The organism is Methylosinus sp. H3A (assembly GCF_015709455.1).
In the GTDB taxonomy this organism is placed as follows: domain Bacteria; phylum Pseudomonadota; class Alphaproteobacteria; order Rhizobiales; family Beijerinckiaceae; genus Methylosinus.
This window is the reverse complement of the sequence record NZ_JADNQW010000005.1, coordinates 2,084,443-2,140,118: the sequence shown is the minus strand read 5'-3', so window position 1 is coordinate 2,140,118 and position 55,676 is coordinate 2,084,443. Positions and strand designations below refer to the sequence as shown.

58 protein-coding genes, 2 pseudogenes and 1 riboswitch (2 of these 61 only partly in view) are annotated in these 55,676 nt (G+C 63.3%); of the genes and pseudogenes, 20 read left to right on the top strand and 40 right to left on the bottom strand.

The genetic code is table 11. The annotated features are described in order from the left end of the window. Positions 1 to 32: the beginning of a hypothetical protein gene (locus IY145_RS13090; RefSeq protein WP_196408623.1), read on the bottom strand. Its footprint begins 418 nt before the window's first position; only the first 32 of its 450 coding nucleotides appear in the window; its start codon is at positions 30 to 32; the stop codon falls past the left edge of the window. 119 nt (positions 33 to 151) lie between these two features. On the opposite strand from IY145_RS13090, the gene IY145_RS13085 reads away from it, so the two are divergent. From IY145_RS13085 to IY145_RS13070, 4 genes are all read left to right on the top strand, one after another. After that, entirely contained in the window at positions 152 to 835 is a 684-nt protein-coding gene (locus IY145_RS13085; protein ID WP_312030587.1) for a S24 family peptidase, read from the top strand. A gap of 188 nt (positions 836 to 1,023) precedes the next feature. Next, entirely contained in the window at positions 1,024 to 1,191 is a 168-nt protein-coding gene (locus tag IY145_RS13080; RefSeq protein WP_196408622.1) for a hypothetical protein, read from the top strand. 336 nt (positions 1,192 to 1,527) lie between these two features. After that, positions 1,528 to 4,515: a DNA polymerase I gene (polA, locus tag IY145_RS13075; RefSeq protein WP_196408621.1), complete on the top strand. Its 2,988-nt coding sequence runs from the start codon at positions 1,528 to 1,530 to the stop codon at positions 4,513 to 4,515. A gap of 121 nt (positions 4,516 to 4,636) precedes the next feature. Then, complete coding sequence (locus IY145_RS13070; RefSeq protein ID WP_196408620.1) at positions 4,637 to 4,951, top strand: hypothetical protein; 315 nt, start codon at positions 4,637 to 4,639, stop codon at positions 4,949 to 4,951. 4 nt (positions 4,952 to 4,955) lie between these two features. On the opposite strand, the gene cysE (IY145_RS13065) is transcribed toward IY145_RS13070, so the two are convergent. The 4 genes and pseudogenes from cysE (IY145_RS13065) to IY145_RS13050 all read right to left on the bottom strand — a co-directional run bounded on the left by cysE (IY145_RS13065) (position 4,956) and on the right by IY145_RS13050 (position 9,583). Further along, entirely contained in the window at positions 4,956 to 5,810 is an 855-nt protein-coding gene (cysE, locus tag IY145_RS13065; protein WP_196408619.1) for a serine O-acetyltransferase, read from the bottom strand. Between the two features lie 102 nt (positions 5,811 to 5,912). Beyond that, positions 5,913 to 7,388, bottom strand: a complete 1,476-nt coding sequence (locus tag IY145_RS13060) for a PLP-dependent aminotransferase family protein (RefSeq protein ID WP_196408618.1) — start codon at positions 7,386 to 7,388, stop codon at positions 5,913 to 5,915. Positions 7,389 to 7,787: 399 nt separating this feature from the next. Further along, the gene (locus IY145_RS13055; RefSeq protein ID WP_196408617.1) at positions 7,788 to 8,939 is read right to left on the bottom strand and encodes a murein L,D-transpeptidase family protein; all 1,152 of its coding nucleotides are present in this window, start codon (positions 8,937 to 8,939) and stop codon (positions 7,788 to 7,790) included. 97 nt (positions 8,940 to 9,036) lie between these two features. Continuing rightward, a pseudogene (locus IY145_RS13050) lies at positions 9,037 to 9,583 on the bottom strand (adenine phosphoribosyltransferase). Between the two features lie 160 nt (positions 9,584 to 9,743). Here IY145_RS13050 and IY145_RS13045 point away from each other — a divergent pair. Beyond that, a complete protein-coding gene (locus tag IY145_RS13045) occupies positions 9,744 to 10,376 on the top strand; it encodes a transglycosylase domain-containing protein (RefSeq protein ID WP_196408615.1) in 633 nt (210 codons plus the stop codon). Between the two features lie 218 nt (positions 10,377 to 10,594). Beyond that, on the top strand, positions 10,595 to 11,251 hold the full coding sequence (locus tag IY145_RS13040) for a transglycosylase domain-containing protein (protein WP_196408614.1): 657 nt from the start codon (positions 10,595 to 10,597) through the stop codon (positions 11,249 to 11,251). A 100-nt stretch (positions 11,252 to 11,351) separates the two neighbouring features. Here the strand turns inward: IY145_RS13040 and IY145_RS13035 are convergent, their stop codons facing one another. Further along, positions 11,352 to 12,308: an OmpA family protein gene (locus tag IY145_RS13035; RefSeq protein ID WP_196408613.1), complete on the bottom strand. Its 957-nt coding sequence runs from the start codon at positions 12,306 to 12,308 to the stop codon at positions 11,352 to 11,354. A gap of 136 nt (positions 12,309 to 12,444) precedes the next feature. Further along, complete coding sequence (locus IY145_RS13030; RefSeq protein WP_196408612.1) at positions 12,445 to 13,326, bottom strand: S-methyl-5'-thioadenosine phosphorylase; 882 nt, start codon at positions 13,324 to 13,326, stop codon at positions 12,445 to 12,447. A gap of 386 nt (positions 13,327 to 13,712) precedes the next feature. On the opposite strand from IY145_RS13030, the gene IY145_RS13025 reads away from it, so the two are divergent. The 5 genes and pseudogenes from IY145_RS13025 to IY145_RS13005 all read left to right on the top strand — a co-directional run bounded on the left by IY145_RS13025 (position 13,713) and on the right by IY145_RS13005 (position 18,831). Then, on the top strand, positions 13,713 to 14,276 hold the full coding sequence (locus IY145_RS13025; RefSeq protein ID WP_196408611.1) for a F0F1 ATP synthase subunit delta: 564 nt from the start codon (positions 13,713 to 13,715) through the stop codon (positions 14,274 to 14,276). Beyond that, positions 14,276 to 15,805, top strand: a complete 1,530-nt coding sequence (atpA, locus tag IY145_RS13020; protein WP_196408610.1) for a F0F1 ATP synthase subunit alpha — start codon at positions 14,276 to 14,278, stop codon at positions 15,803 to 15,805. The genes IY145_RS13025 and atpA overlap by 1 nt, the downstream gene beginning before the upstream one ends. 148 nt (positions 15,806 to 15,953) lie before the next feature. Further along, positions 15,954 to 16,835, top strand: a complete 882-nt coding sequence (locus IY145_RS13015) for a F0F1 ATP synthase subunit gamma (RefSeq protein ID WP_196408609.1) — start codon at positions 15,954 to 15,956, stop codon at positions 16,833 to 16,835. A gap of 49 nt (positions 16,836 to 16,884) precedes the next feature. Beyond that, a pseudogene (atpD, locus tag IY145_RS13010) lies at positions 16,885 to 18,300 on the top strand (F0F1 ATP synthase subunit beta); the annotation flags it as partial. A 132-nt stretch (positions 18,301 to 18,432) separates the two neighbouring features. After that, positions 18,433 to 18,831 (top strand): F0F1 ATP synthase subunit epsilon, encoded by a 399-nt coding sequence (locus IY145_RS13005; RefSeq protein ID WP_196408607.1) that lies wholly within the window; start codon positions 18,433 to 18,435, stop codon positions 18,829 to 18,831. Positions 18,832 to 19,014: 183 nt separating this feature from the next. On the opposite strand, the gene IY145_RS13000 is transcribed toward IY145_RS13005, so the two are convergent. Both IY145_RS13000 and IY145_RS12995 read right to left on the bottom strand, forming a co-directional pair. After that, entirely contained in the window at positions 19,015 to 19,728 is a 714-nt protein-coding gene (locus IY145_RS13000; RefSeq protein ID WP_196408606.1) for a hypothetical protein, read from the bottom strand. Positions 19,729 to 19,787: 59 nt separating this feature from the next. Continuing rightward, positions 19,788 to 20,621, bottom strand: a complete 834-nt coding sequence (locus IY145_RS12995; RefSeq protein ID WP_196408605.1) for a hypothetical protein — start codon at positions 20,619 to 20,621, stop codon at positions 19,788 to 19,790. 359 nt (positions 20,622 to 20,980) lie between these two features. On the opposite strand from IY145_RS12995, the gene IY145_RS12990 reads away from it, so the two are divergent. From IY145_RS12990 to IY145_RS12955, 8 genes are all read left to right on the top strand, one after another. Then, positions 20,981 to 21,298: a 2Fe-2S iron-sulfur cluster-binding protein gene (locus tag IY145_RS12990; protein ID WP_196408604.1), complete on the top strand. Its 318-nt coding sequence runs from the start codon at positions 20,981 to 20,983 to the stop codon at positions 21,296 to 21,298. Next, positions 21,295 to 21,624, top strand: coding sequence for a DUF2849 domain-containing protein (locus IY145_RS12985; protein ID WP_196408603.1), 330 nt, complete (start codon positions 21,295 to 21,297; stop codon positions 21,622 to 21,624). Before IY145_RS12990 ends, IY145_RS12985 begins: the two co-directional genes overlap by 4 nt. Next, on the top strand, positions 21,621 to 23,336 hold the full coding sequence (locus tag IY145_RS12980; RefSeq protein WP_196408602.1) for a nitrite/sulfite reductase: 1,716 nt from the start codon (positions 21,621 to 21,623) through the stop codon (positions 23,334 to 23,336). The genes IY145_RS12985 and IY145_RS12980 overlap by 4 nt, the downstream gene beginning before the upstream one ends. Continuing rightward, complete coding sequence (locus tag IY145_RS12975) at positions 23,320 to 23,820, top strand: DUF934 domain-containing protein (protein WP_196408601.1); 501 nt, start codon at positions 23,320 to 23,322, stop codon at positions 23,818 to 23,820. The genes IY145_RS12980 and IY145_RS12975 overlap by 17 nt, the downstream gene beginning before the upstream one ends. Beyond that, positions 23,817 to 24,566, top strand: coding sequence for a phosphoadenylyl-sulfate reductase (locus IY145_RS12970; protein ID WP_196408600.1), 750 nt, complete (start codon positions 23,817 to 23,819; stop codon positions 24,564 to 24,566). Before IY145_RS12975 ends, IY145_RS12970 begins: the two co-directional genes overlap by 4 nt. Continuing rightward, the gene (cysD, locus tag IY145_RS12965; protein WP_196408599.1) at positions 24,563 to 25,480 is read left to right on the top strand and encodes a sulfate adenylyltransferase subunit CysD; all 918 of its coding nucleotides are present in this window, start codon (positions 24,563 to 24,565) and stop codon (positions 25,478 to 25,480) included. Before IY145_RS12970 ends, cysD begins: the two co-directional genes overlap by 4 nt. Next, complete coding sequence (gene cysN, locus IY145_RS12960) at positions 25,480 to 27,105, top strand: sulfate adenylyltransferase subunit CysN (protein WP_196408598.1); 1,626 nt, start codon at positions 25,480 to 25,482, stop codon at positions 27,103 to 27,105. The genes cysD and cysN overlap by 1 nt, the downstream gene beginning before the upstream one ends. Before the next feature lie 363 nt (positions 27,106 to 27,468). Beyond that, on the top strand, positions 27,469 to 27,996 hold the full coding sequence (locus IY145_RS12955; RefSeq protein WP_196408597.1) for a hypothetical protein: 528 nt from the start codon (positions 27,469 to 27,471) through the stop codon (positions 27,994 to 27,996). A 118-nt stretch (positions 27,997 to 28,114) separates the two neighbouring features. Here IY145_RS12955 and gcvPB read toward each other — a convergent pair whose 3' ends face one another. From gcvPB to nifH, 25 genes are all read right to left on the bottom strand, one after another. Continuing rightward, the gene (gene gcvPB / locus IY145_RS12950) at positions 28,115 to 29,626 is read right to left on the bottom strand and encodes an aminomethyl-transferring glycine dehydrogenase subunit GcvPB (RefSeq protein WP_196408596.1); all 1,512 of its coding nucleotides are present in this window, start codon (positions 29,624 to 29,626) and stop codon (positions 28,115 to 28,117) included. Beyond that, complete coding sequence (gcvPA, locus tag IY145_RS12945; protein ID WP_196408595.1) at positions 29,626 to 30,966, bottom strand: aminomethyl-transferring glycine dehydrogenase subunit GcvPA; 1,341 nt, start codon at positions 30,964 to 30,966, stop codon at positions 29,626 to 29,628. Before gcvPA ends, gcvPB begins: the two co-directional genes overlap by 1 nt. Positions 30,967 to 30,969: 3 nt before the next feature. After that, a complete protein-coding gene (gene gcvH, locus IY145_RS12940) occupies positions 30,970 to 31,347 on the bottom strand; it encodes a glycine cleavage system protein GcvH (RefSeq protein WP_196408594.1) in 378 nt (125 codons plus the stop codon). After that, complete coding sequence (gcvT, locus tag IY145_RS12935; protein WP_246722004.1) at positions 31,344 to 32,498, bottom strand: glycine cleavage system aminomethyltransferase GcvT; 1,155 nt, start codon at positions 32,496 to 32,498, stop codon at positions 31,344 to 31,346. The genes gcvH and gcvT overlap by 4 nt, the downstream gene beginning before the upstream one ends. A gap of 149 nt (positions 32,499 to 32,647) precedes the next feature. Beyond that, positions 32,648 to 32,737, bottom strand: a riboswitch (glycine riboswitch). Between the two features lie 96 nt (positions 32,738 to 32,833). Further along, positions 32,834 to 33,001 (bottom strand): hypothetical protein, encoded by a 168-nt coding sequence (locus IY145_RS12930; RefSeq protein WP_196408592.1) that lies wholly within the window; start codon positions 32,999 to 33,001, stop codon positions 32,834 to 32,836. Between the two features lie 55 nt (positions 33,002 to 33,056). Continuing rightward, entirely contained in the window at positions 33,057 to 33,350 is a 294-nt protein-coding gene (locus tag IY145_RS12925) for a ferredoxin family protein (protein ID WP_024881116.1), read from the bottom strand. A gap of 14 nt (positions 33,351 to 33,364) precedes the next feature. Next, on the bottom strand, positions 33,365 to 34,672 hold the full coding sequence (locus IY145_RS12920; protein WP_196408591.1) for an FAD-dependent oxidoreductase: 1,308 nt from the start codon (positions 34,670 to 34,672) through the stop codon (positions 33,365 to 33,367). Positions 34,673 to 34,688: 16 nt separating this feature from the next. Further along, on the bottom strand, positions 34,689 to 35,795 hold the full coding sequence (locus IY145_RS12915) for an electron transfer flavoprotein subunit alpha/FixB family protein (RefSeq protein ID WP_196408590.1): 1,107 nt from the start codon (positions 35,793 to 35,795) through the stop codon (positions 34,689 to 34,691). A 13-nt stretch (positions 35,796 to 35,808) separates the two neighbouring features. Then, entirely contained in the window at positions 35,809 to 36,660 is an 852-nt protein-coding gene (locus tag IY145_RS12910) for an electron transfer flavoprotein subunit beta/FixA family protein (protein ID WP_196408589.1), read from the bottom strand. A 40-nt stretch (positions 36,661 to 36,700) separates the two neighbouring features. Then, complete coding sequence (gene nifW, locus IY145_RS12905; protein ID WP_196408588.1) at positions 36,701 to 37,036, bottom strand: nitrogenase stabilizing/protective protein NifW; 336 nt, start codon at positions 37,034 to 37,036, stop codon at positions 36,701 to 36,703. After that, positions 37,033 to 37,776 (bottom strand): serine O-acetyltransferase, encoded by a 744-nt coding sequence (gene cysE / locus IY145_RS12900; RefSeq protein WP_196408587.1) that lies wholly within the window; start codon positions 37,774 to 37,776, stop codon positions 37,033 to 37,035. Before cysE (IY145_RS12900) ends, nifW begins: the two co-directional genes overlap by 4 nt. Continuing rightward, positions 37,773 to 38,945, bottom strand: coding sequence for a homocitrate synthase (nifV, locus tag IY145_RS12895; protein WP_196408586.1), 1,173 nt, complete (start codon positions 38,943 to 38,945; stop codon positions 37,773 to 37,775). The genes cysE (IY145_RS12900) and nifV overlap by 4 nt, the downstream gene beginning before the upstream one ends. A gap of 14 nt (positions 38,946 to 38,959) precedes the next feature. Then, complete coding sequence (gene nifS / locus IY145_RS12890; RefSeq protein WP_196408585.1) at positions 38,960 to 40,162, bottom strand: cysteine desulfurase NifS; 1,203 nt, start codon at positions 40,160 to 40,162, stop codon at positions 38,960 to 38,962. A gap of 10 nt (positions 40,163 to 40,172) precedes the next feature. Beyond that, positions 40,173 to 41,195: a Fe-S cluster assembly protein NifU gene (gene nifU, locus IY145_RS12885; RefSeq protein ID WP_196408584.1), complete on the bottom strand. Its 1,023-nt coding sequence runs from the start codon at positions 41,193 to 41,195 to the stop codon at positions 40,173 to 40,175. A 20-nt stretch (positions 41,196 to 41,215) separates the two neighbouring features. Next, a complete protein-coding gene (locus tag IY145_RS12880) occupies positions 41,216 to 41,536 on the bottom strand; it encodes an iron-sulfur cluster assembly accessory protein (RefSeq protein WP_196408583.1) in 321 nt (106 codons plus the stop codon). Positions 41,537 to 41,772: 236 nt separating this feature from the next. Beyond that, entirely contained in the window at positions 41,773 to 42,291 is a 519-nt protein-coding gene (locus tag IY145_RS12875; protein WP_246722003.1) for a nitrogen fixation protein NifQ, read from the bottom strand. A 163-nt stretch (positions 42,292 to 42,454) separates the two neighbouring features. After that, positions 42,455 to 42,772, bottom strand: a complete 318-nt coding sequence (gene fdxB / locus IY145_RS12870) for a ferredoxin III, nif-specific (protein WP_142862414.1) — start codon at positions 42,770 to 42,772, stop codon at positions 42,455 to 42,457. Then, entirely contained in the window at positions 42,772 to 42,972 is a 201-nt protein-coding gene (locus IY145_RS12865) for a CCE_0567 family metalloprotein (protein ID WP_196408581.1), read from the bottom strand. The genes fdxB and IY145_RS12865 overlap by 1 nt, the downstream gene beginning before the upstream one ends. A gap of 20 nt (positions 42,973 to 42,992) precedes the next feature. Beyond that, the gene (locus IY145_RS12860) at positions 42,993 to 43,460 is read right to left on the bottom strand and encodes a NifX-associated nitrogen fixation protein (RefSeq protein WP_196408580.1); all 468 of its coding nucleotides are present in this window, start codon (positions 43,458 to 43,460) and stop codon (positions 42,993 to 42,995) included. Next, on the bottom strand, positions 43,453 to 43,863 hold the full coding sequence (nifX, locus tag IY145_RS12855) for a nitrogen fixation protein NifX (RefSeq protein WP_196408579.1): 411 nt from the start codon (positions 43,861 to 43,863) through the stop codon (positions 43,453 to 43,455). The genes IY145_RS12860 and nifX overlap by 8 nt, the downstream gene beginning before the upstream one ends. Before the next feature lie 15 nt (positions 43,864 to 43,878). After that, the gene (gene nifN, locus IY145_RS12850) at positions 43,879 to 45,276 is read right to left on the bottom strand and encodes a nitrogenase iron-molybdenum cofactor biosynthesis protein NifN (protein WP_196408578.1); all 1,398 of its coding nucleotides are present in this window, start codon (positions 45,274 to 45,276) and stop codon (positions 43,879 to 43,881) included. A 9-nt stretch (positions 45,277 to 45,285) separates the two neighbouring features. Further along, positions 45,286 to 46,956, bottom strand: a complete 1,671-nt coding sequence (gene nifE / locus IY145_RS12845) for a nitrogenase iron-molybdenum cofactor biosynthesis protein NifE (RefSeq protein ID WP_196408577.1) — start codon at positions 46,954 to 46,956, stop codon at positions 45,286 to 45,288. Between the two features lie 132 nt (positions 46,957 to 47,088). Beyond that, positions 47,089 to 48,648 carry a nitrogenase molybdenum-iron protein subunit beta gene (gene nifK / locus IY145_RS12840; RefSeq protein WP_196408576.1) on the bottom strand — a complete coding sequence of 520 codons (1,560 nt, stop codon included), beginning with the start codon at positions 48,646 to 48,648 and terminating at the stop codon, positions 47,089 to 47,091. 125 nt (positions 48,649 to 48,773) lie between these two features. After that, the gene (gene nifD, locus IY145_RS12835) at positions 48,774 to 50,240 is read right to left on the bottom strand and encodes a nitrogenase molybdenum-iron protein alpha chain (RefSeq protein WP_196408575.1); all 1,467 of its coding nucleotides are present in this window, start codon (positions 50,238 to 50,240) and stop codon (positions 48,774 to 48,776) included. Between the two features lie 81 nt (positions 50,241 to 50,321). Next, positions 50,322 to 51,209, bottom strand: a complete 888-nt coding sequence (gene nifH, locus IY145_RS12830; protein ID WP_024881133.1) for a nitrogenase iron protein — start codon at positions 51,207 to 51,209, stop codon at positions 50,322 to 50,324. Between the two features lie 407 nt (positions 51,210 to 51,616). Between nifH and IY145_RS12825 the strand changes: the two genes are divergently transcribed. Beyond that, positions 51,617 to 52,042 carry a response regulator gene (locus IY145_RS12825; protein ID WP_196408574.1) on the top strand — a complete coding sequence of 142 codons (426 nt, stop codon included), beginning with the start codon at positions 51,617 to 51,619 and terminating at the stop codon, positions 52,040 to 52,042. 147 nt (positions 52,043 to 52,189) lie between these two features. Here IY145_RS12825 and IY145_RS12820 read toward each other — a convergent pair whose 3' ends face one another. The 6 genes from IY145_RS12820 to IY145_RS12795 form a co-directional block, all read right to left on the bottom strand. Continuing rightward, a complete protein-coding gene (locus IY145_RS12820; protein ID WP_196408573.1) occupies positions 52,190 to 52,522 on the bottom strand; it encodes a ferredoxin in 333 nt (110 codons plus the stop codon). A 43-nt stretch (positions 52,523 to 52,565) separates the two neighbouring features. Continuing rightward, complete coding sequence (locus IY145_RS12815) at positions 52,566 to 53,426, bottom strand: SIR2 family protein (protein ID WP_312030586.1); 861 nt, start codon at positions 53,424 to 53,426, stop codon at positions 52,566 to 52,568. Between the two features lie 79 nt (positions 53,427 to 53,505). Further along, complete coding sequence (locus IY145_RS12810) at positions 53,506 to 53,721, bottom strand: hypothetical protein (RefSeq protein WP_196408571.1); 216 nt, start codon at positions 53,719 to 53,721, stop codon at positions 53,506 to 53,508. Positions 53,722 to 53,740: 19 nt separating this feature from the next. Next, positions 53,741 to 54,046: a 2Fe-2S iron-sulfur cluster-binding protein gene (locus IY145_RS12805; RefSeq protein WP_196408570.1), complete on the bottom strand. Its 306-nt coding sequence runs from the start codon at positions 54,044 to 54,046 to the stop codon at positions 53,741 to 53,743. Positions 54,047 to 54,293: 247 nt separating this feature from the next. After that, the gene (locus IY145_RS12800; RefSeq protein WP_196408569.1) at positions 54,294 to 55,445 is read right to left on the bottom strand and encodes a DegT/DnrJ/EryC1/StrS aminotransferase family protein; all 1,152 of its coding nucleotides are present in this window, start codon (positions 55,443 to 55,445) and stop codon (positions 54,294 to 54,296) included. Positions 55,446 to 55,451: 6 nt separating this feature from the next. Beyond that, positions 55,452 to 55,676, bottom strand: partial view of a hypothetical protein gene (locus IY145_RS12795; protein WP_196408568.1) — the 3' portion only. It continues 39 nt past the right edge of the window; only the last 225 of its 264 coding nucleotides appear in the window; the start codon falls outside the window, past its right edge; it ends in the stop codon at positions 55,452 to 55,454.

Below are 55,676 nucleotides of genomic sequence, written 5' to 3'. Positions count from 1 at the left end.
GGCCGGACGAAGTCGTTCCAACTGCAAATCATGGGCGCAACAAGCCCCACAGTGACACGCCACATTCGGCGTGTTAACCGTAAATGGAAACTAGCTCTGCGCCGAAAATCCCGCATTCGCGCGTCTCTGTCAAGCAAATATGAGAGAATGCGTGCCGGAAACGAAGATAAATCCCGTATTCGACAGAACCGGCCTCGCGCACCGATTGGGCCAGGCCGTCGATCTGGCGGGCGGGCCGGCCAAAATCTTGCGAGACGCAGGCGTCACCTCCTCGACTTATAGCCGCTATCTCAATGGAGATAGCGAGGCATCGGCCGAGAAGCTCGGCCGCATCGCCGAGGTGACGGGGGTCTCGCTCGACTGGCTGGTCCTCGACCGCGGCGCTCCCATATTCGAGGCCGGCGCCGCGCCGCCGGCGATCCCTCTCGGCCCGGATATGGCGCAAATCCCGCTGTGCCGAATCGGCGACGAGGCCGGCGGCGAGCTCGGGAGCGGCGAGAGGATCGCCTTCCCGCGCGCTCTGCTGCGGCGCCTCGCAGCAGAGGCCGAGACGCTCGAATTCCTGCGCGCGCGGGGCGACTCCATGCGCCCGACGATCGACGACGGGGCGATCGTGCTGATCGACCGCTCGCAGCGCGACATTATCGGCGACGCGATCTATCTCGTCTCGCTCGATGACGCGCCGCTGATCCGCCGTGTGCGGCGCAATGTCGACGGGGCGCTCACGCTCATCTCCGACAATCGCGCCTGCTATGAGCCCGAGCGATTGGAGCGCGCCGACGCCGACAGGCTGCGCGTGCATGGCCGCGTGCGCTGGACCGAGACGCTGCTCTGACGCGCGAGCGAAAAGACCGCGCCGCGCGCTCTCTCCTGGACCCCACCGCTTTTGCGAATTGGCTGTTTCAAAGCCGCAGCGGCGTCGCCATCGTCGGCATGGCCGAGCGCTCGGCCCATAAGCAAAAGCGAGAAAAGCCCGCCGGACGTCGCGCCATCGACGTTCGACCGGAGACAAAGGAGGGACCAATGACGCTGAACGTTCATGCCGGCGCCAATTACGGCAAGATCATCCTGTGGATGGCCGGACTCGTCGCATTCGTCGCCGTCGCGCTGACGAAAGTTCCGGAATGGATTTCGCCCAAAAGCGCGAGCGTGACCGGCGACACCGGCGCCACATCGCGCATGATCGACTGAAGACGCGCTTTCGAGCCGAAATCGTCTCGATTCGCTTCGCCCCGCGCGCCCGAGCGGGGCGATTTTTTTTGCCCGAGCGACCATCGCGGCGCTGGACCCGTCGCCGATCGCCGATTGGCGGTTTCGCGGAACATCGGAACGCTTAGTGTCGACGATGCAAATGTGACGATCCCCACTGCCTCGCCGGCCTCGGCCGCGCGAGGCCCTTTTGCCTTCCCCGCACAGTCTGTCGGGAGTGTCGCAGCCGGGGGTATCCATCGCGCGGGATCGAGGCTATCTTGCGCTCGCCCTTTCCGCCCTCTCTACGAGGGCTCAGCGTCACATGCTCCTTGCCCGATGACTCTCACACATCAGCCCGTCGGTCCCGGCAGCCACGTTTTTCTCGTCGACGGATCGTCCTTCGTCTTTCGCGCTTATTTCCAGTCCATCAGGCAGGACGCGAAATATAATTATCGCACCGACCGGCTGCCGACCGGCGCTGTGCGGCTCTTCTGCGCCAAGCTGTTCCAATTCATCCGCGAGGGCGCGGCGGACGTCACGCCGACGCATCTCGCCATCATCTTCGACAAGTCGGAGAATTCCTTCCGCAAGGAAATCTACCCAGACTATAAGGCGCATCGTCAGGATCCGCCCGCCGATCTCGTCCCGCAATTTCCCCTGATGCGCGCCGCCGTGCGCGCCTTCGGCCTCTTGCCGATCGAGCAGGATGTCTATGAGGCGGACGATCTCATCGCGACATACGCCAAACAAGCGCGCGCGCGCGGCGCCGATGTGCTGATCGTCTCCGCCGACAAGGATCTGATGCAGCTCATCGACGACAAAGTGTCGATGTATGATCCCGCCTCCGGCGCGCGCGAGGAGCGGCGCATCGGCGTTGCGGAAGTGGTCGATTATTTCGGCGTGCCGCCTACGAGGGTCGTCGATGTGCAGGCGCTCGCCGGCGATTCGACCGATAATGTGCCGGGCGCCAAGGGCATCGGCGTGAAGACCGCCGCGCAGCTCATCAATGAGTACGGCGATCTCGACACGCTGCTGGCGCGCGCCGGCGAGATCAAGCAGCCCAAGCGCCGTGAGGTTCTGACCGATGCTGCGAGCGTCGCGCTGATCCGCATGTCGGAAAAGCTCGTGAAGCTCGTCGACGACGCGCCGCTCGAGATTCCGCTGGACGATCTCGGCCTGCATCAGCCGGACGGCAAGACGCTCGTCTCCTTCTTTCAGGCGATGGAGTTCACACAGCTCACGCGCCGCGCGGCGGAGACCTATGGCGTCGAGGCCGGTGAGATCGAGCCGGACCCGGCCTTCGTCGGACCGGCCGGCTGGCGCGGCCGCAATGGCGAGGTCGTCGAGGCCTCGGCCGAGCCCGCGCCTACGCCCACGGCGCCGCCCGCGCCCGCCGCGCCTGCGGGAGACAAAGGCGGCTTCACGCCGCAAGCGCTCGCCGAGGCGCGGCGCGAGCAAGGCGTGGCGACGAAGATCGACCGCTCTCTCTATGAGACGGTGACGACGCTGGAGCGTCTCGACGCCTGGATCGCGGAAGCTTTCGCCGCTGGCGTCGTCGCCATGGATACGGAGACGACCTCGCTCGATCCGATGTCCTGCGATCTCGTCGGCGCTTCGCTGGCGACCGCGCCGGGACGCGCCTGCTATATTCCGCTGCAGCATGTCTCGCCGAACGGCGCGGATCTGCTCGGCGGCGAGCCGGCGCCCGCGCAAATTCCGCTCGCAGACGCGATCGCGCGCTTGAAGCCGCTGCTCGAGGCGCGCGGCGTGCTGAAGATCGCGCATAATATGAAATACGACCTCCTCGTTCTGGCGCGCTACGGCATAGATGTCGCGCCGATCGAGGATACGATGCTGATCTCCTATGTGCTCGACGCCGGCCGCAATAATCACGGCCTCGACGAGCTTTCGAAGAAGCATCTCGGCCATGAGTGCATCCCCTTCTCGGCGGTGGCCGGCTCGGGCCGCACCTTCATCGGCTTCGCGCGCGTGCCTTTGGACAAGGCGACAGAATATGCGGCGGAGGATTCGGATGTGGCGCTGCGCCTGTGGCGCGTGCTGAAGCCGCGCCTCGCCGCCGAACATATGGCGAGCGCCTATGCGACGCTCGAGCGGCCCATGGTCGGCGTGCTCGCGGCGATGGAGCGGCGCGGCGTCGCTATCGACCGCAATATTCTCTCGCGCCTCTCCGGCGAATTCGCGCAAGATATGGCGCGGCTGGAAGCCGAGATCTACGAGCTCGCGGGCGAGACGTTCAATCTCGGCTCGCCCAAGCAATTGGGCGATATTCTCTTCGGCAGAATGGGCCTGCCCGGCGCCAAGAAGACCGCGACCGGCGCCTGGTCGACCTCGGCCAGCGTGCTCGACGAGCTCGCCGAGAGCGGCAACACATTCGCCGCGCGGATTTTGGATTGGCGCCAGCTCTCCAAGCTCAAATCCACTTACACCGATGCGCTGCCGAGCTTCGTGAACAAGGAGACGCATCGCGTCCACACCTCTTACGCGCTCGCCGCGACGACGACGGGGCGGCTCTCCTCCTCCGATCCCAATCTACAGAACATTCCCGTGCGCAACGAGGCCGGCCGCAAGATTCGCAAGGCCTTCGTCGCCGAGCCCGGTAATGCGCTCATCTCGGCCGATTATTCGCAGATCGAATTGCGGCTGCTCGCGCATATCGCCGACATTCCGCAATTGCGGCAGGCCTTCGCCGAGGGAATAGACATTCACGCGATGACGGCGAGCGAAATGTTCGGCGTGCCGGTGCAGGGCATGCCTTCGGATGTGCGCCGCCGCGCCAAGGCGATCAATTTCGGCATCATCTACGGCATTTCCGCCTTTGGCCTCGCCAATCAGCTCTCCATTCCGCGCGAGGAGGCGGCCGCCTATATCAAGCGCTATTTCGAGCGTTTCCCCGGCATTCGCGGCTATATGGACGCGACCAAGAAAACCGTGCGCGAAACCGGCGTCGTCACCACCATATTCGGCCGCAAGTGCCATTTTCCGCGCATCGCCTCGTCGAACGCGTCGGAACGCGCTTTCTTCGAGCGCGCGGCGATCAACGCGCCGATTCAGGGAGCGGCCGCCGACATCATCCGCCGCGCCATGGCGCGCATGGACGAAGCGTTGGCCCATGCGAAGCTCAATGCGCGCATGCTGCTGCAAGTGCATGACGAATTGGTGTTCGAGGCGCCGCAGGAGGAGACCGAGGCGACGATCGCGCTGGTCAAGCGTGTGATGGAGGAGGCGCCGCATCCGGCGGTGACGCTCTCCGTGCCGCTGCAAGTGGAGGCGCGCGCCGCGCAGAATTGGGACGAGGCGCATTGAGCCGAGGCCAGTCGCCCTTCTCCTCGCGATGACGGCGGGCTGAAAATATTTTTTCTCCGCCGATGGATCGAATCGCCTCGCCGGCGGTTCCGCTCACGAGTGTCCGGCGCGGAGGCGAAAAATGAACACGGCCAATCTTCAGCTCGAGGGCGTCTATGCGATCCTCTCGGCTCTATTCGGCGCATTGCGCGACAGGGGTGTGCTCGGAGCCGAGGAGATCGACGCGCTGCTCGTCGACGTCGAGCGCTCGCTCGCGCGCGATCCGCTGCGGCCGCGCGAATTGCGCGACGCCAATTTCGAAGCGATCTGCTTTCCGGCCCGGCTGCTGCGGCTCGCTCTGCGCGAATCGGCGGCCGGCGAAGCCTTTTCCTTCGCACAGCTCGCCGGGCGCGTCGGCCAGGCGACGCCGCCGGAGCAGGCGCCGTCCGAGCCCTGAGCGCTCAGATGGAATAGCTGAAAGAATCGTAGGACAGGCCGTTCAGGAACTGATCCATGTCGCGCGCAGGCTCGGCGCAGCCGGCGGTTCCGACGACTTTGGCGGGGACGCCCGCGACGGTGGAGTTGCGCGGCACCGGATGCAGAACGACCGAGCCTGCTGCGACGCGCGAGCAGGCGCCGATCTCTATATTGCCGAGAATCTTCGCGCCGGCGGCGATCATCACGCCGCGCCTGACCTTGGGATGGCGGTCGCCGCTCTCCTTGCCGGTTCCGCCGAGCGTCACGCTCTGCAGAATGGAGACGTCGTCCTCTATGACCGCCGTCGCGCCGACGACGAGCCCGGTCGCATGATCGAGGAATATGCCGCGGCCGAAGCGGGCCGCCGGATGAATATCGGTCTGGAAAGCGTCGGACGAGCGGCTCTGCAGATAGAGGGCGAAATCCGTCTGGCCATTGCTCCACAGCCAATGCGCCAGCCGATGCGTCTGAATGGCGTGAAAGCCTTTGAAGAAGAGCAGAGGCTCGATCAATCGGCCGCAGGCGGCGTCGCGCTCGACGACGGCTTTGACGTCCGCCCGAAACGCCTCGCCCATCGCGACATCGGCGTCGAGAGCGCGGGCGAAGGCGTCGAAGATCAGATCTTCCGTCACCGCGCCGCCGAGACGCGCCGCGCATCTTCGCGCGACAGCGTCCTCGAAGGACGGCCGGTTGAGGACGAAAGTCAGCAGCAGGCTCGCCAGCGCCGGCTCGCGCGCCAGCATGTCCTCGGCCTCGCGGAGGATATGGGCCCAGAGCGCGTCTCGCGTCTCGGCGTCGGTGACGACAATCGCGCGACCATGCTCCTGCGTCGCTCCCATCGGCGTCTCCTCGTTTCGCCCGGTCGGCGGCCGCGCCGGAAGGCCCTCAATGTGGCTCGAGCGGCCGACTTCGTCCAGCTCGACAAGATATCGTAGCCTGAATCAGCAAGATAGCGAACGCTCGGAAATGGCCGCTCGGCGCAGCCGGGCGATGACGCGCTCGGCCTCGCCAGCGTCGAGGCTGCCGAAGCCGAGGCGCAGGCCCCGCCCGCGCTGCGGCGGCGCCGCGAAGCAGGTGGAGGGGAGGAAGCGCAGACCATTGGCGGCGGCGTCGCGCTCGAGCGCGTCGAGCGTCGCCTCGTCACGGAACGTCGCCCAATAGGCGAGACCGCCGGCCGGGACGCGGAAGCATATCGCCTCGCCGAAGGAGCGGGAGAGCAATTCGCCGAAAGCGTCGCGTCTTTGCGCATAGATCTGGCGCGCCTTGCGCACATGACGGCGCAGCTCGCCGGAATCGACGAGATCGGCCACGGCGAGCTCGGTCAGCGCATTGCCCTGACGGTCCACCGCCGCCGCGGCGTTGGCCATGGACCTCACGACGGGCGCGGGTGCGACGACATAGCCGATGCGCAGCCCGGGCAGCAGCAGCTTGGACATGGAGCCCACATAGAGCACCCGCCCCGGCGCATAGCTCGCCATGGGGAGCAGCGGCTGCCGCTCGAAATGATATTCATGATCGTAATCGTCCTCGATGATCGCGAATTCGAATTTCGCGGCGAGGTCCAGCAGCCGCAGCCGCCGCTCCGGCGTCAGCGGAACAGTGGTCGGAAACTGGTGGTGGGGCGTCACGTAAATGGCGCGCACGCAATGTCGTCGGCACAATCGCTCGACATCCTCCACATCGACGCCGTCCTCGTCGAGACGGGCGCCGACAATTTCGGCGCCGGCGGCGGCGAAGGCTTCGCGCGCAGCCGAATAGCCGAGCCCCTCGACGAGCACGACATCGCCCGGTGAGACGAGGATGCGCGCGGCGAGGAAAATGCCCATCTGGCTGCCGCGCGTGACGCAGACATTTTCGGCGTCGACGACGAGACCGCGATGCGACGCCAGCATTTCGGCGATGGCGCGGCGCAGCTCGCCGGCCCCGCGCGGATCGCCATAGCCGAGCCCGCCGGAGCGCGCCGCGCGCCGTCCCGCGTCGCGATAGGCGCGCAGCAGAGTGTCGATCGAGAAGAGGCGCGCATCGGGAAGCCCATCGTCTATGGCGAGCCCCTCCCCGGCCGGCACGAAGGCGGGGTCCGGCGTCGCGCGGAACGAAAAGCCCGGCGTACGAGGATCGGCGGAGGCTTTGCGCGGCGCCGGCAGCGTCTCGGGAAGCTCCGCGGAGACGAAAGTGCCGCGCGTCCCATGGGTGGTGAACCAGCCCTGGGCGACGAGCTCGTCATAGGCCAGCACGATGGTCTTGCGATTGACGCCGAGCGATTCGGCGAGCTCGCGGCTGCTGGGCAGCGTCGCGCCGGGCGCGAGGCGTCCGCTCCTTATGTCGTGAATCAGCGCATGGACGACCTGGAGATAGAGCGGGGCGCCGCGGCGCGGGTCGATCTCGCGCGACAGGCTGAAGGCGAAGGGGCGCGACATTGGACCCCTCCATTCGGCATTATTGCTCTTTTCATAGGGCCGTCGGCAGCTTCGTCCGACCGCGCGCGCTCTGTCAAGCCGCGCGGCGCGGCGGTCCTTTGGACCCGTCGGCGCGGGAATCTTGGCGGTTTAACGCATATTCGGCTCCGCTACCGTCGATCTCGTCGCAACCGAACACGGAGCGGGAGCCATGCAGACGAGCAATGCCGGCGGTGTCGTGAAAGCTTTGATGGGAATTGGCGGGGTGCTCGCATTCTTCCTCGTGGTCATGCACCAATTGTCGCAATTGTTCCGCTGACCGACGGACTTCGGGAAGGTCCGAGCGGTGGCGCGCAGAAGGGCTCGCCGCCTTGGGGCGAGAGCGCATTCTGCGCGCCGTTCAATCGAAGAGCGGGCGATTCACCAGCCCGCGATGCGGCGGCAGGAGCCGCCCGAGGGACCGAAAGCGTAGCGCGATCCGCAGGCATAGGCCGTGGGCGGCTCGCCGGTCTGCTCGAAGAGGTCATAACCTTCCTTCAAATTCCGCCAGAAGCCGCTCCAAAGCTGATGTTCCGGCGGAACCGACCAGAAATTGGTCCAATCTCCCTGCGTCTCCTTGGCGAAGGCCGTTTCCGTCATGCGGAAGGGAAAGATATGGACCGGCACCTCGTGCTGGCCACCGCGCAGCGCCGCTTCCACCATGCCGTAGATTTCCTCTATGACCTTATCGGTCATGGCGAAGCAGCCGACGGATTTGCAGGCGCCATGGACCATGAGAGCGCCGCCGGTGCGGCCGTTCTGCCGATCGAAGGCGTTGGGAAAACCGACGTCGAAGGCGCGATGATAGTGAGAGTTCGGATTGAGCTGGCGCGCCGAGACGCTGTAAAATCCCTCGGGTGATTGATAATCGCCCGATTTCAGCTTCGGCCCGAGATGGCCGGACCATTTGCAGATCGGATAGGTCCGATAGAGCGAATAGCGCCCGTCCTGCTTCCGCCAGAGCTCGAGCTCGCCTTCCTTTTTGAAAATGCGGACATAAACGGCCGCGCCCATTCGAAAATTCCCGTCGTCGCGGCGCGTGAGCGGCGGCAGCTCATTGGCCGGCGCCGCCGCCGCGAGGGCGAGCGCCGGCATGGCCACGGGCTCCGGCGGCGGGGTGACGGTGACGGGCGGCAATGGCGTCGTCGACGGCTCGACGACGAGATTGCGCGGCCGGGCCGGCGGCAATGGCGCCGCGCCGGGCGGGAGAGCGATGGGAAGCTCCGCCTCGGGCGAGCGGATCGGCGGCAGCGCCGCGAGAAAGGACGGCGGCAACGCCGGCGGGGCGATCGGCGCCGCGATCACCGGCGGCGGCTCGTCCGGCGGGGACGGCTCCTCGCGCTGCGCGGTCTCGACGATCGCGCCGCGCAGATTTTGCAAAAGCGCGCCGAAGGGATTGGAGCGCGCCGCCAGCGTCGGTTCGACACGCCGCGCGGGACCGCGCGACGCAAAGGCCACGAGCGCGCCGATCTCGACGAGGCTCAGAACGAGCGCCGTGGCGAGCAGGACGGGGCGCGACGGTTTCGACGTCATGGCGGTCGTTACAGAATCAGCGAAATACGGATTACGAAACGCGATATTGGCGAAGGAACGGCCGAGGCGCGGCTAAAAGCGCCCCCGGCCGACAAAATCAATGCCCGTCGAAGGTGACGAGCCTGCGCACCGGCACGCCGAGCGCCTCGATCTTCTTCGCGCCGCCGAGCTCCGGCAGGTCGATGACGAAACAAGCGGCGATCACCTCGGCGCCGATCTTCTGCAGCAGCTTCACGGCGCCTTCCGCCGTGACGCCGGTGGCGATGAGATCGTCGACGAGAATCACGCGCTCGCCCTTCACCACCGCGTCCTCATGCACCTCCATCTCGTCGACGCCATATTCCAGCGAATAGGCGATGGAGACGGTCGTGTGCGGCAGCTTGCCCTTTTTGCGCACGGGCACGAAGCCGGCCGACAATTGATGCGCCACCGCGCCGCCCAGAATGAAGCCGCGCGCCTCCATCCCCGCCACTTTGTCGATCTTCGTGCCGGCCCAGGGCTGCACCAGCTCGTCCACCGCGCGGCGAAACGCCTTGGCGTCGCCGAGCAGCGTGGTGATGTCGCGGAACATGATGCCGGGCTTGGGATAGTCGGGAATGGTGCGGATCGTGGAGGCGAGGGTCATGTTCGAAATCTCGTCGGATTTTGTTCGGCTCGTCGTCTCATAGCTCATTCTCGGCCGAAAGGCATCTCGTCCGCCCACGGCGACCGCTTCCGCCGCATTCCGGCCGCAGCATCGCCGAGACCCGACCCATTTTCATTGCAAAGATCAGGATGTTTGAATTTTCGAGAGGATATCTTCACATGGCTGATTCGAAACGTAGAATTTTTTCCGTCATCGTCGCGGCCGCGGTCGTGGCGCTTCTCGGCCTCACCGGTTATGAAGCGGTCTCCGTCGCGCTCGCCCGCGCCGCGACGCCGGAAATCTTCGCGCGCTATGAGGCGGCGACCGACAATGGCGCGAAATCGCCCTCCGGACTTTCGAGCGAGCGGATCGAGACTCTGCTCGCGGTGCAAGATCCGAGCTTCTGGACGCATGGCGGCGTCGATTGGAGCGCGCCGCTCGCCACAACGGTCACGCAATCCCTCGTCAAGCGGCTCTATTTCGAGGATTTCAAGCCGGGCTTTTCGAAGATTCGCCAGACGTTGATCGCGCAATTCGCCGTCGGCCCGCTGACCTCCAAGAATGCGCAGCTCGCCGCTTTCATCGATGTGAACGGCTTCGATTCCGCGGCCCGCAAATGGTTCGGCAAGCCGCTCGCGGAATTGGACGACGACGAGTTTCTCGCGCTCGTCGCCACCAACAACAATCCCAAGGATTACGCGCCGGGCACGCCCGCCAACGCCGAGCGCGTGCGCCGCATCGAGAAATATCTCGCCGGGCTCTGCGAAAGGCAGGGCTTCGCCGATGTGTGGCTGGAGCAATGCGGGGCCTGACCTGCTCTCCCGGCGTCCGGCGGTCACTCGTCGGGCGCCAGCGCTTATGGCTCGCCGCCTCCTGGCGCATTCGCGGTCGAAAAGCGTCGGCTCCTCGTCGCCGCAATCGCCGGACCGCCGGCCGCGAGATGGCCATGGGCTCGTCGCGCCGGCGCCCAGTTTCCTCGCAAAGCTCCCGATCTGCAAGGTGTGGCGGGAGTTTCGGCGGGAGTTGTCATATGTTGGATGCGAAGAGAAGGGCTCGGTCGTTCGGGGCCGCGACGGCGGGCTCGGCGCTCGCCGCCTTCGCGGGGGCGGCCTTCGCCGCCATCGTCGGATATGAGGCGGTTTCCGTGGCGCTCGCCCGCGTCGCGACGCCGGAGCTGTTCGCGCGCTATGAGGCCGAGACCGGCAATGGCGCGAAACTGCCGCCCGGATTTTCGAGCGCGCGCATCGAAACGCTCATCAAGGTGCAGGATCCGAGCTTCTGGACGCATGGCGGCGTCGACTGGAGCGCGCCGCTCGCCACCACGGTCGCGCAATCCGTGGCGAAAAAGCTCTATTTCGCCGATTTCAAGCCGGGCTTCGCGAAGATCCGCCAGACGCTCATCGCGCAATTCGCCGTCGGCCCGCTGACCTCCAAGAATGCGCAGCTCGCCGCTTTCATCGATGTGAACGGCTTCGATCCCGCGGCGCGCAAATGGTTCGGCAAGCCGCTCGCGGAATTGGACGACGACGAGTTTCTCGCGCTCGTCGCCACCAACAATAATCCGACGGACTACGCGCCGGGCACGCCCGCCAACGCCGAGCGCGTGCGCCGCATCGAAAAATATCTCGCCGGACTCTGCGAGCGCGGCGGCTTCGCCGATGCGTGGCTGGAGAATTGCGGGGATTGACGCGCTCTAGCTTTCTTTCGTCGGAGCGAATTCTGATCGATCGAACGATTCCGTTCGATCGGAAAGCGCGCTATGGCGAGGGCGCGATGCGAGCGCAGCGTCAGCGCTTGACCAGTGCGACACGGCGATTCTTGGCGCGGCCGGCTTCGTCGTCATTGGAGGCGATCGGCGACGCCATGCCCGCGCCGAAAGGCGTGAGGCGCTGCGCCGACACGCCATAGCGCTGCGCGAGATCGGCGACGACGGCCGCGGCGCGGCGCTTCGACAAATCCACATTATAGTCGAATTGCCCCTTGCCGTCGGTGTGGCCGGTCACGACGACAGAGACGGACGGATTCGCCTTCAGAAATTTGGCGATCTCGTCGAGCGTCGCGCGCGAGCCCGGCTTGATCTGCGCGTCGTCGAAGTCGAATTCCACGCCATAGAGCGCGACGCGTCCATTGCTGGCGATGGCGCGCGCCATGGCCTCGGCGTCGACAAAGGCGATCTGGCCGCTCTGCATCGGCTTCATATCGACGGCGATCACGCGCACCAGCGGGCCGCTATTGCTGTCGCCGATGATGATCGCCGCATAGACATCGCCGGTCGGGCGCGTCGCCTTGGCGAGAAGATAGCGCACGCCGTCGCCATAGCGGTAATTTATGCCGGCGTCGCCGCCCACGAAATTGAAGCGATAGACGCTCGCCTGGCCTTTGAAGCAAGTGGCGTCGGCGCAGCTGTAGACCAATTCGAAACCCTTGGATTTCAGCGATTCTTCGTAATTGGCCATGATCTCGAGCGACGAGCGGTCCTTCGGCGCATTGTACCAGATGCGCGCGACCTTGCCCTTGACGGCGAAACTATTGGCCTCGGTGAAAGTCTCGCCGTCGGTCTTGATGTCGAGGGGCGCATGGACGAAGCGCTGCTCGTCGAATTCGGCCGACACATATTTCGTGATCTCCGCGCCGGCGTAGCGGCCGACCAGCGGATGATCCTTGGCGCCCGCGACATCCTTGGCGAGCGCGGCGCTCGTCAGCGCGCAGGCGGCGAGGGAAAAGGCGATTCTGCTCGGCGACATAGACACGAAAGCTTGCTCCTGGTTCGGCGGCCGGCGTCTCGCCGTCCCATGGACCGCGGAGCCTCCTTTCCTGCTCGGAAACTCTGCATCGTCGATCGGTCCGCCTGTGTGCGGCGGCGCACGGAGCGACGCGCGATCAGACCGCCGCTCCGCTCACCCGCGCGACGATGACGCCGAGCTTTCTCAACAATTCCGGATCGCGCGCATCGGGCGCCGTCAGAATTGCGGTGTCGAGCGCGCGGTCCGAGCCGATGGGGCAGGACTCGTGCTCCTGTGGAAAATCGACGAGCAGGCGCGCCAGAAGCCGGCTCGCCGCGTCTGCGTTTTTGCGCACCACCTCGATGACGGCGGCGACGTCGACATTATCGTGCTCGGGATGCCAGCAGTCGAAATCGGTGACCATGGCGATGGTGGCGTAAGAGAGCTCCGCCTCCCGCGCGAGCTTGGCCTCTGGCATAGCCGTCATGCCGATGACGTCATAGCCCGCCGCCTTGTAGGTCAGCGATTCCGCATAGGACGAGAATTGCGGGCCTTCCATGCAGACATAGGTTCCGCCGACGGAATGCGCGATATTCTCCGCCTGCGCGGCGGCGGCGATCCGTTTGGCGAGCAACGGCGCGACCGGATGCGCCATCGACGCATGCGCGACGCAGCCATTGCCGAAGAAGGACGATTGCCGGCCGAAAGTGCGGTCGACGAATTGATCCGGCAGCACGAAGAGCCCGGGATAGAGCTCCGATTTGAACGAGCCGCATGCCGAGACGGAGACGAGATCGGTGACGCCCGCCTGTTTCAACGCGTAGATGTTGGCGCGATAATTTATGCCCGAGGGTGAGAACACATGGCCGCGCCCATGACGCGGCAGGAACACCACCTGCGTCTCGCCGATGCGGCCGAAATGCAGCGCGTCGGAAGGGTCGCCCCAAGGCGTCGTGACGCGCTCCTCGCGCAGATCCTGCAAGCCGGGCAGATGATAGACGCCCGATCCTCCGATGATGCCGACCACCGCTCGCGTCATCCGCATTCTCCACTGTGCATTTGATTTCGCAGTGCCATGGCCGCACGTGGAGCGCAAGCGGCCGACGCCCGCCAGCGCGCGACGAAAAATCGCGAAGCCCCAAAAAATTCAACATTGTCAAAGCCCAAGGCGAGGCTCCGCGCGATGCGACGGGGACATGACGCTTTTTTGGGCGATCCATCGAAACTGCCCTCTTCGTGGCCGCCGCAGGGTTGCGCCGCAAAATATGCTGTGTTAGGGGACGATCGCCTTGGAGCTGGGGCGTCGCCCTTGGCTCCTTCCCCCGACAATACACGTTGCTCGAGGCCATTGCGGATTTCGTCGCACGCTGATCCGCGTTGCGCGCGAGGCGCCTCGAGTGACGGCGATCCGAGAGCGATACGCAAGTGGCTTCAGGCGGAGACGATCTATCCGGAGTAGCGGGGCGATACGCTTCCGCCCTTTTTGATCTCGCAGTGGAGAAAGGCTCCACGGAAGAGGTCGCAACGGCGCTGCGCGGCTTCGCCGCGCTGATCGACGAGAGCAAGGATCTCGAGCGCCTGATCAAGAGCCCTGTGTATTCTGCGCAAACGCAGATCAAGGCTCTCTCTCCCATTCTCGACGCCGCCGGCGTCACGGGCGTCGCGGCCAATTTCGTGAAGCTCGTCGCGACAAAGCGTCGCCTCTTCCTTCTCCCCGCCATCATCGCCGCCTATGGCAAGCTGCATGACGCCGCCAAGGGCATCGTGCATGCGGACATCACCGTGGCCGCGCCGCTCGCCTCGCATCACGAGAGCGCCCTGCGCGACGCGCTCGCCGGCGTCACCGGCGGCAAGACGGTCGACCTCGAAGTGAAGGTCGATCCGGCGATCATCGGCGGTCTCGTCGTCAAAATCGGCTCGCGCATGCTCGACGCGTCGCTGAAGACCAAGCTCAATTCCATTCGAACACGCATGAAAGAGGTCGGCTGATGGCTATCCGCGCCGCAGAGATTTCCGCGATCCTCAAGAACGAGATCGCCAATTTTGGCAATGAGGCCGAGGTCGCCGAGGTCGGTCAGGTTCTCTCCGTGGGCGACGGCATCGCCCGCGTCTATGGTCTGGACAATGTCCAGGCCGGCGAGACGGTGCAGTTCGAGAACGGCATCACCGGCATGGCGCTCAACCTCGAGAGCGACAATGTCGGCGTCGTGATCTTCGGCTCCGACCGCGACATCAAGGAAGGCCAGACCGTCAAGCGCACCGGCGCGATCGTCGACGTTCCGGTCGGCAAGGCGCTGCTCGGCCGCGTCGTGGACGCGCTCGGCAATCCGATCGACGGCAAGGGCCCGATCAACGCCGAGACGCGCGCCCGCGTCGACGTGAAGGCGCCCGGCATCATTCCGCGCAAGTCGGTGCATGAGCCGATGGCGACCGGCCTCAAGGCCGTCGACGCGCTGATCCCGATCGGCCGCGGCCAGCGCGAGCTGATCATCGGCGACCGCCAGACCGGCAAGACGGCGATCGCGCTCGACACGATCCTGAACCAGAAGTCGCTGAACGAAGGCGACGACGAAAAGGCCAAGCTCTACTGCGTCTATGTCGCGGTCGGGCAGAAACGCTCCACCGTCGCGCAATTCGTGAAGGTGCTCGAGGAGCGCGGCGCGCTCGACTATTCGATCATCGTCGCGGCCACCGCCTCCGATCCGGCCCCGATGCAGTTCCTGGCGCCCTTCGCCGGCTGCGCCATGGGCGAGTATTTCCGCGACAATGGCATGCACGCCGTGATCGTCTATGACGATCTCTCCAAGCAGGCCGTCGCCTATCGCCAGATGTCGCTGCTGCTGCGTCGTCCTCCGGGACGCGAGGCCTATCCGGGCGACGTGTTCTATCTCCACTCCCGTCTGCTCGAGCGCGCCGCCAAGCTCAATGACGAGCGCGGCTCCGGCTCGCTGACCGCTCTGCCGATCATCGAGACGCAGGCCAATGACGTGTCGGCTTACATTCCGACCAATGTGATCTCGATCACCGACGGCCAGATCTTCCTCGAGACCGAGTTGTTCTACCAGGGCGTCCGCCCGGCGGTGAACGTCGGCCTCTCCGTGTCGCGCGTCGGCTCCTCGGCGCAGACCAAGGCGACCAAGAAGGTCGCGGGCAAGATCAAGGGCGAGCTCGCCCAGTATCGCGAGATGGCCGCCTTCGCGCAGTTCGGCTCCGATCTCGACGCGGTGACGCAGCGTCTGCTGAATCGCGGCGCGCGCCTGACCGAGCTGCTGAAGCAGCCGCAGTTCTCGCCGCTGAAGATGGAAGAGCAGACGGTTGTGATCTACGCCGGCGTCAACGGCTATCTCGATCCGCTGCCGGTCGGCCGCGTGCGCGCCTTCGAGGACGGTCTGCTGGCGCTGCTGCGCACCCAGCATCAGAACATCCTCGAGACGATCCGCACGACCAAGGATCTGCCGGATGCGACGGCCGCAGAGCTGAAGAGCGTCATCGACGCTTTCGCGAAATCCTTCGCCTGACGCGCGCAACCTCGAGGACTAGAAACAATGCCTCCGTCATTGCGAGCGAAGCGAAGCAGTCCAGGAGCCGCCACGCGGCTCTGGCTCGCTTCTTCGCTCCTCGCGATGACGGCGGCGCGGATCTGGTCAGAATGAGACGGGTTCTCTCATGCCTTCGTTGAAGGATCTTCGAAACCGCATATCTTCCGTCAAGGCGACGCAGAAGATCACCAAGGCCATGCAGATGGTCGCGGCGGCCAAGCTGCGCCGCGCCCAGGCGGCGGCCGAGGCGGCGCGTCCCTACGCCGAGCGCATCGAGAAAGTGCTGGCCAATCTCGCCGGGGGCGTCTCCTCCGGCGCGCCAGTGCTGCTCTCCGGCAATGGCCGCGACGAGACGCATCTTCTCGTCGTGGCGACCGCCGAGCGCGGCCTCTGCGGCGCGTTCAACTCCTCGATCGTCCGCCTCGCCCGCGAGCATATCCAGCGCCTGCAAGGCCAGGGCAAGACGGTCAAGATTCTCTGCGTCGGCAAGAAGGGCTATGACCAGCTCCGCCGCAACTATGAGAAGAACATCATCGAGCTGGTCGAGCTGCGCGGCATACGCCAGCTCGGCTTCGAGCAGGGCGACGCGATCGGCCGCAAGGTCATCGATCTGTTCGAGAGCGGCGAGTTCGACGTGGCGACGCTGTTCTTCTCGCGCTTCAAATCTGTGATTCAGCAGTTTCCGACAGCGCTGCAGCTCATTCCGGCGCAGATTTCCGCCAATGAGAACGACACGGCGGCGAGCGGCCCGCAGGCTTCCTATGAATATGAGCCTGGCCAGGACGAGATTCTGACGACGCTGCTGCCGCGCAACATATCGGTGCAGATTTTCCGCGCATTGCTCGAGAACGCCGCTTCCGAGCAGGGCGCGCGCATGAGCGCGATGGACAACGCCACGCGCAACGCCGGCGACATGATCAAAAAGCAGACGACGCTCTACAATCGTTCTCGCCAAGCGATCATCACCAAGGAACTCATCGAGATCATCTCGGGCGCTGAAGCGCTCTGACCAGAACAACAGCCGAGAGGACGAGACAATGGCTACCCCCACGCCCACGGGTCACATCACGCAGGTGATCGGCGCTGTCGTCGACGTGAAGTTCGACGACCACCTGCCGGAAATCCTGAATGCTCTGGAGACCACCAATCAGGGCAACCGCCTCGTTCTCGAAGTGGCGCAGCATCTCGGCGAGAACTCGGTTCGCACCATCGCCATGGACTCGACGGAAGGCCTCGTGCGCGGCACGCCGGTGGCCGACACGGGCGCCCCCATCTCTGTGCCGGTCGGCGACGAGATGCTCGGCCGCATCATCAATGTGATCGGCGAGCCGGTCGACGAGGCCGGCCCGATCGTCACCACCGCCCGGCGCGCCATTCACCAGCCGGCGCCCTCCTACGCCGAGCAGGCGACCGAGGCGCAGATCCTTGAGACGGGCATCAAGGTCGTCGATCTGCTCGCGCCTTACGCCAAGGGCGGCAAAGTCGGCCTGTTCGGCGGCGCGGGCGTCGGCAAAACCGTCATCATCATGGAGCTCATCAACAATATCGCCAAGGCGCATGGCGGCTATTCCGTCTTCGCCGGCGTCGGTGAGCGCACGCGCGAGGGCAACGACCTCTATCACGAGATGATCGAGGGCGGCGTGAACAAGAAGCCCGAGAACGGCTCCGCCGCCGGCTCCAAGGCCGCGCTGGTCTATGGCCAGATGAACGAGCCTCCGGGAGCCCGCGCCCGCGTCGCTCTGACCGGCCTCACCGTCGCCGAGGACTTCCGCGACAAAGGCCAGGACGTGCTGTTCTTCGTCGACAACATCTTCCGCTTCACCCAGGCGGGTTCGGAAGTGTCGGCTCTGCTCGGCCGCATTCCTTCGGCGGTGGGCTATCAGCCGACGCTCGCCACCGACATGGGCGCGCTGCAAGAGCGCATCACCACGACGACCAAGGGCTCGATCACCTCGGTGCAGGCCATTTACGTGCCGGCCGACGATCTGACCGACCCGGCGCCCGCCGCCTCCTTCGCCCATCTCGACGCGACGACGGTGCTCAACCGCGCCATCGCCGAAAAGGGCATTTATCCGGCGGTCGATCCGCTCGACTCGACCTCGCGCATGCTGTCGCCGGCCATTGTCGGTGAGGAGCACTACGACGTCGCTCGTAAGGTTCAGTCCACTCTGCAGCGCTATAAGTCGCTGCAGGACATCATCGCCATTCTCGGCATGGACGAGCTCTCGGAAGAGGACAAGCTGACCGTGGCGCGCGCCCGCAAGATCGAGCGCTTCCTGTCGCAGCCCTTCCACGTCGCCGAAGTGTTCACCGGCGCGCCGGGCAAGCTCGTCGCGCTCGCCGACACGATCAAGGGCTTCAAGGGCCTCGTCGAGGGCCAGTACGACCACCTCCCGGAGGCCGCCTTCTACATGGTCGGCACGATCGAGGAAGCGGTCGAGAAGGCTGCCAAGCTCGCCAAGGAAGCGGCTTGATCCTCTAATCGCTGAGCGGACATGCGTCGATCTGCGACGTATGTCCGCTCGGAGTTTTTATTCTTGGCGGGATCATCATCGGAAAGCCGGCTCCCGCTTTTCCGAAATCCTGCTCGAACGACGGAGCCCATCATGGCCACGTTCCACTTCGAACTCGTCTCCCCTGAGAAGCTTCTGTTCTCGGGGGAGGTGGACTCCGTCGTCGCGCCCGGCGCCGAAGGCTTGTTCACGGTACTCGAGAACCATGCGCCGGTGATGACGGTGCTGAAGCCCGGCGTCGTCGAGATCGACGAGGCCGGCAATAAGGCGAAGCTGTTCGTGCGCGGCGGCTTCGCCGACGTCGGCGTCGGCGGCTTCACCATTCTGGCCGAATACGCCATTCCTGTCGCCGAGCTCGACGCCGCCAAGATCGACGCCGATATCAAGGATGCGAGCGAGGATGTCGCCGACGCCAAGAGCGACGAGGCGCGCCACCTCGCGGCCGAGAAGCTCGGCCAGCTCCAAGAGCTGAAGGCTGCTCTGGGTCTTTGAGGCCGTCGGCGATCGGAGAATGATCTCCGGCGCCGACACGCTTCCCGAATTCGCGTGAAAGAGCGAGCCTGAAGGCGTGCGGTCCAGATTAGGTATTGGACCGCACGCCTTCAGGCTCGCCGACTTTTCAGGGGCCCAAGGTCGCGCCTCTGGCTGGAATGACGCGAGCCGCCGCGCCCTCGGCTATTTCAAGAATTTCGCGCCGTCGAGCTCCTGCCGTAGCTCGAAGCTCCGGAATTGCGTGAAGATCGGCGCGATCCACGCCTTCAGCGCCGCGCGAACGACGATCGACATCTCGGGCGGCGGCGAGACCAGCAGGCGGCTCAACGACAGATTCGGCTGATCCAGAGATTTCGCCACGGCGCCATCCAGCGGGCCGATGACGAATTTGCGCGTCGAAGGATAATGGCCGAGCGTCTCATGGGCATAGGCCCCCAAGGGCGCGGCGCCCTCGTTCTGAACCGCCACCATGGAGAGGTCGCGCCAAGCGGCGGAGAGCGACTTGGCGCTGGCGAGCGAGGATTCGGTCTGGTCGACATGGAAGAGCACGATCGGCTCGACGCCGCGCATATGCGCCTCCTCGAAGAAGCCGATCTCCTTCACCGTCTTGAAAAACCGATCATAGGCCCGCTGCCAGACATCGACGATCTTGGGAACCCCGTCGTCGACGAGCAGGCGGTCGAACAAGGATATCTGCCCGCGTATGTCGGCGGTGTCGATGACGCGCGTGCGGTCCGGAAACAATTCGTGATAGCGCGGGGCGTGGGGATCGGTGTCGAAACCTTCGACCTCGGTGAGGCGCGAGAGATAGAAATCCGTCAGCAGCCGCGCGGTCGTCGAAACGCCCGATCGCGGATGCGGGGAACAGACGACGAACACTAAAGTGCGTCGACTCATCTCTCACTCTCTCGGCGCCGCCCGAGGCTCGCGTTTTTACAGATCACCCGAGTCCGGCGCTATGCGCCCTCCCTGCCGGCGATCCGATCCAGCAGACGGATGCGGTCGAATTCGTCGGCGATCCTGTTCTGCCAAGTGCGAACATAACCGCGAAGGACGAAGGAATGGTCCGCCGGCTCTCCTTCCGCCGTCCGATTGGCGACGAAGGTGGAAAAAGGCGCGCCGGCGATCTCAACCTGTTCATAGGACAATTCGTTGAGCTTGGGGATGGTGATCTCGCCCGCAGTCTCCACTTTCTCGAAATATTTGCGGTGCGTCACCGGGTCCCATTCGAAAAATGTGGTGTCGTTGACATGGTTCTTGACGAGGAAATAGTCCGCATCCTCGACATAGGGCGCGACTTCTGCGATCTCGTCGAGCGACGCGATGGACGATCCGAGCACATGGAACAGAATGAAGCCGACCTCCCCTTCCGCCACCGCCTCGAGGAAGCCCGTGTCCTGCAGCGCCTGCAGCGCGGGCTCCAGCCCGCCGGCGCGAACGTCGACCACGCTGACCTTGACCTGAGCCGTCGCCAGCGTGTCGATGATCTTCATCTGATCGGATGTCGAGGTGAGGTCGACGACGCTCGTGTGATCGGGATGAAAACGATAGAGCGTGCCGCGCGGCGTCTCCGTGTCGAAGGCCCGGGTCAGGACATTGTTGGCGGCGAGATAGTCGAGCAGCACGCGCGCGATCGTCGTCTTGCCCACGCCGCCCTTGTCGGCTCCGACCAGAATGAGCGTCGGCCGGCCTCTCAGCGGGGCGAGAGGCGGGGTTTTCTCCCGGGCGATCGGCGGCCGCTCCTCACGCGCCGGACTCTGCTTGGTTTCTTTGGTCGGTCTTTGAGCCATAGCCTAGCACCTATTTCGCTCGCGCCCGAGTTCGGGCCGCAGGAACAGATGTCCATTACCATTTATGGGTTGCGCGCGCCGAGCCTTTTCTCGCCGCGGCAGGCGCGATCGAAACCTTTCCGGTTGATACCACGAATGGGGTTTGTAGTTTTTCGAGACCTAGCGCCGTCTTATAGTGAATTGACATTCGCGCGACCTCGAATAAGTAGGTCTCACATTTTTGAAGGATCGCGGTTCGCGCGACGGTCGCCACCTCATGCGGCGGTCGGCGCGGCCGTTTTGCCCGGCGCGATTCTGCGCGGGGCCGCCACCCGAAGGAAGAGCGCCGTCACGGTGATCGCGCCTACTCGGAGAAGAGGATGAGTGTGATCCGGGTAGAGGATGCAGAAGGCGTCACCCATGAACTCGAGCCTGTCGAAGGCTGGCGCTTGATGGAGATTTTGCGCGACTATGGAATGGGCATGGAAGGCACCTGCGGCGGCGCTGTCGCCTGCGCGTCCTGCCATATCGTGCTCGATCCAGAATGGGCCGACAAGGTCGCGCCGCCGCGCGACGACGAGATCGACAAGCTCGACGAATTGCCGTTTCTGCACGAGACCTCGCGGCTCTCCTGCCAGATCATCTGGTCGGACGAGCTCGACGGGCTGAAGCTCACTCTGGTCAAGGAGCCGACATGACCCGGCCCGTCCGTCCGCAAATCCTCGTCGCCAGCGATCTCGCCGAGGGCGACGTCGTGTTTCTCGGCGCAGAGGGCTGGGAGCGCGATCTCCTGCGCGCGAAAATTGCTTATGACGCGGCCGAGGCGGCGGCGCTCGATGCGGCCGGCAAGGCCGATGTCGGGGCCAATCGCGTTGTCGACGCCTATCTCGTCGAAGTCGAGCTGAGCGAGGCCGGCGCGCCGACGCCGCTGCATTTTCGCGAGAAGTTCCGCGCCGCCGGCCCGAGCGTGCGGCGCGATCTGGGGAAGCAGGCGTGGCTGCGTGGAATTGGGGATGGTCGATGACTGCGCATGATCCAGCCCTGACGCCGCGCCCCAACGCCGCGCCGACGATCTACGCCTATGACGAATATGACCGCGCCTTCGTGCGCGAGCGCGTCGCGGAGTTCCGGGGACAGGTGGAGCGGCGCCTCGCCGGCGCGCTGACGGAGGACGAATTCCGCCCCTTCCGCCTGATGAACGGGCTCTATCTGCAGCTGCACGCCTATATGCTGCGCGTCGCCATTCCCTATGGCTCGCTCACCTCGCGGCAGATGCGCCAGCTCGCCTATATCGCCGACCGCTGGGACAAGGGCTACGGCCATTTCACCACGCGGCAGAACCTCCAATATAACTGGCCGAAGCTCGTCGATGTGCCCGATATTCTCGAGGCGCTCGCCGATGTCGACATGCATGCGATCCAAACCTCCGGCAATTGCATCCGCAATGTGACCGCCGATCATTTCGCCGGCGTCGCGGCCGACGAGATCGAGGATCCGCGCCCGACGGCGGAATTCCTGCGCCAATGGTCGAGCGCCCATGCCGAATTCAGCTTCCTGCCGCGCAAGTTCAAGATCGCGGTGAGCGGCGCGGAGCACGATCGCGCAGCGATCAAAATTCACGACATCGGCCTGCGCATCGTGAGGGACGCTACGGGCGAGACGGGCTATGAGGTGATCGTCGGCGGCGGGCTCGGACGCTCGCCCTTCGTCGGCAAGGTGCTGCGCGAATTTCTGCCGCGCGCCGATCTGCTCAGCTTTCTCGAGGCGGTGCTGCGCGTCTACAACCGCTTCGGCCGGCGCGACAATAAATACAAGGCTCGCATCAAGATTTTGGTGCATGAGACCGGGCTCGACGAAATCCGCGCGCAGGTCGAGGCGGAATTTGCCGCCATGGACCGCGCGCCTTTCGCTTATGACGCGCAGGAGTTCGCGCGTGTCGCCGCGTCTTTCGCGCCGCCGCCCTACGAGACTTTGCCGGCGCGATCGCAGGCGCTGGAGACGGAGAACGCCGAATTCGCCGCTTTCGCCGCCGTGAATGTCTCGCCTCACAAGACCTCCGGCTATGCGATCGTCACGGTTTCGCTCAAGCCGATCGGCGGCATTCCGGGCGACGCCACTTCCGCGCAGATGCGCGCGCTCGCGGACGCGGCCGACAAATACGGCTTCGGCGAATTGCGCGTCAGCCATGAGCAGAACATCATTCTCCCGCATGTGAAGCAGGATGATCTCCTCGCTCTGTGGCGCGATCTCGAGGCGGCGGGCCTTTCCACCGCCAACGCCGGGCTCATCAGCGACATCATCTCCTGCCCGGGCCTCGACTATTGCTCGCTCGCGACGGCGCGCTCCATACCGATCGCCCAGGCGATCTCGGAGCGCTTCGCCGATCTCGAGCGCCAGCGCCTCATCGGCAAGCTGGGGATCAAGATTTCCGGCTGCATCAACGCCTGCGGACATCATCACATCGGCGCGATCGGCATTCTCGGTCTCGAGAAGAAAGGCGTCGAATCCTATCAGATCACGCTCGGCGGCGATCCGACCCTCACTGCCGCGATCGGCGAATTGCTCGGCCCCGGCGTTTCCGCGGAGGAGGTTCCGGACGTGATCGAGAGCCTCGTGCAATTCTATCTCGACGAGCGGCGAGACGGCGAAGCTTTCATCGACACGTGGCGGCGCTTGGGCCATAAGCGCTTCAAGGAATCGGCGCGGCGGGAGGGCGAGGATGGCTCTGGTATCTGACGGCGCTTTCATCGCGGACGAGTGGCGTCGTCTCGCCGATGAGGAATCCCTGCCCGGCTCCGGCAAGGTCATCGTCTCTCTCGCGCGCCTGCCCGCCACGCTCGACGATGCGCGGCTCGCGGCGGTGGGCGTCTACATCGCCAATACGACAGACCCGAAGGCGCTCGCGCCCTATTTCGAGCGTCTCGCGCTCATCGACATCGCCTTTCCCGCCTTTACCGACGGGCGCGGCTTCTCGTTGGCGCGGCTGCTGCGCCGCGAGGGCTTTTCCGGCGAATTGCGGGCGAGCGGAAAGCTGACGCCGGACCAATATCTGCACGCGATCGGCAGCGGCTTCGATCGCATCGAAATCCCGGACGAGCTCGCGGCCCATCACGGAGAAGCCAATTGGGCGAAGGCGCGCCAAGCGCGCAGCCTCTCCTATCAGCGCGGGATTCCCGGAGGCGCGTCCATACTCGACCGTCGACGAAAGGGCGCCGCATGAAGCCATCGCTCGTCGAAATCCTCGCGCCGCGGCTCGCCGCGCTCGATCTCGATCATCGCCTGAAGCTCGCCCGCGAGGTCATTCCCGGCCACATCGTCTTCACGACGAGCTTCGGCATAGAGGACCAGTTCGTCACCCATTCGATCTTCACGCAAGGGCTCGAGATCGACGTCGTCACCATCGACACGGGCCGTCTCTTCGAGGAGACGATCTCGCTGTGGGAGGAAACCGAGGCGCGTTACGCGCGGCGCATTCATGCGGTCTATCCGCAGGCTCTGCCGCTCGCGGAGTTCGTCGCCGAGCATGGCGTCAACAGCTTCTATCGCGCGGTCGAGAATCGCAAAGCCTGCTGCCATGTGCGCAAGGTGGAGCCGCTCTCCCGCCTGCTCGCCGGCGCCTCCGCCTGGGTGACGGGACTCCGCGCCGATCAATCGCAGGCGCGCGAAGGCGTGAATCTCATCGAGCTCGACAACGACCGCAAGCTCGTCAAGCTCAATCCGCTCGCCGATTACACGCGCGAGGCCATCGTCGCCGCGACGGAGGCGTTCAGCGTGCCCGTGAACGAGCTGCACGCCAAGGGGTTCCTGTCCATCGGCTGCGCGCCCTGCACGCGCGCGCTGGAGCCCGGCGAGAGCGAGCGCGCCGGCCGCTGGTGGTGGGAAGAGGACGAGAAAAAGGAATGCGGCCTGCACGTCGGTCCTGACGGACGTTTGACGCGCGGGCCTGCGCCGGAGGATCCGCGATGAATGCGCTGGCGGCCAAGCCGCTCGGCCATCTCGATCGGCTCGAGGCGGAGAGCATCCACATCATGCGCGAGGTCGTCGCCGAATGCGAACGGCCGGTGATGCTCTATTCGATCGGCAAGGATTCGGCGGTAATGCTGCATCTCGCCATGAAGGCCTTTTATCCGTCGAAGCCGCCCTTCCCCTTGCTGCATGTCGACACGACATGGAAGTTCAAGGAGATGATCGCCTTTCGCGATCGTCGCGCGGCCGAGACGGGCCTGGAGCTGCTCGTCCACACCAATCCGGAAGGGGTCGCGATCAACATCGATCCCACCGTGCATGGATCGCAGCTCCATACGCAAATCATGAAGACCGACGCGCTGAAGCAGGCGCTCGACAAATGGAAATTCGACGCGGCCTTCGGCGGCGCGCGGCGCGACGAGGAAAAATCCCGAGCCAAGGAGCGCGTGCTCTCCTTCCGCAATGCGCAGCATCGCTGGGATCCCAAGGCGCAGCGCCCCGAATTCTGGCGGCTCTACAACGCGCGCAAGGGGCCGGGCGAGAGCCTGCGCGTCTTCCCGCTGTCCAATTGGACCGAGGCGGATGTGTGGGACTATATCGCGCGCGAAGGGATAGACGTCGTGCCGCTCTATTTCGCGGCGGAGCGGCCGGTGATCGATCGCGACGGCATGCTGATCATGGTCGACGACGATCGGCTGAAGCTGCAGCCCGGCGAGACGATACAGCAGAGAAAAGTGCGCTTCCGCACGCTCGGCTGCTATCCTCTGACCGGCGCGATCGAGAGTTCCGCGGCGACTTTGGAAGAGATCATCGCCGAGATGCGCGCGAGCCGCTCCTCCGAGCGCCAGGGCCGCCTCATCGACCATGACGGCTCCTCGTCGATGGAGCAGAAGAAGCAGGAGGGTTATTTTTGATGCACGGCGGCCTCGCCACGCCTGCGCCGCTGCGCGCCCCCGCCGGGCCGGCGCCCGCCGACAAGCCTCTGCTGCGCTTCATCACCTGCGGCTCGGTGGACGACGGCAAGTCGACGCTGATCGGCCGCCTGCTCTATGACGCCGATCTCGCGCCCGACGATCTCATCGCCGCGCTCGAGAAGGATTCGAAGAAGCACGGCACGCAGGGCGACGATCTCGATTTCGCGCTGCTCGTCGACGGCCTCGCGGCCGAGCGCGAGCAGGGCATCACCATCGATGTCGCCTATCGCTATTTCGCGACCGAGAAGCGCAAATTCATCGTCGCCGACACGCCCGGCCATGAGCAATATACGCGCAATATGGCGACGGGCGCCTCGACGGCCGAGCTCGCCGTGCTGCTCGTCGACGCGCGCCGGGGCCTGCTCGATCAGACACGCCGCCACAGCGTCATCGTGTCCATGCTCGGCGTGCGCCATGTCGTCGTCGCCGTCAACAAAATGGATCTCGTCTCCTATTCGCAGGAGATTTTCGACGCGATCGAGCGTGACTTCCGCGCCTTCGCCGAGCATTTGCGCTTCCTCACCATCGCGGTCATTCCGCTCGTCGCCAAGGATGGCGACAATCTCGTGCATGCGAGCAAGAAGATGGACTGGTATTCCGGTCCGCCTTTGCTCGGCTATCTCGAGAATGTCGCGCCGGACGACAACGCCCGTGTGCTGCCCTTCCGCTTCCCCGTGCAATGGGTGAACCGGCCCACCCATGATTTCCGTGGATTCTCGGGCTTCATCGCCAGCGGCAATGTGAAGCCGGGCGATATCGTCCGCATTCTGCCTTCCGGACGCGACACGACGGTCGCGCGCGTCGTCACCTATGACGGCGATCTCACCCATGCGGTCGCGGGCCAATCGGTCACGCTGACACTGAGCGAAGAGATCGATATTTCGCGCGGCGACATGCTGGTCTCGCCCGTGTCGCCGGCCAAGATCGGCGATCGACTGTCGGCAAAGCTCCTGTGGCTCGTGCGCGAGCCGCTCATAGTCGACAAGAGCTATCTCGTGAAGCTCGGGGCGCGCACGACTCCGGCCTTCGTCAAGACAGTCGGCTCGCACATCAAGATCGAAAGCGGCCTCGCCGAGCCGCTCTCCGATCCGAGCGTGACGCTCGCCTTCAACGAGATCGGCGAGGCCGAGCTGTGGCTCGACACGGCGATCGCCTGCGACCCTTATGACGGCAATCGCGAGACGGGCGGCTTCATCCTCATCGATCGCGTGACCAATGAGACGGTCGCCGTGGGCATGGTGCAGCGATCGGCCTGGACCGAGCGCAGCGCGCGAAACGGCGTCGAGGCGAGCTACGCCTCCATGGAGGGCGTGCCGTCGCCCGATCTCCTGCGCCAGACGCCTTTGCGCAGCCTCATCAAATCCTTGTCCTGGCGCGTGCCCGGCAGCCTCGTGACCTTCGGCGTCGCTTTCGCCTTCACGCAGGATTCGAAGATTGCGGCTGCGATCACGGGCGCGGAGGTCGTCTCCAAGATCGCGCTCTATTACGTCCACGAACAGCTGTGGACGCGTTTCGGCATCGGCCTCGAGAAGAACGAGCGGCCGCATGACGACGTCGGCTTGTAATCAATAAGAGACGCGCCGCGACGGCCGTCATTGCAAGCCGACGATCCCCGAATTTTGTCGGGAGACCGCGCGATAGTTGGCGCGATAAATGCTTCTCGGCCCATGGGAGCGCTGCGCGCCGCGCGGATCGAAAGCCATGACGGCTGTCTAGACCGCGCCGGCTGTATACGCCTTTGACGGGAAGCTTTCGCTCATGATTTGAGCTGCTTCCATTCGCGCTATCCGTCCCGAATATCGACGAGTGTCTGCCCCCTCGGGCGCGCACGCCCGTCTCGAGACGCGTTCGAACGAAGCGACCCTCCACCAATCTCGGCCGTCATTGTCTCGAATCTTTCGAGGCCGGACGGACAACTGAAAGCCGACATGACCTCCATCGAATCCACAGCCTTCGGCCGTCTCGAGGCGGAAGGCCGCCTGATGAAGCCGGCCCATAAAGCGACGACGCATCACGCCGGGCGCTTCGGCTTCCGCGGCGAAATCGCCATCACGCTCGACCCGCTCGTCACTTTGGGTGCGGCCTTCGCGTCGGCGGAAGAGGGCGAGACGGCATTGTCGTTCATCGCGGGATCGCTCGCCAGCTACAAGCAGCTCCCGGCGCTCGTCGAGAGTCTCGGCGCGAGTGTGAAGCCCGAGGGAAAATATTTCATCTATGTCGGCGATCTGGACCGCGCCTCGCGCTATCAGATCAGCTTCGGCGGCGTGCCGCTCTATGTGCTGCCGATCGACGACACCTCGGTCTACAATGAGCTCATCGAGCTGTTCTATCTCGATAAGACCAAGATGAAGAAATACGATACGGCCGAAAAGCTCGACACCATTGTCGACGGCGGTCTGAAATATGACACGACCTACGAAGCCATCAGCTATGAGGATGGCTTGAAGCGGCTCTGAACATCGGCCGTCATTGCGCGGAGCGAGGCGCTCCCCGGAGCCGGCGACGGCTCGTCATCGCGACATGTGCGATGACGCCTTCGCTTTTCCGCCGGCGCCTCGCCTGCCGACCACTCGATCACGCGGCGCTCCAGCGCAGCACGGGCTTGCGCGCCGCAGCCGTTTCGTCGAGGCGGCGGCGCGGGGCGTAGCGCGGCGCTCCCGTGAAACGGCGCGTCTCGCCGCGCTTCGCGCTCGCGATGAGCGCGCGCAAAGTCGCGACGAAGAGATCGAGCGAGCGCTTCGACTCCGATTCGGTCGGCTCGATCAGCATGGCCCCGTGAACGACGAGCGGGAAATAGATCGTCATCGGATGATAGCCCTCGTCGATCATCGCCTTGGCGAAATCGAGCGTGGTGACGCCCGTTCCCTCGAGGAAAGCGTCGTCGAACAAAACCTCATGCATGCAGGTACGGTCGCCGAAAGGCTGCGTCATCACATCCCGCAGCGCGACGCGCAGATAATTCGCCGACAGCACGGCGTCGCGCGAGGCCTGCGCGAGCCCGTCCGAACCATGCGACAGCATGTAGGCGAGCGCGCGCACGAATGTTCCGAATTGTCCGTGAAAGGCCGTGAGCCGCCCGAGGCTCTGCGTTCCTTGGCGTTGCTCGACGAGCCGAAGCGTCTCGCCGGCGCGCGCGAGGTATGGAACCGGCGCAAAGGGCGCGAGCCGCTCCGAGAGAACGACGGGACCAGAGCCCGGACCGCCGCCGCCATGAGGCGTCGAGAAGGTCTTGTGCAGATTGAGATGCATCGCGTCGACGCCCATTTCTCCCGGCCGCGCGACGCCGGCTATGGCGTTGAAATTCGCGCCGTCGCAATAAAAATAGCCGCCCGCTTCGCGCACGCGCCGCGCTATGCCGACGACATTGCGCTCGAACAAGCCGCAAGTATTGGGGTTGGTGAGCATGATCGCGGCGACATCCGGGCCGAGCGCGGCGGCGACGGCCTCTTCGCTGACGACGCCATCCGCGCCGGCGTCGATCACACGCGGGCGAAAGCCGAGCAGAGCGGCGCTCGCCGGATTGGTGCCATGCGCCGATTGCGGAATGAGAATCGTCTTGCGCGTCGCAGCTTCGCCGCGCGCTTCGAGCGCCGCCTCGATCGCCATGAGGCCGCAGAGCTCGCCATGCGCGCCTGCCTTGGGAGACAGAGCGATAGCGCTCATTCCAGTGAGCTCGAGCAGCCAGCGCGCGAGCTCTTCCATCAGCGCGAGCGCGCCCTGCGCAGTGGATTGCGGCTGAAGCGGATGAATATCGGCGAAACCATCGAGCCGCGCCATTTTCTCGTCTAGACGCGGATTGTGCTTCATCGTGCAGGAGCCCAGCGGATAAAGACCCGCGTCGATCGAATAATTCTTGCGCGACAGACGCACATAATGGCGCATCGCCTCGGGCTCGGAGAGGCCCGGCAGGCCGATCGGCCGCCGACGTTCGAGGCCGCCGAGCCGCGATGCGAATGGCGCCGGCTCGTCGATGTCGACGCCCGTCGTCTCGGCGCGGCCGATCTCGAAGATCGGCGGCTCCTCCTGATCGAGCCCGCGATTGCCGGAGAAGGTCGCTGGACCGAAATCCTCTGGATGATCGAGCATCAAAGCGCTCCTCTCAATGCCGCGACGAAGGCCTCGCGATCCTCCGTCGTATCGACCTCGGTGCTGGCGACGAGCAGCAGATCGTCGAGGCCAGCGCCCGGCAGCAGACGCGAGACCGGGACGCCGGCGAGCACGCCCGCTTCCGCCATCTGTTCGACGAGCCGCGCCGCGTCGCGCGGAAGACGCAGCGTGAATTCGTTGAAGAAGCTCTCATTGAGAATTTCGACGCCGGCAATGCGCGCCAGCCGGTCGGCGAGATTCACCGCATTCGCGTGATTGACCCGCGCGAGACGGCGCAGGCCCGCCTCGCCGAGCAGGCTGAGGTGAATGCTGAAGGCGAGCGCGCAGAGATTGGAGTTGGTGCATATGTTCGATGTCGCCTTGTCGCGACGAATATGCTGCTCGCGCGCAGAGAGCGTCGCGACATAGCCGCGGCGCCCGTCCGCATCGACGGTCTCGCCGCAAAGACGCCCCGGCATCTGACGCAGATAGGCCTGGCGCGTCGCGAACAGGCCGAGATAGGGTCCGCCGAAGGAGAGCGGGTTGCCGAGCGACTGACCCTCGCCGACCACGATATCCGCGCCCATCTCGCCCGGCGGCGTCACCAGGCCGAGCGAAACCGCCTCGGTGAAGACGGCGATCAGCAGCGCGCCGTGACGACGGCAAGCCTCGGCGAGCGGCGTGAGATCACGCAAATTGCCGAAGACGTCGGGCATCTGCACGATGACGCAGGAGACGCTCTCGTCGACCGTCGCGGCCAGGTCTTCGCGTGCGAGCACATCCGGCGCGAGGGAGACGACCTCGTCGCCGGAAAAATGCGAAATCGTGCGCAGAACCTCCGCATAATGCGGATGCAGCCCGCCCGAGAGCACGGCCTTGCGCCGCTTGGCGACGCGATGCGCCATCAATGCCGCCTCGGCGCAGGCGGTCGCACCGTCATACATGGAGGCGTTGGCGATCTCCATGCCGGTGAGCATGGCGACCTGCGTCTGGAATTCGAAGAGATATTGCAGCGTTCCCTGCGATATCTCCGGCTGATACGGCGTGTAGCTGGTGAGGAATTCCGAGCGTTGGATCAAATGATCGACGCTCGCCGGAATGTGATGCTTATAAGCGCCCGCGCCGACGAAGAAAGGCGCGCGAGACGCCGCGAGATTGCGCTGCGCCATAGCGCCGAGCAACCGCTCGACCTCCATCTCCGATTTCCCGCGCGGGAGATCGAGCGGGCCGTCGAGCAGCAGCTCCGCGGGCATGTCGGCGTAGAGCTCGTCGACGTCGGCGACGCCGATCGCGGCGCGCATCTGCGCGCGATCCTCTTGCGTCAATGGCAGATAGCGCATGGCTCACCCCTCGCTCTCGAGAAAGGCGCGATAGGCGTCTTCGTCCATCAGCTCCTCGAGCTCGGCGGCGTCGGCGACACGCAGCTTCACGAGCCAGCCTTCCCCGAGCGGGTCTTCGTTCACTTTGGCGGGAGCAGCCTCGAGCGCGGAGTTCACCTCGATGACCTCGCCGGAAATCGGCGCGTAGACTTCGCTCGCCGCTTTCACGCTTTCGATCGTCGCCAATTGTCCGCCTTTGGCGACGCGCTGGCCCGGCTCCGGCAGCTCGACGAAAACGATGTCGCCGAGCTGCGACTGCGCGAAATCTGTGATGCCGATGATGGCGACATCGTCCTCGACGCGCAGGAAATCATGATCCTTGGTGTAGCGCTCGCCGCTCATGATCTGTCCTTTCCGGTCTGGCCGCGGAAATAGCGATGGGGAACGAAAGGCAATGACGCGACTTCGACAAAGACTCGATTGTCGCGAAGGCGACTTTCCAGCGTGACGCCCAACGTCGCGAAAGCGGAGTCGACATAACCCATGGCGATGGGCCGCGAGAGTGTCGGAGAATAACCGCCCGAGGTGATGCGTCCGATCACGCCTCCATTCGGCGCCATGAGCGGCGCGCCCTCGCGCAAAGGCGCGCGGCCCTGGGGAAGAAGGCCGACACGTTTGCGCGAAGGGCCGTCGGTCAGAGCCGCGCGGATACGGTCGAAGCCCGGGAAACCGCCCTGCTCGCGCCGGCGCCGGCCGATCGACCAGGCGAGCCCCGCTTCCACAGGATCCGTCGTGACGTCCATATCGTGGCCATAGAGGCAAAGGCCCGCTTCGAGGCGCAGCGAATCGCGCGCGCCGAGCCCCGCGGGCGCGACATCGGGGTGAGCGAGCAGCGCCTCGGCGAAGGCTTCGGCGAGATGATTGGGCACGGAGATTTCGAAGCCGTCCTCACCCGTATAGCCGGACCGCGACACGAACAGACCAGCGCCACAAAACTCCGCCGCGCGCCAACCCATGAACGGTATGTCGTCGAGTCCCGGGAGACTGTCGGTGAGCGCCGTCGCCGCGCGCGGGCCCTGCAGCGCAACAAGCGCGCGGCCGGCGAGGACGCCGAGCGAGAGCTGCGGCAATTCCTGCCGCAGCAACGCGAAATCCTGAGCCTTGGCTGCGGCGTTGACGACCAGGAGCAAACGCTCGTCGCGCCCCGGCAAGCGCGTGATCATCAGATCGTCGAGCACGCCGCCATCCTCGGCGAGAAGCTGGCTATAGCGCGTGCGTTCGGGGGCGAGGTCGAGGATATCGGCTGGGACGAGCCTCTCGATCAGCCCAGCGGCGCCGCGGCCGCCGAGGATCGCCTGGCCCATGTGCGAGACGTCGAAGAGACTGGCCTTTTCGCGCGTGTGCAAATGCTCCGCGACGACCCCGGCCTTATAGTGAAGTGGCAGCTCATATCCGGCGAAAGGCGCCATGCGCGCGCCGAGACGATGGTGCAGCGAGTCGAGCGGCGTCTTTTCAAGCAGCGAGTGTGTGTGGGGGGCGAAGCTTTCGCTCAAAGGACACTCCCGACAGTCGGCGTTCGGCATTGGGCGGATTTCTCCACCCGGCTCGCGCCCCCTCTGTCTGGAGACCTGAGAGATTTCCCTGCAGTGCAGGTTACGCCCTTCGGTGGGCGCGGGAGAACCGCGCCGCTTTCCAGAGTATCTCTTTCTTCGCGGTCCTTTTGCCTGAGCGTTTCCGGGGCGGTTGCGCCTTCGGCTCCGGCGCGAACGCCGGTCTCTCCCGCGAAGATCGTCGAGACACTCGAAAGATGAGATCGATGCGCGCCCCCGTCAAGCCTCTCGGGGAAGGAAATGCCGCGTCGATCGGCCGCGCCGCTCTGGCGAGCGCGTCACTCTTCACAATCTGTCGACAGGATCACCTCGTCTGGCAATCCCGCCATCGGGCTCTTTTCGAAATTCACTCCGACGAGACGGGCGCAGGCTCCGTCTCCCTCGAGAACAACCACGGCTTCGCTCGGCATGTCCTTGAGCGCTTCGATCAATTGCACGACCGTCATCGAACATCCTCACGTCTACTTTCCGACGCGCCGACCCGCGGCGCGTCGGCCGCGCTCAGCCGAATTTGAACAGCACGCCATAGCCGCCGCGTGGATAATTCCACACGATATCGCCCTGCGGCTCGCAGAGGACGCGGCAGGTGCCGCATTCGAGACAGCCGTCCGGCGTGATCTCGACTTGGCCGGAGGCGTTCTGCTCATAGCAGCCGGCCGGACAGATCTTGGTCATCGCCACGAGATTCTTCGACGGCGTCGTATGCGGTTGCACGACGATATGGGGTTTTCCTTGATCGACGAGATAGCGGTTCTGGAACAGCTTCTCCTCGACTCGCGCAGCTTGCGTCGACATCGCAATTCCTCCTCTCAGCGCCAGGCGCGCGCCAGACGCCATGCATCTCCGACTAAACCCGTCAGCGAGCGCTTCTCGCGGAAGGCTCGGACCGACGCTTTTTCCTTCTCGATCTTCGGCGTGCCGTCGACGCGTAGGAAATTCTCCATCGCCTTCGACACGAGTGTCGGATAGGTGAGGAAGAAATTCTGCGCCTGCGTGTGCAACAACGCCGGCATGTCCTTGTATTTCTTCAAGTCCTTCATGACGAAGCTATCGTCGAGGAATTTCTTGTAGAGCGCCAGATTCTGCTTCGTCATTGGATCGCGGCGCGACTTCACCTGGAAAATCGCCTCGCCGGCGAGCCTGCCGGACGTCATAGCAAGATTCGAGCCTTCTCTATGGATAGCGTTGTTGAGCTGGGCGGCGTCGCCGACCACGACCCAACCATCGCCGAAAAGCTCGGGAATCGTGTTGAAGCCGCCCTCGGGAATGAGATGCGCGGCATATTCCTTCACTTCCGACCCTTCGATCAGCGGCGCGATCGACGGATGCTTCTTGAAATTCTCCAGCATGCCGTAGGGCGTCTCCTCGTTTTCGGCGAAATCCGACACGAGGCAACCAAAGCCGACAGAAATGCTCTCTTTGTTCGTGTAGACGAAGCCCATGCCGGTCATCCCCTTGGAGATGGTGCCGGCCGCCTCGATGACGACGCCCTCGTCGCCATGCAGATTGAAACGCGCTTCCAGCGTTTCGCGCGGCAGGAAGTGCATTTCCTTGACCGCCAGAGCGACATGCTCGGCCTTGGGCGTCGGCCGCAGGCCGGCGCGCGCGCCGAGCAATCCGTTGACGCCCTCGGCGATCACGACGACATCGGCGAACACAGTGCCGCCGCTGCGGTCGGTGCGCACGCCGATGACCTTGCCATAGGCGTCGCTGACCAGCTCCATCACCGTCGTCTCGCAGATGACGATCGCGCCCTTCGACTGCACCTGCTTATTGAACCAGCGGTCGAACTGCGAGCGGATAATGGTGTAGCGGTTCGGCTTCTCCTCGTTGAAGTCGTCCGAACGATATTGCATGCCGGTGTGCGAGCGATCCGTCATCATCCAGAAGCGTTGCTCGATGAGATGCCGCTCGAGCGGCGCCTCCTCGCGGAAGTCCGGAATGATCTTCTCCAGCATGTCGGCATAGAGAATGCCGCCCTGCACATTCTTGGAGCCCGGATATTCCCCGCGCTCCAGCTGAAGAACGTTGAGACCACGCGAGGCCATGGTGTAGGCCGCAGCGTTGCCGGCCATGCCGGCCCCGATGACGATCGCGTCGAATTTTTCTTCGATCATGACAATCTCCTCGGGATCAGCCGGCGAGCCGGTCGGCGTTTTCGGGCGAGAGCCGCTTGCGGAATGCTTCCGTCAGCGCAGGCAGCAGGCGAATGGCGTCGGTGACGATGCCGATATGCGCGAAATCGAAGATAGGCGCATTCTTGTCTGTGTTGATCGCGACGATGCAATCGGCGCCCTCGACGCCGACGCGATGCTGGATCGCGCCGGAAATGCCGGCGGCGATATAGAGCTTGGGCCGGATAGACTTGCCGGTCTGGCCGATCTGACGATCCGAGGTGATCCAGCCTTTCTGCACCAGCGGACGCGATCCGCCGAACTCCGCGCCGAGCGCGGAGGCGAGATTGCGCACGAGCTGATAATTCTCCGCGCTCTGCAGGCCGAGGCCGCCGGCGACGACGACGTCGGCGAAGGCGAGATTGCTCTTCGACGACTCACGGTCCGGGATGAACTTCAGCAGCTTGGTGATGATCTTGTCTTCGTCGAGATCGGCCTTGAACTCGACGACGCGGCCTGTGCGCGTCTCGTCGCGCGTCGGCGTCGGCAACTGGCGCGGACGCACTGTCGCCATTTGTGGCCGATAGTTCAATGTATAGATCGTGCAGAGCAGCGAGCCGCCGAAAGTCGGACGCGTCGCCGCCAGCGAGCCGTCGGCATCCACCGCGAGCTCGGTGCAGTCGGCGGTGAGGCCGGTCAGCAGCGTCGTCGCCACGGAGCCCGCGAGATCGCGGCCGAGCGTCGTCGCGCCGAGCAACAGGATCTCCGGCTTATGCGTGTCGACGAGCTGTGTGACGGCCTTCGAATAGGGCTCGTTGCGATAATCGCCGAGAATCGGATCCTCGACGAGATAAGCGAGATCGGCTCCGTAGACGAAGGATTCCTGGACCGCCTTACGCGCCGCCTCGCCCGGCGCGCCGAGCACGACGGCGGCGAGATCGACCTTCAGCTGATCCGCGAGCTTGCGGCCGGCGCCGAGCAGCTCCCAGGACACCGGATGCACTTCGCCGCGCTCCAGCTCGACGAACACCCAGACGTGCTTGTAGCCGCGGAAATGCTCCGGGAGCTCCTTCTTCGCGCTGGCGCGGCTCTGCTGCGGCGCGGCGGGGGCGGGCTTGTCGGACATTTTCGCTTCTCCTTTAGAACCCACTGGCCAATTTCGTCATGTCTTCTTCGAGCGCCGGGTGGCGCTTGAAGATCGCCTCGAGCAAAGCCTCGGCAGAATCGCCGGCGTTCTTTCCCGGCTCCACGAAGGCGGCGCGATCGGTCCGCACCGGCGGAGCGAACACTTTTTTGACGATCGTCGGCGAACCTTTCAACCCGCATTTCGTCAGGTCTTCGATCTCGGCGTCCTTGGCGCTCCAAGTGACGATCTCGGCGCGAGCAGCGCGCAGAGAGTCGGAGATCGAGCCGCGGCGCACCTCGTTCGTGCCTTCGAGCATTGCGATGAGACAGGGCATTTTGGTCTTCAGAACCTGCGTGCCGCCCTCGGCGCGCCGCTCGATGACGACCTCGCGCTTCTCCGCATCGGCTTCGACGATCTTGGACACATAGGTCAACTGCAGCAGGTTGAGACGTTTCGCCACACCCGGGCCGACCTGCGCCGTGTCGCCGTCGATCGTCTGCTTGCCGGTGAAGACGAGATCGAGATCGCCCCAGGTCTTCTCGATCTTGCGGATCGCCTGAGCGAGCGCATAGGTCGTCGCCAGAGTGTCGGCGCCGGCGAAGAAACGATCGGTGAGCAGAATCGCGCGATCGGCGCCGATCGCCAGAGCTTTGCGCAACGAGTCGGCGGCCATGGGCGGGCCCATGGTCAACACCGTCACCTCTCCGCCGAATTTGTCGCGCAGCTTGAGCGCCTCTTCCAGCGAGAAGAGATCATACGGATTGATGATCGTCGGCACGCCCTGGCGCATGATCGTGTTGGTGACAGGATGCACGCGGATCTGGGCGCTGTCGGGAACTTGCTTGATGCAGACCAGTATCTTCATGAGATTCTTCCTCTCGCCATCCCGACTGGTGTTTCGATCGTCATCCGTTCGACGTAGTGACCGTGCTAAGAGGCACGAAGGGCTTCTTCGGCTCTTCCTTCGGCTTTACAGCGTCCTTATGCACTTTGAAAAGCCGTTCTTCGATCGGAGAGGATTTCGTGAAGTCCTGATAGGCCTTGGCCAGGAAATCACGGCAGGCTTCGCGCACCTCGTCGTCGGAAGCGCCCTCCGGCGCCGCCTTGTGAAGATACTCGCCCATGCGTCGCAGAATATGCAGACGCGAGTGTCGCACGATGTTGGGGTCGTATTCGACGCCGAGAAGGTCGAAGAATTCCTCGGCCGCCGACAATTTGCGCAGATCGTCCAAAATGCTCATGGCTTGTTGTCTCCGGATTGCCGGTGGGAGCCTTCGCTGACCCGCGCTTGAAGATGCACGAGCCGAGCTTCGAGAAAATCGATACGGTCGATGAGCACGGAAATCGCGTCTCCGACCGGATCGGGAATGAGATGATGCTCGAGGTCGATGCGCCCGTCGGGGCCCGAACGTCGACGCTGCTCGCGCACCACACGGCCGGGAATGCCGACGACCGTCATCTCCGGGGGCACGTCTTCGATGACCACGGAATTGGCTCCGATGCGCGCCCGCGGACCGACGCTGATCGGACCAAGAATCTTCGCGCCGGCCCCGATGAGAACGCCGTCTCCGACGGTCGGGTGTCTACGGCCTACGGACCAAGAGGTGCCGCCGAGCGTGACACCATGATACATGGTCACGTCATCGCCGATCGTCGCCGTCTCGCCGATCACCACGCCGGCGCCGTGATCGATAAAGAAGCGCCCGCCGATCGTCGCGCCGGGATGAATGTCGATATTGGTGACGAGACGCGCGAACCAGGAGAGAGAGCGCGCGGCAAATTTATGCCCCCCGCGCCACAACCGGTTCGCGATGCGATGCCAAATCAACGCATGCACGCCCGGATAGAGCAGAACGACTTCCCAAGTGCTGCGCGCCGCAGGATCGCGCTGCGCGACGCAGCCGATATCCTCGCGGATCAACGCGAAAAGGCTTTTGCTCGCAGCGACGCGCGGCGTGGCGACGATCGAAATGGGGCTCATGACACGCCTCCCACATCATGCTGCGCCGCGATTGCCGCTTCCGCTTGCGCGCGGTCCACAAGGCGAATGAACTCGCCGCGATTGACCGGCCTTTTTTGGTCGAGCGCACGGCGCTTGACATGATCGAGCAGCCGCGCGGCCGTGTCGCGGTCCAGATCGACGCCGATCTCGGCGCATCTCTTCTGGATCGCGCTCAAACCGGAATGTTTGGCGATGACGATGCGATGCCGCCGCCCGAGCCGCGCGGGGTCGAGACCCTGATAGGTTCGCACATCCTTCATCAGCGCGGCGACATGAATGCCCGATTCATGCGTGAATATGTCCGAGCCGACGATCGCCTTGGCGCGTCCGATCTTGCGGCGCGCGGCCGCCGCCACCAACTTGGCGACGCCTTGAAGGCGCTTGAGATCGATATTCGTTCGGCCATGCGCGACATGACCCAGCGCGACGGCGACCTCCTCCAGCGCGGCATTGCCGGCGCGCTCGCCGAGACCGAGGATTGTGACAGACGCATGCGTCGCGCCGCCCCGCACCGCCGCGAGCGTATTGGCCGTCGCAAGACCGACATCGTCATGGCCATGAAATTCGATCGGGAGATCGGTCTCGTCGCGCACCCGACGAATCGACTCATAGGTCGTGAACGGGTCCAGCGTTCCCAGCGTATCCGCGAAGCGAAAACGTGTTGCGCCCGCGTCCGCGGCGGCGCGCGCGATCCGACCGATGTCGCGCGGGTCGGCCCGCGACGAATCTTCGCCCCCGAGAGCGACGCCGAGCCCCTTCGAGCGAGCATAGGCGACGACCCGCTCGACACGCGCCGCCGCGCCTTCGACATCCGTCGACAGCTTCACCCCGATCTGCAGTCTCGACATAGGCGACGAGATATTCACATGCGAAACATTCGCGGCGAGCGCCGCGTCGACGTCCTTCTCGCTCAGACGACACCAGGCTATGACCCGACACGGCAAGCCATCCATGGCGATGGCGCCGATCGCCTCGATCTCGTCGCGGCCCATCGCCGGCGTCCCCGCCTCGATCTCATCGACGCCGACCGCAGCGAGCGCGCGGGCGATCGAAAGCTTTTCGGCGACCGTGAAAGCCACGCCCGGCGCCTGCTCGCCATCGCGAAGCGTCGTATCGTTGATGAAGATGCGGGGTTGATCAGGGGTCACGACGGTCGCGCCTGTCATGCAAAAACGGGCTTGGAGTCGCTCGTCTTCTTATCGGCCTCAGCCCAGAAGGGAGACATTTCCCGTAGCTTCTCGACGATGCCGGGCAACGCCTCGATCACGCGATCCACATCCTCCGAGGCATTGTCGCGCGAGAAGGAGAAGCGCACGGCGCCATGAAGCGCCGCCTCGGGAATCTCCATGGCTTTCAGCACATGGCTCGGCTCCATCGATCCCGACGTGCAGGCCGAACCAGAGGATGCGGCGACACCACCCCGATTGAGATGCAGCAAGATCGCTTCGCTCTCGACATATTCGAAAGCAATATTGGACGTGTTCGGCAGACGATCGTGGCGATCGCCATTGACGATGCAATTGGGCACTCGCTGCAGAACGGCCTTCTCCAAACGGTCGCGCAATTCCCGGACGCGCCCCTGCTCCTCCGCCATATGCTGGAGCGCGAGCTCGGCCGCCTTGCCCAGCCCGATGATCGCAGGCACGTTCTCCGTCCCGCCGCGACGCGCGCGCTCCTGATGACCGCCCCGGATCAGAGGCTTGAAGCGAGCGCCCTTCTTCACATAGAGCGCGCCGATCCCCTTGGGCCCATGCAATTTGTGGCCGGACAGCGACAACATGTCGATCGCGCTATCCTTGAGAGAAATGGGCGTCTTGCCCGCGGCCTGCACGGCATCCGTATGAAATAGCGCGCCATGCTCCTTCGCGAGCTCTGCGAGACCTTCGACAGGAAAAATCGTTCCCGTCTCATTGTTCGCCCACATCAGCGACACGACCGCCACCCTGTCCGACAGAGCGGCGCGATAGGCGTCGATGTCGAGCTGGCCGACCTTGTCGACGCCGATGAAATGAACCTTGGCGCGTCCAGTTTTCTCGAGGTGCTCACAAAGCGAGAGAATCGCCGGATGCTCGACCTTGGAGGTCACGATTTCGTTGCGATCCGGCAAAGCCTCGAGCGCCGACAGGATAGCGGCGTTATCGCTCTCCGTGCCGCCCGATGTGTAGATGATCTCGTGATCATGCGCCGCGCCGAGCAGCTGCTGAAGCTGCTGCCGAGCCGTCTTGACCGCGGTCCCGACCTCGGCCCCGAAGGAGTGAGCCGAAGAAGCGTTGCCGAAATGCTCCGTGAAATACGGAAGCATTACGTCCACCACCGCCGGGTCGACTCGAGTCGTCGCATTGTTGTCGAGATAAATCGCCTTCATGACGAACTCCTCAATGAGCGTTGCGCCCGACCGGGATCACTCGAATGGGCACACCCAATTTCGTGATGAGCCGCTCTTGTATTCCGGACACGGTGACGCTCGCCATTTGACAGCCCACGCAAGCTCCGGTGAGGCTGACGAGCACATTCGAACCATCCACGTCGATCAACTCGCAATCACCGCCGTCCTTTCGTAGATAGACGCGGAGATCCTCGATCGTCTCTTCGATCAGGCGAATTCTCTTTAAGTTCGTCATTCCGGCGGATGGAGGCGACGCAGGCGACAGTGGCGACGTTTCTGCGGCCGGACGAACAGGAGCCGGCGGCCGCGGCGCGGGCGCGCTGGCCGGACGCATCGCAGCGGTGAATAGATTGACCGCACCTGCACGCGGCGCCGCAGGAGCCTGCGTCGTCGCAGCGCTCGAAACGACCTCCTCGGAAATCTCGACGATTTGCGCGGCGGCGACCTCGGACGCCACGCGCGCCAAAATATCCTCGATCTGCTCGTAACAGGTCGTGCAGCCCGTGCCAGCCTGGGTGAACGCACTCACCTGGTCGACGGTCGAAAGCCCGTTTTCCCGTATCGCGCGCTCGATGACCCCGGCGTCGACGCCGTGACATTTGCAGACGAGCGCCCCCTCCTCATGCAAGGGCCGCCAGACTTCCCCACGAAAATCGGCGATCGCCGACTGAAGCGCCTCGTGACCCATCACCGCGCAATGCATCTTCTCGGGAGGCAAGCCGCCGAGATATTCCGCAATATCGCGATTTGTGATCGCACGCGCCTGCGCGAGCGTCTTGCCGATGACGAGCTCGGTCAGCGCCGAGGACGAAGCGATCGCCGAACCGCAGCCATAAGTCTGGAATTTGGCTTCGAGAACGATCTCCGTCACAGGATCGATGTGGAGCATCAGCTTCAGCGCGTCACCGCAGGACAGGGCGCCGACCTCGCCGACCGCATTGGCGTCGACGAGAACGCCTGCGTTCTTCGGATTGAAGAAATGCTCCTTGACCTTGTCGGAATATTCCCACATCGCCGCTCTCCCGAAGACAATCAACCGAACGATTTGCCGCAGGAACAGCTCGACTTCGCCTGGGGGTTTTCGAAAGTGAAGCCCGCACCCTCGAGCCCGCTCACGAAATCGACCCGCGTGCCGTCGAGATAGGCGAGAGAACCCTCCTCGACGAAGACCTTCACGCCATCGCGCTCGAACACATGGTCGGCAGGATTGGTCTCATTGACCAGACCCATCGTGTATTGGAAGCCCGCGCAGCCGCCGGCCTCGACCATGATCCGCAGCCCCTCGACCTCCTGCCCGGCGCCCGCAATGGCCGAACGCACCGCGTTCAGGGCGTTGTCTGTGAGTTCGATCATTTGCTTAACCTCTTCCCGGAAAAACATCCGAGCGGTACAAAGCAACGAACATGCCAAATGACTTTACCATCGCGAATCAGTCGATTCTCAGGGGGATCGGCTGTCTGCATTCCCACAATGTCGGAGTTCCGACACGGATGGCGATTCCGTTTCGAAATACGCAGAAATCAGCCCGATAGGCTGGGTCGCCTATGCTGCTGGACAGACGCAAAAATGGGAGAAAAACTCGAGACTACTCAGGAGTCCGAGGGTTTACCGTGGGACAATCGCGCCAGCGCGCTCTCCCCGCTCTCGTCCCCAAAGCAATCGTGGAAATCGCTGCACTCGCGGCAAGTGGGCGCGGCGCAAAGAACAAAACCTTCCATCTCACATAGCGAGCGATAGAAAAATTTCTTCCATTTCATATGGTTTACGTTGCGCTCGGCGAGGCGAGGAAAACGCTCTCGCATCAAACGGCCGAGCTCATCGCGCTGGCTCAGACCGAGATCCTGCCACAAATGGCGAGGGGACATCGCACGTTTGGTCATTATCGACGCCAGCCAGCCGGTCTCTTCCGAGGCGTCGCCGCGAAATCTTTCGAGCAATTGCCGAATCTGCTCTTCCTCATCGTCCAGCCCGATCGCCTCTGGCTCCTCCGCCAGATCGATCAACGCATGAGCTTCAGGCGCCCAACGGTCGAACAACCGTGTGAGTTGCGCACGCCCGAGCGCGAGAGAATGGCCCAGCGCCCCGGAGCGCCCCGCTACTTCGCTCAAGCCGAGAGCCAATACGCAACAAAAGACGTGCGCCATAAACGGATCGTCGCGTCCGCATTCGCTCGGACGCGACCGCAATCGCGCGTAAATATCCGTCGGATCCCGACTCGGCTGTCGGAGCCCGCTCTCCGATCGACGATCTTCGGAGAGAAAGGCCATTGGATCAGCCGACCAGCTGATCCACGGGAACGTGCGTCTGGCAGTCCTTCGGACAGACCTTCGAACACGCCGAGCACCCGATGCAATCCTGCTCCCGCTCGACCTTCATGATCTTGCGATTGAGTTCGCCGTCGAAGTCATCGTCGTCGTCATCGGTCACGATGCCGAGGATCGTTCCTTCCGCGTCCACGCCGTAAAGCGCCATGACGTCCTGCGGACACACTTTGAAACAGCGTCCGCAGCCGATGCATGTCGCAGGATTGATGTTGGTCAAATAAGACGGCGTCCAGTCGGCGCCGCCTCTCGTCTTGAACGCCCCCATCACGCAGTCTCCAATTCCTTGAGTTTCTGACGGGCGGCTTCGAGAGCCGCATAGGCCTCATAGGCCTCCTGCGCGACCGTGAGGATGGTGCCCCAATTGATCGGAAGCTCTTCCGAAAGGTCGTGCAGATTCATCTTCATATTCGTCGCCTTGGCCGAGAGTTTCTTGATCTCGGCCTTCAGCTCGTCGACGGAGCTCATTCGATCATCTCCTTCGATTATCAGTAGCGCGCGACTTCCGGAAACTTCTCGATCATCTCGACGCCGGAGCTGACCAGCTTCGTGCCTTCATCGGAAAGCTTCTCCAAGGAGTCGAAGCCGAAGCGATGCACGTCGCGCAGCTGCTTATTGACGACGATGAGCCGACCAGCGATAAGCACCTGACGGCCGAAGCCCTCATGACTCATTTTGATCATCGGCTGAACCATCACACCGGTGGCGCGCTCGATCGACAGCGCCACCGCATTGTAGAAGAGCTCGAGCCGCCAGAGAATCTCGGGATCGGGATCGCCGATGAGCGGAAGCTGCTTGCGCGCTTCTTTGTCGACGATATACGGCTTGATGAGATCGAGATCTTTCTTGTTCTCCCAAGTGCCGTGCGTATCCTGCGCACGCCACATTTTGATCAGTTCCTTGATGAAGACGCTGTCCGCCGCGTCATTCGCCGTAATCGTCTCGGTCTCAGCCATTTGCAGCCTCTTCCTCGAAATCGAAGGTTCTTTCCTGGCCCCTCGTCATGACCTTGCGCAGCCAGGGCGGCGGCGCGCCTTGCAGGACGACTTTGAGCTTCTCCAGGAGTTCTGTGATATTTTCCGGCTGCGCCACCTTCATCGGGTGAATGCCCGAAGCAACGACACGCGCAGCTCCGGAGCCTCCGATCGCTGCAACGTAGAGGATCGCGCAGTCCTTGATCGCTTCGAGCTTGGGCTGCAGCTTGTCCTCATTGCCGTCTTCTTGAAGATCACCCTGGAACTGGATCGCCTCGATGAAGCTGTATCCGTCAGCGGTGAGCTCATAGATCGCGATATTCTTCGCCCAACCGAAATGGGCGTCGACCCGTTCGAGGTCTTGCGTGGCGAATGCGACTTTCATGCTGCCTCCTCGTGGTCAGGCCATCGCGGTCAGTTGAACGAGCTCTGTCGTTTGCTCGCCCCCGAAATGCGTGACATTTTCGTCTTCACGGCGCCATGTGTCCGGATCGGGCTCATGAGCCTGTGAGATGAACATATTGCCGATGTTGAAGATGAGCGTTCTCGTGCCTCGGTAGCCCACCGTCAGTTCGTGACCAGCGCCCAGCCGATCGAAGGTCGGCAGCCCCAATCGGTACAGCGGCACGCCGAGTCGCTCCGACGCCTGACGCCCATGCGAGTGCGTCATCATCAGATCCGCACCTTTCGAGCGGTGCTCGAGATCTTCGAGATCGCCGATGAGCACCTCGTCGATTGCAAGGTTTTTGAGCACGGCCGACTGTGTCGTGGTCACGGCCGCCTGTACATGCGCCCCCATTTCCAGGAGCCACGAGCCGATCGCGAACAATAGGTCGGGCTCGGCACCGATCGTGACTTTTCTGCCGCCGAAGTGGAAATGGCCATCCAGCATCGCGTCGACGAGCTGCCCCCTCTGGCGCTTGAACTTCTGAGGAACCGGCCGACCGCTGATCCGTGACAAAAAGCCGATCAGCTCATCGTTCGGAGCAAGGCCCGTGAGCCGATCGAAAAGGACGAAAGGAACGCCGGCTCGACGCTCGAGAGTCGTAGCGGCGAGCCGCATCTGCTCGCCGACGGCGATGGTCCATGCGGCCGAGCCCATCGCGCCCATCGCTTCGCGCGTCGTGCCGCCGAGCGTCGTGGGTGTGAAATCTTCGGGAAGATGACCATCCAGCGAACCAGAGAGATCGGGCAGAAAGGTCGGCTCGAGCCCGAAGCTCTCGATGATGTCCCGCAACTCGTCGATGTCACCAGGCGTCAGATGACAGCCGGGGAGGACATTGACGCGCTGCGGCGCGCGCTGCGCCGGCGTTTCATTCGCGGGCACGAACGCCTCGATCAGCTTCGCGACCGTTTTCTCCCAACCGTCTTGAAACGCGTCTTTGAAGTCAGGCGTCGACACATAGACAATGCCCATATGATCGAGCTCGGGATGACGCTGTCGAATGAGCTGAATATAGCCATCGACATCATCGCCCTTGGTCTCGGTCACGCCGGTCGAACAGATGCCAATGACCTCCGGCTTCGCGCGCTTCGCGATATTGACGACCGCTTCTTCGACATTATCAAGCCCCCCGAGAACCGTCGCGACTTCGCTCATCGCGGTGGTCTGAAGCGGGATCGCCTCGCGAAAATGCCGAACGAACAGCACGAGCCCAAAAGATGTGCAGCCCTGTGATCCATGCAGCAGCGGCATGCATCCTTGCACACCCATGAAAGCGAGAGCGCCGCCTATCGGCTGGCTCATCTTCAAAGGGTTGACCGCGCAGGCCTTTTTGGAAACTTCTACTCTAGCCATCGGAGCGCCTCACGCCGCTTTCGATGCAGGAACCGCGCCACCGGCGTTGGCTGCCTCGATCATCTGCTCCAGCTGGTCGCGACATCCGCCGCAACCTGTGCCCGCGTGTGTAGCCTCGGCCAGCGCGTCGACGGAGGTCAAAGACCCGGCAGCGATCGCGTCTTCGAGCGCGCCGACATTCACATTATGACATTTGCAGATCCGCTTTTCGCGGCGGACCTGCTCCGCCTTCACGGGATCGGCCGCGAGCTCCGCCGCTTCCGCTGCGATCGCCTCATTCGCGCGATCTTCCCAGGTCTTTTCCTGCCATGGTGGCGGACGGCGCACTTGGTCCCAAACCGGATTGAACAGCGCCTTGTCGATCTCGTGAACGAGTTCGACCATGCCCTCATAGCCGGCGTAGGCGTGATGCCGCTCCTGGTTGATATCGAGCCATGGCATTTTCGCTTTGAGCGCAATGAACTGTGAGCGACCGCCCGAAAGCATGATATCCGCCTGCGCGTCTTTGAGCATTTTATACATTTCACGCGGCGTCATATCGTCGATCATATGGGCGTCCTGCCCCATCAGTTCCTTGATGCGCTCCTTGTCCTCCTTGGTGGACTTCTTGACGCTGGTGCCGACGAGCTCCATGCCGGCTTCCTGCAGAGCCGCGACGACGGACCAGGATTTCACGCCGCCCGTGATCAGCAGAACCTTCTTGCCGAGCAGCCTTTCCTTATAAGGCGCGATCCGCGCCCAGGCGCGCGCCTCTTCGCGCGCTATCACCGCGTCGGTTCGATCTTTGAGCTCGGCGGGCGCCCCCTTCTCGACCAACAGGCGTGCGATTTCGCGAAGCGAATCGCTCATATCGCCGATGCCGTAGAACGAACCCTCGAAGAAGGGAATCTCGTAGCGTTCCTCCATCTTGCGCGCGACGTTGATCATCGCTTTGGAGCAGACCATCATCGCCGCCTTGGCGCGATGGGAGGACGCGACCTCCTGATATTTGCCGTCGCCGGAAATGCAGGAGAGGATACGGATTCCGAGCTCGTCGAGAAGCGGCTTGACCTGCCACAGCTCGCCCGCGAGATTATATTCGCCGATGATATTGATGTCGTAAGGCGTGGTGTATTCAGGCTCCTGTGTGCCGATCACATGATCGAGGATCGCCTCACCCGCCAGCTTGTTGCCGAGATTTTTCGGCCCGACGAATCCCGGCGAATTCACCGGAATAACGGGCTTGTTGAATTTCTTCGCCGCCGCTTTGCAAACCGCGTCGATATCGTCGCCGATCATGGCGGGGACGCAGGTCTGATAGACGAAAATCGCCGGCGGATCATATTTGTCGATGATTTCTTTGATCGACTTGTAGAGACGCTTCTCCCCGCCGAACACGACGTCGGTCTCTCCGATGTCCGTTGTGAAACCTGTGCGATAAAGGCTGGAGCCGGATGTCTTGGCTCCGCGATTGTCCCAGGAGTTGCCTTCGCAGGCTATGGGCCCGTGGACGAGATGGGCTACGTCCGTGATCGGCTGCAGAGCGATCTTGGCGCCATCGAAAGCGCATCCACCGGCTGCGGCGCCTGGCGCCAATTGCTTCGTGCAGCCTTTTTTTCGCTCTTTGTCGGATTTGCCCTGGTTTTTATCGCAACCGGGCTCATTGAAAACGTCTTGAACTTTTGCGGCCAGCGTGCTCATCCGCGCCTCCTGCAACGGCCATCGCCTCCCACAGTGCGCACGGATTGCGCCAGCGCGGCGGTCGACCCAACGGATCAGGCTCTTGTTATTCCGTCGGACCGCGCCGTAACGCGGCCCGACGGATCGTTAATGTCAGCGAATGATGTCGAAGCTATAGTCCGACTTCGCCACGACGTTGGTGTTGCGATCGATCTCGTCGAACACCTTGTCGAGCAGCCAAACCAGGACGTTCAGACCGCCCTGATAGCCCCACACCGGATAACGGTGATAGTGGTGGCGATCGAAGACCGGGAAGCCGATGCGGATCAGCGGAGTGCCAGTGTCGCGCTCGAGATATTTGCCATAGGTGTTGCCGATCAGGAAGTCGACCGGCTCCGTGAACAGCAGCGAACGCATATGCCAGAGATCCTTGCCGGCATAGGCCTTGCAGTTCTTGCCGAACGGCGAGCTGGCGAACAGTTGGTTCATCTTCTCTTCCCAGAGCTTGCCGCCATTGGAAGCAAGCACGGTGATCGGCTCGGCGCCGAGCTCCATCAGGAAGGAGGCGAGGCCGTAGCAGAGGTCCGGATCGCCGTAGATCGCGAAGCGCTTGCCGTGCAGATGCGCGGAGGAGTCGGCGATCGCGTCGACCAGACGGCCGCGCTCACGGGTCAGCTCCTTCGAGATCGGCTTGCCGGTGACTTCCGAGACCTTCATCAGGAACTCATCCGTGGCGCGGACGCCCACCGGATGATGGAAGGAGTAGGTCTCCTGGCCGCTGGCGGCGATGAGCGGAAGCGTCTTCTCCGTGGAGAAGTGCTGCATCGAGAAGGTCGCCTTCGCATGGATCGCATTGGCGGCGTCTTCGAGCTTCGTGCCGCCATCATACATGCGGAACTCGCCGTCCGTCGGCGTATCCCACACATCGCTCGGATCGCCGAGGATCGTGTATTCGACGCCCATCGATTCGAAGATGCGCTTCACTTCGCGGATATTGCCGACGACATAGCCGTCGAAACCGCCGATGAAGTTGATCGAATTGTTGGGAACGCGCTCGAGCTTGGGAGCCGTGCCGGCTTTGCCGTTCCAAAAATGCTCGACGATGCCCTTCATGACATTGTCGTAGCCGGTGACATGGCTGCCGACGAAGGCCGGGGTATGCGCGAACGGAACGTCGTAATCGGCCGGGACCGAACCCTTTTCCTTCGACGTCTTGATGAAGGCGTTGAGATCGTCGCCGATGACTTCCGCCATGCAGGTCGTCGAGACGGATATCATCTTCGGCTTATACATATTGTAGGTGTTGGCGAGGCCGTCGATCATGTTGTTGAGGCCGCCGAACACCGCCGCATCTTCCGTCATCGAGGAGGAGACGCAAGACGTCGGCTCCTTGAAGTGACGCGAGAAGTGCGAACGATAATAGGCCACGCAGCCCTGCGACCCATGGACGAACGGGATCGTCTGCTCGAAACCGAGCGAGGCGAACACCGCGCCGAGCGGCTGGCAAGCCTTGGCCGGATTAACGGTAAGAGCCTCGCGAGCGAAGTTCTTCTCCTGATATTCCTTCGTCTTGGCCCACTCGCGGACGCGCTCGACCTCGGCGTCGGGGTGATGGTTCTCGAACTCTTTCTTCTTCTTCTCGAACATCTCGAGATATTCCGGCTGGCGGAATAGGTTGAAATGGTCGAGGACGTTGTCTGCATTCTGTGGCATGTCGATTCCCCTCGTTGTCCGCGAGCTCCCGCCCTCTCGGACCGAGGCGGCGACCCGGCCTCGGTCTCTCCAACGCGAACGGGGGAAGCCCCCGTTCGCGAAGAGAGCGTTTGCAACTCAGTCGATCAAGCCGCCCAAGGCGCCTTGGCGAATTTCCAGACCGGCGAATTGATCGCCATGTCCATGTCGCGAGCGAAGATCGCGAAGCCGTCATAGCCGTGATAGGGGCCCGAGTAGTCCCAGCTGTGCATCTGACGGAAGGGCACGCCCATTTTCTGGAAGACGTACTTTTCCTTGATGCCCGAACCGACGAGGTCCGGCTGGATCTTCTCGACGAACTTCTCGAACTCGTAGCCGGTCACGTCGTCATAGATCAACGTGCCGTCTTTCACATAGTGGGTCGTGCGCTGATAGTCGTCGTTGTGGCCGAACTCGTAGCCAGTGCCGACGATCTCCATGCCGAGATCCTCGTAGGCGCCGATCACGTGACGGGGACGAAGACCGCCCACGAACAGCATGACTTTCTTGCCTTCGAGGCGCGGACGGTACTTCGCGACCACCGCCTCCATCAGCGGGCGATATTTGGCGATGACGCGCTCGGCGCCTTCCTTGATCTTGTCGTCGAAGTGGCTGGCGATCTTACGCAGCGACTCCTCGATCTTGGACGGTCCGAAGAAGTTGTACTCGACCCACGGAACCCCGTACTTTTCTTCCATGTGACGGGAGATGTAGTTCATCGAGCGGTAGCAGTGCAGGACGTTCAGCTTCGCGCGCGGAGTCGCTTCCAGCTCCGCGATCGTGCCGTCGCCCGACCACTGCGCAACGACGCGCAGGCCCATTTCTTCGAGCAGAATGCGCGAAGACCAGGCGTCGCCGCCGATGTTGTAGTCGCCGATGATCGCAACGTCGTAAGGCGTCGGCTCGAACAGGGCCGGCTTGCCCTCCATCTTGTCGAACACCCAGTCGCGGATCGCGTCATTGGCCAGATGGTGGCCGAGAGACTGCGACACGCCACGGAAGCCTTCGCAGCGCACCGGAACGATCGTGTGGCCGTTGTACTCCTTGGTCTTGGCCTTGGAGACAGCCTCGATGTCGTCGCCGATGAGGCCGATCGGGCACTCGGACTGGACGGAGATGCCCTTGTTGAGGGGGAACAGCTCCTGGATTTCGTCGATCAGCTTGGCGAGCTTCTTGTCGCCGCCGAAAACGATATCCTTTTCCTGGAAGTCCGAGGTGAACTGCATCGTGCCGAAGGTGTCGATGCCGGTCACGCCGATGTAGTAGTTACGGCGCGACGCCCAGGAATATTGACCGCAGCCCACCGGGCCGTGGCTGATGTGGATCATGTCCTTGATCGGGCCCCACACGACGCCCTTCGAACCGGCGTAAGCGCAGCCACGGATCGTCATCACGCCGGGGATCGACTTGATGTTGGACTTGACGCCGCAATCCGGCTTGCCATCCTCGAAGGTGCCGAGGTGCTTCGCGCGGCGCTTGGCGGTTTTTTCAGGATAAACTTCGAGGACCTCTTTGATCAGCGCCTTATTGCGCGCCTTGAGGTCTTCGATCGATTCGGGTTGAGCCAGGCTCATGACGCCATCCCTTTCCAATTAGGCCAATCTGAAAGATCGGCCCGGCCCCGTTCGAGGCCGGGCCTTCAACTTTCAGGCGAATTAGGCGATCGCAGCCAGATCGGCAGCGGTCTTGCCGACCTGCGACTCGTCGACCGCCTTCATGACGCCGTGCTCCATGAGGAGGTCTTCCAGCTCGTCCATCGTGATCGGGGTCGGGATGATGCCATTGCCCTTGTTGGCATGGACCTTCTCGGCCAGCGAACGATAGTGACCAGCCTGCACGGAGTCGGGCGCATACTCGATGACCGTCATGCGGCGCAGCTCGGCGTGCTGAACGATATTGTCGCGCGGCACGAAGTAGATGAGCTGGGTGCCGAGCTTCTTGGCCAGAGACTCGGCCAGCTCGTACTCCTTGTCGGTCTGACGCTCGTTGCAGACCAGCCCGCCCAGGCGCACGCCGCCGGAGTTGGCGTACTTCAGAATGCCCTTGGAGATGTTGTTGCCGGCATACATGGCCATCATCTCGCCAGACATGACGATGTAGATTTCCTGCGCCTTGTTCTCACGGATCGGCATCGCGAAGCCGCCGCAGACCACGTCGCCGAGCACGTCATAGGAGACGTAGTCGACGCCGTCGTAAGCGCCCTGCTCCTCGAGGAAGTTGATCGAGGTGATGACGCCACGACCCGCGCAGCCCACTCCCGGCTCCGGACCACCGGACTCGACGCAACGAATGTCTTCGAAGCCGACCTTCATCACGTCTTCGAGCTCGAGATCCTCGACCGAACCGGCCTCGGCGGCCAGGGAGAGGATGGTGTCCTGCGCCTTGGCGTGCAGGATCAGACGGGTCGAGTCGGCCTTGGGATCGCAGCCGACGATCAGGATCTTCTTGCCCTGCTGGGCGAGAGCCGCGAGAGTGTTCTGAGAGGTCGTGGACTTGCCAATGCCTCCCTTGCCGTAGAACGCGATCTGTCTAAGTTCTGACATTTCTGTCTCCTTAAGATACCGTTTCATTGCGATCGGCGCGCACGGCGCGCAGGCCGAAGTCGATTCGTCCGACCGAGCCCGGCGCCGGTTGCGGGATCGCCCCCTTGGTGATCGGGGCCGCCCAATCCGCAGCCACTCGCCTTGCGGGCCCTGTCTCGCAAGCCTCGTGCCAGCGCCCTGGGAGTGAATTATATTGCTATTATTCAATGGCTTATACGATTAGCGGAGCCCGCCTCGGGGGGTGTGTCAAAGCCGACAGTCATGCTCGGAATCGGACGAAGGGCAATTAGGCGACAGGCTCGTTCGGAAGCATTGTAAGATTCGGACATGTCGTCGGAACAATGTCTCATTCCTCACGGCATACCGATTGCTTAGAAAGAGGGCAGGTAAACCACGGAGCAGACGAGATGCAAATCGGCGTCGAAACGTCCAGGGCGGTCGAAAACAAGCGCATTTTCGTCGTCGACGACGACGAGATCATTCGGGCGGCGCTTCAGTTCATGCTGCACGACGAATATGAGACACATGAGATCGGCACGCTCGACGCGGCGATCGAGAAGTCGGCGTCGAATAAGCCGGACCTTCTCATTCTGTCGGAAAACGTCGTGAAGGCCGCGGGCCTGGCGATTTTGGCCGACATTCCAAAGCGGATCGCAGGCGTGAAAGTGCTGGTGATCGTCGATTCTCTGCAGAGCGGCTTCGGCAAAGAAAGCCAATCGGCTGGGGCCCATGGCTATATCGTCAAGCCGTTGACGGTGGAATTCGTGCGTCAGAAGGTCGACGTTCTTCTGGGCCGCCGTCAAGGCGTCGCGATTCCGCTGAACGTGCTCTGACCCGAACATTCTCTATCGGAAGCGGCAATGGCCGGGGCGATCGCTCCGGCCTTTTTGTTTTGGTCCAATTGCTTTGATGTTGCGGTCTAACGAAAACGAAAACGCCCGCGGCAACGCGGGCGTCTCGGATCATTTTGGTCTGTCGCGTCAGAGCTGCGGCACGATGATCAATCGCTCTACCGGATTTCCATCGATAAAATGCGATTGTACGATTTCGTCGATGTCCTCCGGTGTGCGCGGCGCATACCAAACGCCCTGCGGGTAGACGACCATCAGCGGACCGGCGCGACAAAAGCCGAGGCAGGCCGTCGCAGTCATCGAGACGTCGGGAAGCGGCTGCGCCCCGAGCTTCGCCTGCAGGCGGTCCCACAGCGGCTTTGCGCCGGAGGTCGTGCAACTGCCGCGCGGATGTCCTGGCGGCCGCTGTTGAAAGCAGGTGAACACATGGTATTTGAACACTACCGGAAGATCTTCGAGCATTTTCGGTTCCTGAATAGTCTATGCCAAACGCACCCGGCTACGTTCAAGCCGCCGCGTCGGCAGTCGAGGCGGGCACGGGCTGGCCGATGAGACTCGCGACGAATTCGGCGATTGGCGTCTCGATCCGCTCGATCTTCTGCTCCGCGAGGAATTTCGCCTCGTTTTTGGTCAGCGGACCTTCGATCACCGCCCAGTGTTGGTCGGACGAGCGCTTCATGATCTGGCGGGCGAAATTTCTCTCGAGCTGCGTCGTGAAGCGGCACCCGAGGAAGAGAAAGCTGCGGCCCTTGCGGATAGACTGCACAACCTCGGGAATCGGCGTTTGTATGTCGATCTCTGTCAGGACTTCGACATAGTCGGAGTCCGAAATGACATAATTCGACGCTGGCGTGACAGAGCCGATCGGTTGGTAGAGCAGTGTTTCCCAGGACAGAGTTTCCGGCGGCGCTTCGGCAGGCGCTTTCGCGCCGGAGCCGTCGCGTACGAACTCTTTATTGGGAACGAGCGACGAGTCGGCGCGAAAGTAGTTGACCCAATAGCCGAAGTGCTCGGCCTGCGACACGCCCTGGACGCTTCCCCAATTCTTTCTCACCGCCAACGCCTTTTGTGGCAGGTCATCGTACCAGGCGTTGACGACGAGCGGCAATTGCGGGCGTTCGGCGAGCCATTTGTGCAGGACGCTCGGCTCGGGCGTCTGCTCGAACGCTTTGTTCATCGCCGCGGCGATCGTCTTGCGGTGTTTGAAATTCTCGATGTATTGCGCGGCGGCCGTCAGATTATTGCGAATCTTGTGCGGCACTGTCGCAGCTTTGGTCAGCTGCACGACCAATTCTTCGGGGGAGGCGGGAATCGGGATCCCGTCTGTCGCCAGCGTGAGCACGCCGGGTCCGAGATAGGGAATCACGAGGCCTCGCTCAAACCCCGTTTTGATTGCGCTCAGCACTTGTGTATCTCCTCTCGTCGAACCCGGTATGCAAGGCTTGTCACTGAAGAGTTGCGCTCTTTGCCGCGTCGAGTTCTTCCGGCGTCAGCTTGAACGCGCCGCGACCGCCGGACAGGGCCATGAAGTCCATGGCGTAGGCGTTCGTCAGCTTGGTGAACCACTCCTGGCTGGACAGGCCTGCGGGACGTTCGCCGATCTCCAGGACGGTGCCGTCGTTGAAGAAACGGACGTGAATGATGACAGATTTGTCGCTCATTTTGATTCCCCTTCGGTTTTCAGCGACCGGAGTCGAAGCCGAGAAGCTCGACCGTGACGTTTTCGGTTCCGAAATTGACTTGGCAAGCGAGACGCGATTTCGAACCCACACCGACGATCGAATCCAATCGCTCGTTTTCGGCGCGAGTCGTTTTCGACACGCTCTTCCTTCCGTCCTGGACGAAGAGGTGGCAGGTGCCACATTTGGCCTCGCCTCCGCACTTGCTGGATATGCTCTCTCCAGCCGCGAGTATTGCGTCCAGAAGTCTGCTGCCCTGCTCGGCCTCGATGGTTTTGCCTGACGGCAGAATGGTCAGTACCGGCATGTCGTTCACTCCTCCTTGCCAAAGGTCCTCACAACCTTTGACCAGCAAGTTTCGAACCACTCTAAATTTAGAGTCGATCGCGGCGCGAAGACGCGCTTTGCGCCGACAAGCGCTTGTAAATTCGGAAGATTGGGGGAGGCGCCTCACCGCGCCCCGGCCGCTGTGAGCCACTCACGTCGCAGCAGCGTCGGTTTCACGACAATGACATCGCGGAAAGCGACACGCCAGCCGCTGGCCGGCGCGCTTCTCAGAGATAGATCGCCGCGCCTGCGCCGATATTGATCGAAGCGTCCTTCATCGTGCCGACGATGAAGGCGATCTGATTTTCGGTGAGATGCGCATGGAACGGCAGCGCGACCGCGCGATCGGCGACTTTCTCGGTCACGAAGAAATTGCCGCGACGATAGCCGAGATCGAAATAATAGCGCTGGAGATGCAACGGATGCGAATAGGCCGCCGCATCGATTTTTTCTGTCTGAAGGTCTTCGATAATCTGGTCGCGGCTCGAGCGCGAGAAGCGCGTGCCCAGATGGACGACGTAGAGGAACCAGTGAACTTCGTCGACATCCGGCGCGATATAGGGATCTTTGATCCCTTCGAAGGATTTCACATATTGATAGAACCAGCGCTCGACGCGCGTCCGCCGCGCGAGCAGCAGCTCCAGGCGCCGAAACTGCGCGAGCCCGAGCGCCGCGGTGATGTCGCTCATCGCCGCCTGCATGGGCGGGTAGGCGCCGAGCACGACCGACGAGCGCTCCGCGACGCGACGACTGCGCAGATTGCGGATCGCGGAGGCGCGATCGTCGTCGTCGGTGACGATCATCCCCCCCTCGCCGCAGGCGATGACGCCCGGCTGCGAGAAGTCGAAGACAGAGCAATCGCCGAAGGAGCCGACCAGCTTGCCTTTGTAGATCGAGCCGATCGCCTCGGTCGAATCTTCGATCAGAACCAGCTTTTTCGCTTCGGCGAGCTGGCGAAAGGACTCCCAGGGCGCGGGATGACCATTGCTGTTGCCGGCGACTATAGCCTTGGTGCGCTCGGTGATGACGGCTTCCGCCTTCTCCGGCGCGAGCGTGCCCGCCCAATAGTCGATGTCTGCGAACACCGGACGCGCGCCCGTCAACGCGATGGCATGGGTGGTCTCGCGGAAAGAATGGGCCGAGGCGACGACTTCATCGCCTGGGCCTATTCCATAGGCGCGCAGCGTGAGCAGAAGGCCGATCGTGCCGCTGGAGACCGCGATCGCATGTTTCCTGCCGAGATAATTCGCGAATTCCGCCTCGAACTCTTCGACTTTGGGGCCCGAGGAGAGTCGCGGCGAAGTAATCGTCTCGACCACCGCGTCCAGATCGCTCTGGGCGAGGTCCGGATCATTCATCGGCAGAATGGTCGTCTTCATGCTCGCTCACCTTTTCGGGGCAACCACCAATCCAGTGGCGACAGACGGATCCGCCGTGATCTTGACGCAGTGATCGCGTGCGTCGATCAGGAACAGATCGCAGTTTTCATAGCTGCGAAACGGCGTCTCGTCCTGGATGTCCGCCTTGTCGCATCTCATCGCCGTGAGGCCGGCCGCGACTTGTCTCAGAGCGGAAACGGCCGCCTGATCGGCGGCCGCCGTCGCGAGCGT

Coding starts and splice junctions, on each gene's coding strand:
- IY145_RS13080 (WP_196408622.1), top strand. CDS start 1,024: ATGACGCTGAACGTTCATGCCGGCGCCAATTACGGCAAGATCATCCTG.
- polA (WP_196408621.1), top strand. CDS start 1,528: ATGACTCTCACACATCAGCCCGTCGGTCCCGGCAGCCACGTTTTTCTC.
- IY145_RS13070 (WP_196408620.1), top strand. CDS start 4,637: ATGAACACGGCCAATCTTCAGCTCGAGGGCGTCTATGCGATCCTCTCG.
- cysE (WP_196408619.1), bottom strand. CDS start 5,810: ATGGGAGCGACGCAGGAGCATGGTCGCGCGATTGTCGTCACCGACGCC.
- IY145_RS13060 (WP_196408618.1), bottom strand. CDS start 7,388: ATGTCGCGCCCCTTCGCCTTCAGCCTGTCGCGCGAGATCGACCCGCGC.
- IY145_RS13055 (WP_196408617.1), bottom strand. CDS start 8,939: ATGACGTCGAAACCGTCGCGCCCCGTCCTGCTCGCCACGGCGCTCGTT.
- IY145_RS13045 (WP_196408615.1), top strand. CDS start 9,744: ATGGCTGATTCGAAACGTAGAATTTTTTCCGTCATCGTCGCGGCCGCG.
- IY145_RS13040 (WP_196408614.1), top strand. CDS start 10,595: ATGTTGGATGCGAAGAGAAGGGCTCGGTCGTTCGGGGCCGCGACGGCG.
- IY145_RS13035 (WP_196408613.1), bottom strand. CDS start 12,308: ATGTCGCCGAGCAGAATCGCCTTTTCCCTCGCCGCCTGCGCGCTGACG.
- IY145_RS13030 (WP_196408612.1), bottom strand. CDS start 13,326: ATGACGCGAGCGGTGGTCGGCATCATCGGAGGATCGGGCGTCTATCAT.
- atpA (WP_196408610.1), top strand. CDS start 14,276: ATGGCTATCCGCGCCGCAGAGATTTCCGCGATCCTCAAGAACGAGATC.
- IY145_RS13015 (WP_196408609.1), top strand. CDS start 15,954: ATGCCTTCGTTGAAGGATCTTCGAAACCGCATATCTTCCGTCAAGGCG.
- IY145_RS13005 (WP_196408607.1), top strand. CDS start 18,433: ATGGCCACGTTCCACTTCGAACTCGTCTCCCCTGAGAAGCTTCTGTTC.
- IY145_RS13000 (WP_196408606.1), bottom strand. CDS start 19,728: ATGAGTCGACGCACTTTAGTGTTCGTCGTCTGTTCCCCGCATCCGCGA.
- IY145_RS12995 (WP_196408605.1), bottom strand. CDS start 20,621: ATGGCTCAAAGACCGACCAAAGAAACCAAGCAGAGTCCGGCGCGTGAG.
- IY145_RS12990 (WP_196408604.1), top strand. CDS start 20,981: ATGAGTGTGATCCGGGTAGAGGATGCAGAAGGCGTCACCCATGAACTC.
- IY145_RS12985 (WP_196408603.1), top strand. CDS start 21,295: ATGACCCGGCCCGTCCGTCCGCAAATCCTCGTCGCCAGCGATCTCGCC.
- IY145_RS12980 (WP_196408602.1), top strand. CDS start 21,621: ATGACTGCGCATGATCCAGCCCTGACGCCGCGCCCCAACGCCGCGCCG.
- IY145_RS12975 (WP_196408601.1), top strand. CDS start 23,320: ATGGCTCTGGTATCTGACGGCGCTTTCATCGCGGACGAGTGGCGTCGT.
- IY145_RS12970 (WP_196408600.1), top strand. CDS start 23,817: ATGAAGCCATCGCTCGTCGAAATCCTCGCGCCGCGGCTCGCCGCGCTC.
- cysD (WP_196408599.1), top strand. CDS start 24,563: ATGAATGCGCTGGCGGCCAAGCCGCTCGGCCATCTCGATCGGCTCGAG.
- cysN (WP_196408598.1), top strand. CDS start 25,480: ATGCACGGCGGCCTCGCCACGCCTGCGCCGCTGCGCGCCCCCGCCGGG.
- IY145_RS12955 (WP_196408597.1), top strand. CDS start 27,469: ATGACCTCCATCGAATCCACAGCCTTCGGCCGTCTCGAGGCGGAAGGC.
- gcvPB (WP_196408596.1), bottom strand. CDS start 29,626: ATGCTCGATCATCCAGAGGATTTCGGTCCAGCGACCTTCTCCGGCAAT.
- gcvPA (WP_196408595.1), bottom strand. CDS start 30,966: ATGCGCTATCTGCCATTGACGCAAGAGGATCGCGCGCAGATGCGCGCC.
- gcvH (WP_196408594.1), bottom strand. CDS start 31,347: ATGAGCGGCGAGCGCTACACCAAGGATCATGATTTCCTGCGCGTCGAG.
- IY145_RS12930 (WP_196408592.1), bottom strand. CDS start 33,001: ATGACGGTCGTGCAATTGATCGAAGCGCTCAAGGACATGCCGAGCGAA.
- IY145_RS12925 (WP_024881116.1), bottom strand. CDS start 33,350: ATGTCGACGCAAGCTGCGCGAGTCGAGGAGAAGCTGTTCCAGAACCGC.
- IY145_RS12920 (WP_196408591.1), bottom strand. CDS start 34,672: ATGATCGAAGAAAAATTCGACGCGATCGTCATCGGGGCCGGCATGGCC.
- IY145_RS12915 (WP_196408590.1), bottom strand. CDS start 35,795: ATGTCCGACAAGCCCGCCCCCGCCGCGCCGCAGCAGAGCCGCGCCAGC.
- IY145_RS12910 (WP_196408589.1), bottom strand. CDS start 36,660: ATGAAGATACTGGTCTGCATCAAGCAAGTTCCCGACAGCGCCCAGATC.
- nifW (WP_196408588.1), bottom strand. CDS start 37,036: ATGAGCATTTTGGACGATCTGCGCAAATTGTCGGCGGCCGAGGAATTC.
- cysE (WP_196408587.1), bottom strand. CDS start 37,776: ATGAGCCCCATTTCGATCGTCGCCACGCCGCGCGTCGCTGCGAGCAAA.
- nifS (WP_196408585.1), bottom strand. CDS start 40,162: ATGAAGGCGATTTATCTCGACAACAATGCGACGACTCGAGTCGACCCG.
- nifU (WP_196408584.1), bottom strand. CDS start 41,195: ATGTGGGAATATTCCGACAAGGTCAAGGAGCATTTCTTCAATCCGAAG.
- IY145_RS12880 (WP_196408583.1), bottom strand. CDS start 41,536: ATGATCGAACTCACAGACAACGCCCTGAACGCGGTGCGTTCGGCCATT.
- fdxB (WP_142862414.1), bottom strand. CDS start 42,772: ATGGGGGCGTTCAAGACGAGAGGCGGCGCCGACTGGACGCCGTCTTAT.
- IY145_RS12865 (WP_196408581.1), bottom strand. CDS start 42,972: ATGAGCTCCGTCGACGAGCTGAAGGCCGAGATCAAGAAACTCTCGGCC.
- IY145_RS12860 (WP_196408580.1), bottom strand. CDS start 43,460: ATGGCTGAGACCGAGACGATTACGGCGAATGACGCGGCGGACAGCGTC.
- nifX (WP_196408579.1), bottom strand. CDS start 43,863: ATGAAAGTCGCATTCGCCACGCAAGACCTCGAACGGGTCGACGCCCAT.
- nifN (WP_196408578.1), bottom strand. CDS start 45,276: ATGGCTAGAGTAGAAGTTTCCAAAAAGGCCTGCGCGGTCAACCCTTTG.
- nifE (WP_196408577.1), bottom strand. CDS start 46,956: ATGAGCACGCTGGCCGCAAAAGTTCAAGACGTTTTCAATGAGCCCGGT.
- nifK (WP_196408576.1), bottom strand. CDS start 48,648: ATGCCACAGAATGCAGACAACGTCCTCGACCATTTCAACCTATTCCGC.
- nifD (WP_196408575.1), bottom strand. CDS start 50,240: ATGAGCCTGGCTCAACCCGAATCGATCGAAGACCTCAAGGCGCGCAAT.
- nifH (WP_024881133.1), bottom strand. CDS start 51,209: ATGTCAGAACTTAGACAGATCGCGTTCTACGGCAAGGGAGGCATTGGC.
- IY145_RS12825 (WP_196408574.1), top strand. CDS start 51,617: ATGCAAATCGGCGTCGAAACGTCCAGGGCGGTCGAAAACAAGCGCATT.
- IY145_RS12820 (WP_196408573.1), bottom strand. CDS start 52,522: ATGCTCGAAGATCTTCCGGTAGTGTTCAAATACCATGTGTTCACCTGC.
- IY145_RS12810 (WP_196408571.1), bottom strand. CDS start 53,721: ATGAGCGACAAATCTGTCATCATTCACGTCCGTTTCTTCAACGACGGC.
- IY145_RS12805 (WP_196408570.1), bottom strand. CDS start 54,046: ATGCCGGTACTGACCATTCTGCCGTCAGGCAAAACCATCGAGGCCGAG.
- IY145_RS12800 (WP_196408569.1), bottom strand. CDS start 55,445: ATGAAGACGACCATTCTGCCGATGAATGATCCGGACCTCGCCCAGAGC.